The following is a 55,598-nucleotide window of genomic DNA, read 5'->3' on the forward strand; positions in this document are numbered from 1 at the left end:
GGACTGGGCCACCTTCAGCGCCTGGATCCTGCCCGGAGGCAGCGTCTGCGCCTGTGTGTCCAGCAGCCCGTAGCGGAGCCGGATCCCGTCCGGCGAAATGGCTGCCGTGAAGTTATAGCCCTTGTTAAAGAAACCCCAGTAGCTGGCTGCGAGGCCCAGTACCGCCGGGATCAGGTAAAAGAAGAAGCCGCGGTTGTCCGTCACGGCAGACAGGATCACGGCGGCGATGCCGCCCACCACCACAAAGAAGCTCTGTTCGCTCAGCAGCAGCGAACCGACAAGGCGCGACGGCGGCACCGACAGGACCGGATATTCGGGCGCCTCGGGCGCGGCCTCCTGCGGCCGGGCCGGGTCCGGGACCACGCCTGCGGCCCGTGCCAGGATGGTGGCCCGGAGCTGGCGGGCGTCATCCATCCGCAGGTAGGCCAGCTTGACGGCCGATTCACCGGCGTCGGCCACCTCAAACTTGAGTTCGGCCAGGCCGAATATCCTGGCCAGCAGGGGCTGCACGATGTCGATGGCCTGGACCCGGTCCAGCCGGGCCTGCCGCTGCTGGCGGAAAAGGAAACCGGAGTTGACCCGGACGTACCCTTCGGAGACCTGGTACTTGGTGAAGTACCAGGTCAGGATGAAGCCCAGCACGGTCACCACCAGGACGATGCCGCCACCCGCCACCAGCCAGGGTGCCCGGCCGGCGAAGTCCTGCTCGAAGAGCGGGCGGCCCTGCAGCAACCGCTCGAAAAAGTCCCGCCCGAAGAAGAAGCCAATGGCCGCCAGGGCCACCCAGCCACGTACAAAGGGGGACGCCGGGTGCACCCGCAGCCACTCGCCGTCGGGCGCTACCGGAACCGCACTCGGCGCGCCGGCCTCCGGAACGTTTGCCGTCACAGCCCTGCCAGCCTCGCTTCACCGCGGGCGGCGAGCTGCTCGCGCAGGCGGGCCCCCTCCGCAGCGGGCAGGCCGGGGATGCTGGCGTTGGTTCCGGGTGAAGCGGTGTGGAGTTTAAGCGTGCACAGTCCCAGCCCGCGTTCCACCGGGCCAACGCCGATGTCCACGTACTGCATGCGGCCGTAGGGAACCGTCATGGTCCGCTGGAAGAAAATGCCGCCACGGATCAGGAGGTCGTCGTCGCGCTCGGCATAGCCGATTGCACGCACCTGGCGCGGGATCAGCAGCAGCCGCCAGACAGCCAGGACCAGAGTCACCGCCGGGACGGTGATGGCCAGCCACAGAGGCGGCCACCGCCACCAGCCGAGCAGGACAAAAACGAGGGGCAGGGTCAGGACAACAAGCGTGACCAGGTTTCCGATGGCCCATTGCACCAGCCGCACCGTGACGTATTTCGCGGATACCCGCTGCCAGGTGATGCCTGGTGGATCAATCGCCTCTGTACGCATATTCGCCTTCCCCGGCGGCTTCGCCGCGTACCCCGCGGCCGGGTTTCCCGTCACCGGGCGTAGCATCGGTGTCCTCGGGCGGAATCCTGCAGAACCGCTCCACCAGCAAGCCGACGACGATCATCACCAGACCGCCACCGGCGATCGCGATTGCCACCCAGGTGATGCCCTGATCGCTGCGCAGATTCCAGATCCGCAGCTGGTCGACGAAGATCCCAACATGCCAGCCCAGCAGGACGGTACCCGCGTAGGCGCACGCCTGGGCGAGGACCAAGGTCCTGGCGGCAAGGATGGGGTCCAGCGCCTTTTTGCGTTTGGTGCTGTTGCGCCACCGGAGCACGCGGATGCCTAGAACCAGGGTGATGGCAACAATCACGCCCATGGTGGCCAGAGCGGTGGCCGGAAGAACCGGCGTGGCCATGCTGTAGCGCGTGGTCACCACGGTGGCCGACCAGCCGGCCACGGTCAGGACCAGGCCGATCAGCAGCAGGCGGACAGCGTTGATGGGCTTCACTGGTTACTCGACCGCCCCGGCCGTGGGGACGCCGTCGTAATCGCCGAAACCGTCGAACGGGGCGAGATCGCCAAAATCGGGTGCGCGGGCAGCGAGCTCGCTGATGCGTTCGCCGCCCAGGGTGGCCAACGGCTCGATGAGCGACCACGGATACAGCACAAAGGCGCGTGCGGCGGCGCGCGGGTGCGGCAGGGTCAGCACCGGGTCGTCACTGGTGAGGTCGCCGTAAGTAATGATGTCGACATCGAGCGTCCGCGGCCCCCAGCGCACTTCACGAACCCGGAGGTGCTTGTTTTCCACGGCCTGGCAGTGCTTCAGCAGCTCCGTCGGGGTCAGCGTGGTTTCCACGGTGATGATCATGTTCAGGAAGTCAGGCTGGCCGGCCGGGCCGCCCACGGCTTTGGTCTGCACCACCGGGGAAACGGCCTGGAGGCGGACCTCCGGCGGGTCCACCAGGTCAGCGACGGCCTCGGACAGGGTGTCGTTCCGTTCGCCCAGGTTGCTGCCGAGGGCCAGGACGGCTTTGGTGTACCCGCCGCTCATGGCCGGTGCCCGTCCTGCCGGGATTCCTGCCAGGCATTGTGTGTCCTGTTCCGGTGCACGCTGACGGCCACGTCGCCGAAGGGCACCTCGATGGGTGCCTTGGGCTTGTGGACGGTGATGTCAACGGCCTGGATGGTGAATTCGGCGAGCAGGTCATCGGCGATCCGGACGGCCAGTGCCTCGATCAGGTTCAGCGGCTCCCCGGTGATCCAGTCCTTGATCCGTTCAGCCACCTCGCCGTAGTGGGCGGTGTCCCGGACGTCGTCGGATACTGCGGCCTTGGCGAAGTCCAGATACAGCACGGCGTCCACCACAAAAGGCTGGCCCTCCCGGCGCTCGAAATCGAAGACTCCGTGATGGCCGACGGCGGTGACACCGCTCAGCGTGATCCTGTCCATGGGTGCCCGGCCTAGGTGGTGGTAGGGGCGGCGGCCATCCGCGCGGCCACCTTGACGGCGTCAAGGCTGGGACCGACGTCGTGCACACGGACGGCCCAGGCCCCCCGGGATGCGCTGATCGCGGTGATGGCGGCCGTGGCGGCGTCGCGTTCCTCCGGGCTGGCGGCCTTGCCGGCGACAGTGAGGAGTGTGCCCAGGAAACGCTTGCGGGAGGCGGCCACCAGGACCTTGTGCCCCAGACTGTCCAGCTGGTCCAGGTGCTGCAGGAGATCCCAGTTCTGGGCGTCGTTTTTGGCGAAGCCCAGGCCCGGGTCCACGATGATCTGCTCTTTGCTCACGCCGGCTGCGTAGAGCTTGTCGCGGACTCCGGCCAGTTCAGCCACCACTTCGCCGGCCACGTCCTGGTATTGGGCCAGGGAGTCCATGGTGCGGGCGTCGCCGCGGCGGTGCGTGAGAATATACGGCACCTTGGACGCCGCTACGAGCTCGGCCATCTCGGGCTCGATGGTCAGCCCGGATACGTCGTTGATGATGGCGGCGCCGGCCTTCAGTGCAGCAGCGGCCGTGGATGCGTGCGTGGTGTCGATGCTGACCAGGGCACCCGCCTTGACCAGGGCTTCGATGACGGGGATCACCCGGCGCTGTTCTTCCTCCGGGCTGACCTCCTCCGCGTCGGGACGCGTCGATTCACCGCCGACGTCGATGATGTCCGCTCCGGCGTAGAACATCCGCAGGCCCGCCGCGATGGCGGTGTCCGCCGTCGGGTGCTTTCCGCCGTCGCTGAAGGAGTCCGGAGTTACGTTCAGGATGCCCATGACCAGGGTGCGGCCGGCGGGCAGGCCGGCGAAGTTCGCGGCCGGGCGCGGCTTGCGCAGGATGGGCAGCGGAGATGTTGCGGGCCCCGTTCCCGGGGCTGCAGCTAGTGAGTCCATGGTCTGTTACTTACCTTCCGAGGATGAGGCTCATGGCCTCGGCACGGGTGGCCGGGTCATGAAGCTGCCCGCGGACCGCACTGGTGACGGTCTTTGCTCCGGGCTTGCGGATGCCGCGCATGGACATGCACATGTGTTCGCATTCGACAACGACGATCGCTCCGCGAGGCTTGAGGTGTGTTACGAGTGCTTCGACGATCTGGGTGGTGAGCCGCTCCTGCACCTGTGGGCGCTGGGCGTAGATGTCCACGAGGCGTGCCAGCTTGCTGAGTCCGGTTACTTTGCCGTCGTGGGAGGGAATGTAGCCGACGTGGGCCACTCCGTGGAACGGCACGAGGTGGTGCTCGCACGTTGAGTAGAACGGGATGTCCTTGACCAGGACCAGTTCTTCGTGGTCCAGGTCGAACGTGGTGGAGAGAACGTCCGCAGGATCCAGGTGCAGCCCTGAGAACACCTCGGCGTAGGCTTTGGCCACCCGCCTGGGGGTGTCCACAAGGCCGCCGCGGTCCGGGTCCTCGCCGATGGCCAGGAGGATTTCACGGACGGCCGCCTCGATCCGGGGCCGGTCCACCTTCTCGTGCTTCTTGTGGTGGGATCCGTCCTCCGCCGGGTGTCCGGCGGAGGCGGGTGCGTCGTCGTCGTCGAAGTGAGTCACAGGAGAAAGCTTAGCCGCGAGTGGCGTCAGGCCCCGAGTCGGGGATGCCGCCCTGGAACGCGGCGTCATCCGGGACACCCTGCGGGTGCGGCGGCAGTGCGTCCAGCGGTTCCTCGAGGCGGGCCTCCTTGGCTTCCTCCTGGGCTTCGCGCTCCGACTTCTCCAGGCGGGATTCCACAGGGCCGGCCTGCTGGACCGGACGGGTCTCCTTGGAGAGCCACACCTCACGGAAGTCACGCTTGCGGATATCCGTGAAGATGTGCGCGATCTCGGCCTGGTTGAGGGTCTCCCGTTCCAGGAGTTCCAGGGCCAGCTGGTCCAGGACGTCCCGGTTTTCGGTGAGGATGGCGTAGGCCTCGTCATGCGCCTGGTCGATCAGGCGGCGCACTTCCTCATCCACCACGTAAGCGATCTGGTCCGAGTAATTGCGCTCGTGCCCAGCGTCGCGGCCCAGGAAGGGTTCGCCGCCGCCCTGGCCCAGGCGAACCGCGCCGACACGCTCGCTCATGCCGAACTCGGTGACCATCTTGCGGGCCGTGGAGGTGGCCTTTTCGATGTCGTTGGAGGCGCCCGTGGAGGGATCGTGGAAGACGATCTCTTCCGCCACGCGGCCGCCCATCGCGTACGCCATCTGGTCCAGCAGTTCGTTGCGGGTGATGGAGTACTTGTCGTTCTCCGGGACCACCATGGTGTAGCCCAGGGCCCGGCCGCGGGGCAGGATGGTGATCTTGGTGACCGGGGCCGAGTTCCGCAGTGCAGCAGCCACCAGGGCGTGTCCGCCTTCGTGGTAGGCGGTGATTTTGCGTTCGTGTTCCTTCATCACGCGGCTGCGCTTCTGCGGACCGGCCATAACGCGGTCGATGGCCTCGTCCAGGGCGCGGTCATCGATGAGGTTGGCGTTGGAGCGTGCGGTCAGCAGGGCGGCCTCGTTCAGGACGTTGGCGAGGTCTGCGCCGGTGTATCCCGGGGTCTTCTTCGCGACGGCCTTGAGGTCAACGCCGGGGGCCATCGGCTTGCCCTTGGCGTGCACCTGCAGGATCTGGTCACGGCCAATCAGGTCCGGGGCGTCCACTGAGATCTGGCGGTCAAACCGGCCGGGACGCAGCAGGGCCGGGTCCAGGACGTCGGGGCGGTTGGTGGCTGCAATCAGGATGACGTTGGTCTTGACGTCGAAGCCGTCCATTTCAACCAGGAGCTGGTTGAGGGTCTGCTCGCGTTCGTCGTTTCCGCCGCCGATGCCGGCGCCACGGTGCCTGCCGACGGCGTCGATCTCATCCACGAAGATGATGGCCGGCGAATTGGCTTTGGCCTGCTCAAAGAGGTCGCGGACACGGGACGCGCCCACGCCGACAAACATTTCCACAAAGTCCGAGCCGGAGATGGAGAAGAACGGCACTCCGGCCTCGCCAGCCACCGCACGGGCCAGGAGGGTCTTGCCGGTTCCCGGGGCGCCGTAGAGCAGCACGCCCTTGGGGATCTTGGCGCCCACGGCCTGGAACTTGGCCGGTTCCTGCAGGAACTCCTTGATTTCCTGGAGCTCCTCCACAGCCTCGTCGGCACCGGCAACGTCCACAAAAGTCACCTGCGGCATGTCCTTGTTGACCATCTTGGCCTTGGACTTGCCGAACTGCATGATCTTCGAGCCGCCGCCCTGCATCCGGGTCATCAGGAACCAGAACAGCGCACCGAGCAGGATGACAGGGATGAGGAGCGAGAGCAGGCCGGAGAACCAGTTGCTTTCGATCGGCTGGTCCGTGTAGCCGTTGGCGGGCTCGGAAGCGGTGACGGCCTTGACGACGTCTAAGGCGCGGGCGTCGACGTAGAAGAACTGGACGCTCTTGCCCTTGTCCTGCCCGTTGACGTCCAGGTTGTCCTTCAGGGTCAGGTCAACGCGGTTTTCGCCGTCGTAGATCTTTGCCTGCTCAACCTTGCCGCTGTCGGCAAGGAGCTCAAGGCCCTTGTCCGTGTCGATCCGTGCCGCACCACCGGGGGCCAGTGTTGCAAAAGCCACAAGAAGCATGGCGATCACTACAACGATCCAGATGCCCGGGCCCTTGAAGAAACTCTTAGCTTTCATCTGATCGGGGGCTGGCCCCGTCCCTCCTGGTAGTGCTGCACGGCGAGTGGTTCTGCGCGCGTGTGGTGCTGCATCAGCTACTAGCTATACACCGTTCGGAGTAATTCACGCACGATGCTGCGCAAAAGTTCCCTCTGGGCGTAGCGGGACGTGGCGGCCGCTTAAATGCAGCGAGATGGCATTTCACGGCGCTGTCCATTGGTGCGACTGCCGTGAAGTGCCATCTCGGCGTGAGTCTTACTCGTAAACGTGCGGGGCCAAGGTGCCCACGAAGTCCAGGTTGCGGTACTTCTCGGCGTAGTCCAGGCCGTAGCCCACCACGAACTCGTTAGGGATGTCATAGCCGACGTACTTGACGTCGATCTCCACCTTGGCGGCCGTGGGCTTGCGGAAGGCGGTGCAGATCTCCACGGACGCGGTGCCGCGGGATTCCAGGTTGGTCTTGAGCCAGGACAGGGTCAGGCCGGAGTCGATGATGTCTTCGACGATCAGGACGTCCTTACCCATCAGGTCCGTGTCCAGGTCCTTGAGGATCCGGACAACACCCGAAGACTGGGTACCGGAACCGTAGGAGGACACTGCCATCCAGTCCATCGATACGTGGCTGTGGAGTGCGCGGGCGAGGTCGGCCATGACCATCACAGCACCCTTGAGCACACCGACCAGAAGGATTTCGCGGCCTTCGTAGTCCTTGTCGATCTGCGCCGCGAGCTCGCCGATCCGCTGTTGGATTTGTTCCTTGGTGTAGAGAACGTGCTTGAGGTCTGCCTGGACGTCGTTTGAATCCACCAATGGCTCCTGTGTAGATGCGGGGTGCGACTATTCTTGGGGCGGTTTTTGAGGCCGGAATACTAGCTTCCCACAGCGGGCCGCTCCGCGGGGAACGGGGGTGCCGCCACCGGGCCTTTCCGGGGCCCCGGGTCGCGTTTCCGCCGCGTCCTGCTGTGCCAGCTCGGCGAGGGAGAGCCGGTACACGCTCACCCCGCCAGGCAGCTCCACGGGACCGGCGGAACCCTGCCGCCGCAGCAGCGCTTCCGCCGCCAGAAGGCGCTGGTAGCTGGGCTGTTGGCCCCCGACGTCGGCCGCCGCCTTGGCGATGACCCGGAACCTGATGGCCGGGGAAAGTTCCCCCAAGGCCTCCTCCGGGAGGCTGACCTCCAGTCCGGACCGCTCGGCCAGGCCGGCAAATGTGCGATCTGCCACGTCTTCCAGATAGTCGGCGTCCTGCTGCAGGATGGACGCAGTCCGGGCGAGCGACTCAGCCACGCCGGGCCCGAGTTTTTCCTCCAACAGCGGCAGCACTTCCACCCGGGTCCGGGAGCGGGCAAACGACGGGTCCGAATTGCTGGGATCGTGCCAGGGTTCGAGTTCCTCGACGTCGCAGATCTCCCGGGTGTCCGCGCGGCGCAGGCCGAGGAAGGGCCGCAGCAGCAGCCCTCGGGCAGGCCGCATCCCGGCCAGTGAGCGCGTGCCGGAGCCGCGGGCAAGCCCCAGCAGGACCTGTTCTGCCTGGTCGTCCAGGGTGTGGCCGAGCAGGACAGCGGCGGCCCCGTGCTCCTGGGCCGCAGCCTCCAGCGCTGCGTGGCGGGCATCCCGGGCGGCGGCCTCCGGGCCCATCCCGGTGCTGGCGACGGTAACGGTCCGCAGGTCCACCGGGGAGAGGCCAAGTTCCTTCAGTGCCCGGACTGCGTCGGCAGCCACCTGGGCCGAGCCCTCCTGCAACTGGTGGTCAACCACCACGGCGCCTACGGTCAGGGGGTGCCCGTCAACGTGGCCACGGCGGGCGAAATAGGCTGCCACGGCCGCGAGGGCCATCGAATCCGGCCCACCGCTGCAGGCCACCAGCACGTGCGCCGGATAGCCGGCGTCAGCCAGGGCGTTCTGGACCATTTTGCGCGCCTTGCCAACGACGGGCGCGAGCCTGCCGGGCCGTCGTCGTCCGCGTGAAGAAGTGCGGGCATCCGGAACCTCTGGGCCGTCCGGCACCTTGGGGGCGTGCGGCACCTACAGGCCCATCCGGTCGATCCACAGCTTGGCATCGTGGATTTCAGGCTCGGTGGGGAGGTTGTCCGCGGATTCCCACACCCGGTTGAAGCCCTCCATGCCGGCAACAGCCACGACGGCTCGGACAAACTTGGCGCCGTCGGAGTACTGGCGCATCTTCGCGTCCAGGCCCAGGAGGTTGCGGATGAATTTCTCCAGCACGCCGCGGTCCTTGCCGCGGTCAGTGAAGCGCTGCCGGATGGTCCTGACCGAGGGGACAATGCTGGCGTCGACGGCGTCCATCACCACGTTCGCGTGGCCCTCCAGCAGGCTCATCACGGCCGTGAGGTGTGAGAGGGACGCCTTTTCCTCGGGGTTCTGCAGCAGGTCCAGGATGGCGCCGCGGCCGGGGGTGTTGCCTGTGGCGGAGCGGTCCTTGAGGGAGCGGGCGGCGGCGGAGGCGCGCTCCATCAGGGAATCGACGTTGCCCAGCAGGTGAACGCTGAGGTTGTCGATCTCGGAGAGCATGTGGTGGCGGAGCCACGGCGCGGCAGCAAACTGCACGCGGTGCGTCTGTTCGTGCAGGCAGACCCAGAGCCGGAAATCCTCCGGCGTAACGTTGAGCTCGCGCTCCACCGAGACGATGTTCGGAGCCACCAGCAACAGCCGGCCACCGGCCGGAGCCTTGGAACCTTCCGCGAGCGCGGCGAACGGATCGTACTGGCCCAGGACCTTGCTGGACAGGAACGCCAGGACGGCGCCAAGCTGGCTGCCGGTGATGGCGCCGCTGACGCTGGCCGCGGCCGGGCTGACGTTGCCGCGGCGGCTTTCGAGCATTTTTTCCATCGCGGGTTTGAGCATCACGGCGAAGCTCTGGGTGTTGGCCTTGGCCCAGCTGGCCCTGTCCACCACCAGGACGGAGGAGTCGCGGAGGTCCCGCGCGGCTTCGAGGCCGGTGATTTCGTGGACGTGCGGGACGGAGGCGTCCGCGAGGCGGCGCAGGCTGTCCACGGCTTCGCCGATTTCCGCCGAGTTGAGCGTGGGCCCCGCAGAGGCCAGCCGGGCCGCCGTGGATGCGGCCAGGTCCCAGTTGATCAGGGCCTGGGCCGGGCTGGATGATGCCGGGGCTGACGAATCACGCGCAGTGGACTCCATAGTCCCCATCACATCACAGCGGACGCCGGATGGTCCTTAAGTTCGCTGACCGGCGAACGGCTGCGGCCCTCCCCCGGCATGGACGGTGCCGCCAGGACCGCTGCTTCGAGGCACAGCTGTCGCCGGGCTAACGGCAGCCACAGGCGGCAAGCGCCGTGGCGGCCCGGTCCAGGGCTTCCCGGTTCCCCGCCACGCCCGGCGTCAGGCCGTTGCCGATGAAGGAGAACACCAGGAGCCGCCCGTCTGCGTCCACCACGTACCCGCTGAGTGCGATCACCGAGTTCAAGGTCCCGGTCTTGGCCCGCACCAGGCCAGCGCCGCGGGCCGTGGTGCCACCCCCGTACCGGCTGTCCAGTGTTCCGGTCAGCCCCGCGACCGGAAATCCATCCAGCGCAGCCAGCAACCTGGTGTCGGTACCGGAGGTGATGGCACGCACCACTTCCCCGAACTGGCGGGCGGAGACCTGGTTCGCCAACGCCAGACCTGACACATCCGCCAGCCGCATCGCGTCCGTGGGGATCCCCAGGGCCACGAGCTGTGTGCGGACTGCTGACGTGGCGCCGTCATTGCCGGCGGGCTCCCCTGCAGCCGCGGCGGCCATCCGGCCCAGGACCTCCGCCAGGTAGTTGTCCGAGGTCTGCAGCATCAGATCCACCTGCTGGCCCACAGTGGCGGACTGGACTTCGGCCAGGACCGCAGGCTCTTCTGCGGGGGGCGCATCGCCCGAAGGCGCGGTGTACCGTTCGACGCCGGCCGCTACCGTGAGTCCCGCAGCGGCGCCTGCCGCCTTGAGCTGCGCGGCAAACGCCTCCGCGGCGGTGATTGCTGAGTCCTGGGGGCGCGGGCCGGTGGTCACTGCCGGGTCAAAGCGCGCCGAGTTCAGCGCCAGCGGGTACAGCGGGGCAACCTCGCCCGCCGCAACGTCCCCCTCAGCCCAGGCGGGGTTCAGTGCGGCGCCGCTGAACAGGGAATCGTCCACCAGGACCTTCAGTTCGCCGGTTGCTCCTGCGGCCTGGAGCGCGTGCACGGTGGCAGTGGCCAGGGTGGCGAGCCCGGCGTGGCCCATCACCTGGTTGGGCGCGGATTCCCCGGCGCCCAGGAGAACATCGCCGCCGCCGGTCAGCACCACGTGGTTGCTGGCGGTCCCGGCTACAACCTTTGTGCTGAAACGGTGCTCTGGCCCGATCGCCCGGAGGGCGGCCACCGCGGTGAGCAGCTTCATATTGGAGGCGGGGATCCTGCTCTCCGAACCGCCCCGGTCAAACAGGACCTGGCCGGTGAGCGCATCCTGGACCAGCCCTGTGAAGCTGCCGTCGCCGTCGGGCCTTAACACGGCGTCCAACTGCGCGGCCACCGCGGAGGGCAGCGGGACTGGCGCGGACTCCGTCAGCGGAGCCAGGCCCTGCCGGGCGGAAAGAGTGGCCGGGAGCTGCTGCCAGGCGGGCACCATTGGGGTGGCTGCCGGCGGCGGGACGACGAAAGCAGGGGCAACCAGCCATACGGCGGGGAGCGCCAGTATGACGATTACGGCCAAGAGCAGCGCGGTGGGCCAGGCCTGCAGCCCGCGCTGAACCGTGCGCCGGAACGCCGCCCTTAACCCTGCGGGGTCCGATGTTTCCTTCATGTTAGTGCTGGTCCTCAAGTCCTGAAATTTCCCCGCAAGTTCCTGAAACCTGGGCCTCTCGCTATATCCTCAATAGTAGTCGGCGGCACGGACACTCCTTTTTGTTGTTCGTCTCCTGTGCCGCGAACCCCCTGCAATTGCCGAGGAGCATTCCATGAAGCACGACGTGACCATCGAGATCCCCAAGGGATCACGAGTCAAGTACGAAGTTGACCACGAGACCGGCCGCGTCCGCCTGGACCGCGTCCTCTTCACCTCCATGCAGTACCCCACGCACTACGGGTTCTTCGAGAACACCCTGGGCGAAGACGGCGATCCGCTGGATGCACTGGTGCTCCTGCAGGACTTCGACCTGCACCCCGGCGTCATCGTTGAGTCCCGCCCCATCGGCGTTTTCAACATGACCGACGACGGCGGCGGCGACGCCAAGGTCCTCTGCGTCCCGGTTGACGCCCGCTTTGACCACATCCAGGAAATCAGCGATGTCAGCGAATTCCTGATCAAGGAAATCGAGCACTTCTTCACCCGTTACAAGGACCTGGAGCCGGGCAAGTGGGTCAAGGCTGAAGGCTGGGGCGACCGCGCCGCCGCCGAGGCCGAGCTGGAAGCTTCCATCAAGCGTTACGTGCCAGCCGCGCACTAGTCCCCGCACCACAACTGCAACGCGGGGTCACTTAACGCCCATCCGGACTACGGATATGGGCCGTAAGTGACCCCGCGTTGCACGTTAACGGTCAGGAAACTGTGGAATCGTTGCCCTGTGAGTTCCGAGCCTTCGTTTAATCCTCCGTGCGGACCAGTCACCGGTTTTCGGGACGGTGAGGTGGTGCGTGCCACCGGCATCCCCTACGCCACCGCCGGCCGCTTCCAACCTCCCGTGGCAGCGCCGGACCGGACCGCCAACTATGCCGCCACCACCCTCGCACCGGCCTGCCCGCAGGGCCCCGTTCCGTTCCTGGACGACGTCCTGGGCACCCGGTATGGCGAGCTTCCCGGAAGTGAGGACTGCCAGCGCCTGTCGATCACCGTTCCGGACGGGCTTGCCGACGGCGAGCAGGTCCCGGTCATGGTGTGGCTGCACGGCGGCTCCTACACGTCGGGCTCCGGCGACTTGGCGATTTTTGACCCCAAGTCGCTGGTGTCCGAGAACCGCGTCATCGTGGTGTCCGTGACCTACCGGCTGGGCCTGTTCGGCTACCTGGCCACCGGCACCGGCCGGCCAGCGAACCTCGGCCTGCTGGACCAGTTGGAAGCGTTCCGGTGGGTGCAGCGCAACATCGCGGCCTTCGGCGGTGACCCGGGGCGGGTCACCGCGTTCGGGCAGTCGGCGGGCGGCGACTCCGTAATCCACCTCATGGCCACTCCGGAGGCGCCGGCCCTGTTCCAGCGGGCAATCATCCAGAGCGCACCGTTGGGGATCACCCGCGGCCGGCACAAGATGAGCCGTGCCATGGGCATCGCGGCCGAATCCGTCACGGAAGACACCCCGATGCTGGACGTTGTGGACATCGAAGACCATGTCTCGCAGGTGGCCCGGAAATACGGCCTGATGGCGGCCATGCCGTTCGGCACCCAGTACGGGCACGCTCCGCTGCCGCCGGAATCACGCGTTGAGGCCGCCTGGAACGCAACGGCACCGGGCATCGAAGTGCTGATCGGGCACACCTCCGACGAGGCCCGGCTGTTCCTGCCCCGCAGTCCCGTGGTCAGCCGGCTGGGCAAGATTCCCCTGCTGGGCAACGCGGCCGTGCGGGCCATTAACTGGGCGGTGACGGAGGCAGTCTACGGCCGGGCAGCCCGCAAGTTCGCCCGCCGCCACGCCCGCGCCGGAGGCAAGGCCTACAGCTACCTGCTGTCCTGGGGTGCACCGGGAAACTTCTACCACGCCGCGCACACCGTTGACCTGCCGCTGCTCTTCGGAAACCAGCAGACCTGGGCCGCCGCCGGGCTCCTCGAGGGCGCAACCTGGGACGAGATCGACGCCGTGGGCCGTGAGATGCGCCGGCTGTGGACCGCGTTTGCGCGCGGCGACGGATTGGGTGAGACAGGCGGGATTCCCGGCGCGCTCGAGTACCGCGCGCTGTAAGCGCGACCTGGCTGCAACGCGGGGTCACTTCGCGCCCATCCCGGGTATCCGGACCGGCCGTAAGTGACCCCGCGTTGCTTTATTCAGGCGTTCAGCACCCAGTTCCGGATCTCTTCCGGGTCCTCGCCGTGTGTGCGGGTGTGCTCGCGGGCCTGGATTCGGCGGTCCTGGAGCCTCTGCCGCAGAAGGGAGTGCTTTCCGGCCAGGCCGGGCACGCGGTCAATCGCGTCGATGGCCAGCTGGAAGCGGTCGATCCCGTTAAGCATGGCCATATCGAACGGCGTGGTGGTAGTCCCCTCTTCCTTGTAGCCGCGCACGTGCAGGCCTTCCTGGTTGGTGCGGCGGTACGCCAACCGGTGGATCAGCGACGGATAGCCGTGATAGGCGAAGATGATCGGTTTGTCCGGGGTAAAGATGCCGTCAAAGTCCGACGCCGGAAGGCCGTGCGGGTGCTCACTCACGTCCTGGAGCCGCATCAGATCAACGACGTTCACCACGCGCACCTTCAGCCCGGGGACACCCCGCTTCAGCAGTTCGGCCGCGGCCACCGTTTCCACCGTCGGAACATCCCCGGCACACGCCAGGACAACGTCCGGGTCCTCTCCCGGCACCTCTGACCCGGCGAACTCCCAGATGCCCAGGCCGCGGCGGCAGTGGTTCGCGGCGTCGGCCGGGCCCAGCCACGTGGGCGATGGCTGCTTGCCGCTGACCACAATGTTCACATAATCGGTGGATGCCAGGCAGTGCTCCATGACCGCGAGCAGCGTGTTCACGTCCGGCGGCAGGTACACGCGGATGACCTCGGCTTTTTTGTTCACAGCGTGATCGATGAAGCCGGGATCCTGGTGCGAGAAACCGTTGTGGTCCTGCTGCCACACATGGGACGAGAGCAGGTAGTTCAGCGACGCCACGGGTTGGCGCCACGGCAGCTTGCGGTGGACCTTGAGCCACTTGGCATGCTGGTTGAACATGGAATCCACGATGTGGATGAAGGCCTCGTAACAGCTGAACACCCCGTGCCGGCCGGACAGGAGGTAGCCTTCCAGCCAGCCCTGGCACAGGTGTTCGCTGAGCACCTCCAGAACCCTGCCGGAGCGGGCGAGGTTCTGGTCGACGTCGTCAATCCGGTACTGCCAGACCTTGTCGGTCACTTCGTAGACGGCCTGAAGCCGGTTGGATGCTGTCTCATCCGGCCCGAAGAGGCGGAAGTTCTCCATATTCAGCGAGATGACGTCACGCATCCACGAGCCCAGGGTGATCATGGGGCTGATCCGTTCAGTACCCGGCTCCGCAACGTCGACGGCGTGGGCGGCGTATGCGGGCAGCTTCAAAGGTGTGCGAAGGAGTCCGCCGTTGGCGTGCGGAGTGGCGCTCATCCGGAGGTTCCCACTAGGCGCATTCGTGGCTACGTCGGGCCGAAGCCGGCCCTCGCCGTCGAACAGCTCCTCCGGGCGGTACGACTTCAGCCACTCTTCCAGCTGCTCGAGGTGTGCGCCGTTGGTGCGGACTTCGGCCAGCGGGACTTGGTGGCTCCGCCAGGTGCCCTCCACCTGGAGTCCGTCCACGACCCGCGGTCCCGTCCATCCCTTGGGCGAGCGCAGCACAATCATGGGCCAGTGCGGCGCGGCGTGGCTGGCCTCCGCCCCGCCCCGGCGGGAGTCCTGGATGGCGCGGATCCCGGCCAGGCAGTTGTCGACGGCGGTGGCGAAGTCCCGGTGCGCCTGCTCCGTGTTGTCCGGGTCCTGGACGGTCACGAAGTACGGCTCGTGGCCGTACCCGCGCAGCAGCTGCTCCAGCTGTTCCTGCGGCATCCGCGCCAGGATGGTGGGGTTGGCGATCTTGTAGCCGTTCAGGTGCAGGATGGGCAGGACGGCACCATCCGCGGCCGGATCCAGGAAGTTGTGCGAGTGCCAGCTCGCCGCGAGCGGCCCCGTTTCGGCCTCGCCGTCGCCGATTACGACGGCGGTGATCAGCTGGGGATTGTCGAACACGGACCCATAGGCGTGGGCCAGCGCGTACCCGAGTTCGCCGCCCTCGCTGATGGACCCCGGGGTCTCCGGCGCCGCGTGGCTGGGAATGCCGCCGGGGTAGGAAAACTGGCGGAAGAGTTCGGCCATTCCTGCCTCGTCGGGGCCCACCTGCCCGTAGATTTCCGAGTACGTGCCCTCAAGCCAGGCGTTCGCCACCACAGCAGGACCACCGTGGCCCGGGCCGGCAATGAAGAGCATTTCCTGCGAGTCCCGGCGGATCACGCGATTCAGGTGTGCGTAGACAAAGTTCAGCCCGGGAGTTGTCCCCCAGTGGCCCAGAAGCCTGGACTTGGTGTGGTCCGCGGCGAGTGGCTCCCGCAGCAGCGGATTTGAGCGCAGGTAGATCTGTCCCACGGAAACGTAGTTCGCGGCCCGCCACCACCGGTCTACAAGGTCCAGGGTTTCCTGCCCCAAGTTGTCCTGTCCCATACTTCCGGTCATGACCATCCTTACGTAGCTGCGCGCCGCCGTCGGCAGCTGAGCTTCCATCGCAACACCTATCGGTACGCGGCACAACCTCTAGGCAGGTCAGGCTTTCCCCATGGTCAGGTGTCCCCATCGCGACGTCCGGCACGGCACGGTAAGTTGAACCTGTTTGATTTTGGCTGGAATTTCTTGGGGGAACATCGTGGCAGGACATCAGGACACGGACAACTTCGCTTCTGTTGCGGATCCCAAAATGCTGGCAAGCGTCCGCAAGAGAACCAAGGTCCTCGGCAACGGGAGGTCCGTCGTCGAAGCCACCGGCTGGCAGTCGTTCGGAGCGTGGGCCGTGGATTTCGGCCTCGTGGCGGCCATGGCGGCCGTCGCCTGTATTTCCATTCTGGGTTCGGGCATGGGGACGGCCGGTAAAGCACTGGCTGCGGCCGCCGCGGTCTGGGTTGTGGCGCCCTGGCTCTATGGGTTCTGTTGCCCTGGTGGAGTCTTCCTCGGTTCACTGGCCAGCGGCACGCGGCTGGTGCGCTTCGGCACCGGGGAACGCCCGGGATTCTGGCGGGCAGGATGGTTCATGTTTGCCAGAATGGCGCTTTTTCCCGTTGTGGTCCTCGTATTCTTCCTCGCGGCCGCCGGCGGCTCCGGCCCCTCGGGGGACGGCCCAAGAACCCGCCACATCACCCTTGACCGAAGGTTTCCCGTACCGCCCCCGCCTGTCCACCCAAGCGTCGTGGGGGCCGCAGCGGAGGACGCCTTAGCCGTAGAGGCCCGGCATCGCCAGCTTCCCGGCCTTTACGACCAAGGAGGCCAGCGTGGCTGACGCCGGGCGAACCTGGCTGGTCCGCCGTGCTGAACGGCTCTACGGAGACAAGCTGGGGCGGCTGCGGCACAGCGAGCTGTCCTGGCACGTCGCTTGGAAGTGGCTGCCTCCACTCGTGGTGGTCGGATTCATTTACGGTACGGTTTCCCAATTCACGGGGCGCCCCTCGTCCCAGCGTGACCCGGCACTTTTCTCCGACATCCCACTCTTCCTGGCGACGAGCCTCCTGACTGGACTGGTCCTGTGGTCCCTGACCCTTTTCTGGAGCTTCCGCCGGGTACTGGTGTTCGACCGCGGCCTGTTCTACGGATACGCGCAGAAGCACACCGCCCGCGCCATCTTCTGGCAGGACCTCGATCCCGGGTCGTTGCGGACTGTCGAGGCCCCGGCCGGAGTGGCGGTGGACAGCCTGCTCAAGACCCTGAACGAAGGCGGCAAGACCTCGTTGGGCGTGCGCGGGCGCTACGCAGTTGTGTTCCACGGACTGCCCACGGCGCTGGCCACCGGTGCCGGATCTGGGTCCGGGTCTGGATCCGGGGAACCTGGGCCGGGGTTCTTTACGTTCAGCATGGCCAAGGCCCCGGACAGGCTGGTGACCGAGATCCTTCGGGCGTTGGCGGAGTCCGGCGTCCACCGGGAAGGATCTCCCGGGCTGCAGGCGCTTCATCCGGTTCAGATCAGCTCGGCCACGAGGCTTGACCTTGCCTGAATCGGTACCCGTCGCCGACTTGCCTTGGGCCAACTACTAAACGGTAGTCTGTGATCCACATGTTCACGTTGACCATCAACCAGACCGACAGCCGCCGCGACGGCGACCGCGTCCCTCAGCTGCTGAAGGACCTGCGGCACATACCGGCGCGCCTGGATTTCGACCGGTCTGTGGAGGATGAAGTCCAGGGCATTGTGGACTGCCCGCACCAGGCCGTCGAGGCTGCTTTGATCGCTTTGCGCTCCGGCTCCTGGTACGTGGGTCTCGGCGTCGGGCCGGTCAACGAGCCGCTGCCCAACCAGATCAAGGATGCCTCCGGCCACGGCCTGATCTACGCCCGCCGCGCGGTGGACCGGCTCCGCAACAGCAAAGAACGCATCCCGGTTGCCGTGGAAGGACCGCTCGCCGAAATCGCCCACGAAGCCGAGGCCGTGCTGCGGCTCTTGGGCCACATTGTGCGGGACAGATCCGGGGCTGAATGGCGCGTCCTGGACCTCATGACGCCCGGTGTCCGCGGACAGCAGAAAGCCGTGGCCCAGGAACTCGGCATCACCACGCAGGCCGTCAGCAAGGCAGTGGCCAGGTCCCAGTGGAACGAGGAATACGCTGCCCGCCCTGCCGCCGCACGGTTGCTGGCGCTCATCCTTGAGGTGCGCTGAACACAGCTGGCTCGCGCCGCCGCTACTGCAAGGCACCGATGATCGCCCCCATGGCCGTGAACGTCACGATGTTGTAGCTGGCGTTGATGGCGAAAAGGGTCAGGCTGCGGCGTTCGAAGAGGTAGTTGACGCCCAAGGCAGCCGCCACCCAGGCTGCGCCCGTGGCCAGCCCGGCTAGGGCACCGAATCCGGCGCCGCCGTTGCCGATGAAGGCCGCAAGCACCACGGCCATCACCACTGCGAGCAGGAACGATCCCACAAACACCCGCACCGTTCCGTGCTTCAGCTGCTCATCCGTCACGCCGGCCTCGCGCTGCCACACCTTCGCGAAGAGCACTGAGTACCAGAGCCCTCCCACGATGAAGCCCGCCAGCGCGGCCAGCAGCACGGCCAGCCAGTTGATGTCCAGTTCCACGGCAGTCCCCCTTCTGCAGACGCCGTTCGGCGGCGCCTACGGGTGGAGCCTACGCCTGGCCACCCGCACTGTCTTGTAGAAAAGCCGCAGCGCGCGGCCGCAGGATGGGCACCCGCTCAGCGGACCGCCGTCGGGGTTTCCAAAGGAACGAATGTGGCGTACTCGGGGCCGTGCTGGCGGATGAGGCGGAGGTACTCCGACGGCGTGAATCCGCTGAAGCGCCGGAAGGTGCGGATCAGGTGGGGCTGGTCGTAGTAGTCGGCCAGGGCCAGGAGCTCCGCGCCGCTTGAACTGCCGGCGGGCAGCTGGGCCGCGGCGTTGACGAAGCGGTAGAAACGGCACACGTCGGCGTAGCTTTTGGGTGTGATTCCGCAGTCGCGGAACATGATCCGCTGCAGGGTGGACGGGCTGGTGCCCAGGCGTTGGGCGAGGCCGGCCCCAGGGATGTCTTCCTCGGCCAACAGCGCCACCGCCTCCCGCGTGCGATCGTCCACGTGCGGACGTTGCCCTACGCCACCATGGAGCCGGGACGTGAGGAAACTGTCCAGCGCTTCAAAAGCGGTAGCCGGATCGGCGTCTGCCAGTCCGTCACGCAGGGCCGAAAATCCGGGCAGGAACCTTTCCGCGTCCTGCACCGTGCCCTGCAGTTGCGACGGCGGCACGTCAGTCAATGCCGCGATGCCGTAAGGCTCCAGCACGGCCCCGATATTGAACAGCTGCGGCGGGTTTTCGCTGATGAGATAGCTGCGCTGGACACCGGAATAGAAACCGACCGCGACCTCCGTGGCGCGCCATTCGGTGGTGCCCTGTACGGTGCCGGCGCCCCGTTCCGGCACCCGGGCCCCGGCCTCGGCAAACGGGTCGATCAGGCGGTACGGCGAGGACAAATTGAGAACCAAGTGCGCCGACGGGCCAGGCAGGATTTTTTCATACTTCGCCGTCGGAACTCCACGCACAAACCAGAAACGGCTGACGTACGGCTGCAGCCGGGCCGGGGCAGGACACTCCTCGTAGAGCACACGAGCAGTTTACGGCCGTCGGGTGCCCAGGTGCGGCCCATTGATCCGTTCAACGAACCAAACTCCGGCTACTGGGGCACGGACATCAGTGCCGCCACCGGAAAACCGCCCACCACCTATACCCAAAAACAGCAGGGCGCGCTGATCTACCCGGCCGCCCAGGACCGCGTCAGCCACGCACCCAGCGGTACGGCGTCGTCGTCGAGACTTTGAGCAGCCCGGAGCGCTCCAGGATTGGCCGCGAGAATTCGGTGGAGTCGCTGTGGATGAGGGTCTTTCCCAACTCGAGCGCCGATTGTGCGCGACGGGCCGTCAATGCCCGGTAAATCCCCCGGCCGCGCCATTCTTCGCGCGTGGCACCGCCCCAGATACCGGCGAACGTTGTGCCGGGCACTGGCTCCAAGCGTCCTGCACTGACAATCTGCCCCTCTGCCTCAGCCACCCACAACTGCATCCCGTCATCGAGCGAGAGCCGACGAAGCAGGGCGTCAGCCATCTCACCTGAGACCGGCTCGCCGAACACTTCGTCCTGCATGGCACTCATCGCCCGCACGTCCGACTCCTCCGACACTTGCCGCAGCGTCACGCCGTCGGGAATTGGCACAGTTGTGCTCAAAGCTTGAGCCTCGCCGATCATGATCGATTCAGGGTCGTCCTGGGTGAAGCCGCTTTCAATGAGGGCCTCATGCAAACCCGGAGCCTGGTCATGCCCGCGGGCTTTCCATTCGACCCTGTCGATGGCAGGTTCTGCGCGGAAGTAGGCGATGGCCTCGGCGACGAGCCGCCTGACGGTGTGCGCATCCGCATCGCCCAGATCCCTGTACGTGACGAAGCCCCGCCCCTTCATGAACGTCACCAAGCGCAAGGGTCCGTGCTGGGTCACCTTGAGGGCGCTCGGGGTCTCGGCGTCGGTGCGGAGGTTGTCGTCGTAGGCCGCCAGGAAACGTGCGCGCTCTTCGGTTTGGCTCATCCCGCGAGCCTACTTCAGCCCAGTGCGCGCCCGATTCGATGGCTCGCTGCACACAAGACGGTGGGAAACGTCGAATGCGCAGCTACGCGTCGAATTGGGCACGCCAGATCCGGGAGAGGGGTATCGAGGTACCGTCCGCGAACTCGATCTGTCCGCCGCCGTCGCCGGGGCCGCCGTCGTTGTTGGCCCCTTGGGTGGGGACAAACCGGACGCCGTCAGCGGCTTCCGGACTTCCCTCACCGGCGAGGACGACGACGGCGGCATAGTCGCCGTCGTCTGCCGCGCCCCCCGTGCCGATCCAGGGAATGGTGAGCCGCTCCCCCACCGGGTGCGGGGCTTCGCGGTGCCAGGTTCCGGCGTCGTCCAGGGGTATGCCCCAGCCGGCAAGGGGGCGGATTTCGCTAGCTACTGGGGACTCCGCATCCACGGGCCAGCCGCCGATCCGCAGCCTCGCAGGCCTGCCGGGGGATGTGCCCCGGACGCGGACCAGCCGCACCTCCACCGCGCCCCGCGTCAGGGAAACCACTGTGATTTCCGGCCCGGGCGTCGCAGTTCCGCTGGCCCCGCTGCCATGGTCCGGTCCCCTATCGGGATCCACCGCAATCCAATTGGTGCTGGCCCGGGAGACGCCGGCGAGGACGCCGCCCAGATCCTTCTGGCCGAGGAACTCGAAGCCTGTGCGGTGCGTGAGGCGGCCCTCGGCGTCCACCAGCACCACGGCGTTGTCCAGGGACTCCGGCTCAAGGTCCGGGAAGGTGTGGGTGGAGTATCCCAGCCGGGCGTAGAGCGGGGAATCGGCCACCGCCACTCCGGCGTTGGCGTGGTCGGTGCCGTGGTTCCGGATCCGGACAACGCCGTCGGCCGCCGTTCCGTCCACCTGCCAGCCGGGCGCCGCGATGAGCCGCCGGGTGTCCCCGGCCTCCACGGGCAGGGGCTCTTCGACGGCGGTCCACACCCGGTGGTCCGCCGGGAGCGCGAGTCCCAGGAATCCCTTGGCGGCCCAGTACGGTGACCCTGCACCCGAATAGGACTGCCTCATGCCGGCGAATTCACCGTGCCAGCCGATCGAAAGCAGTCCTTCATCAGTGATGGAGCCGCGGCGGGCGAAGTAGTCCAGCATGCCGGAGGCCGCGCGCCGGCTCAGCCCGGGAGCCAGCCGGGTGTGGCCGGCAAGTTCGCCGGCCCAGAACGGGGCGGCCGCGGCGAATCGGTAGATGAGGCTGCGGCCCTGGATGAGCGGAGCCCCGTTGGCTCCGACGAGGTGGGAGGCGTCATCGAGGTAGTCGGCGAGCCGGTCGCCGTCGAGCTTTTTGCGGGCCTGCACGCGCGGATCATCAGGCGCCATCAGCGCCCACAGCTGGGGGTACACCTGGAAGGCCCAGCCCACGTAGTGGTCGTAGGCCCGCTCGGGACCGTCGGCAAACCAGCCATGGCCGCGGTAGAGCGAATCGTGGATGGCCAGGCCGGCGTCGATGTCCGTGTCCGACGAACGCCCGCCGACGCTGGCCAGGAAGGTTTCCACCACAATCTGGAACCAGACCCAGTTGATGGGCGGATAGTCCTCGCCGATCACCGTTTCGAACCATGCAACCAGCTGTTCCTGGACCCGCTGTGGGAGCTTGTCCCACAGCACGTCGCGGGTCAGGGCAAGCCCAACGGCCAACGAAGCGGCCTCCACCTTGGCCTGGCCCAGCTCCCCGGGAGCCGGCCACCGGTCAGGATTCGCCGGGTCCGTGCCGGCGTCGAGACCCTGCGCATACCACTCGGCGATCCAGCCGGTGCCTTCCGGGTCGCCGGCGATCCGGAAGGAGGCCAGCAGGAACGTCCGGGCGAACGCCTCCAGCGCATCGCTTCGCTGGCCGTAGGCGCTGTTGGCTCCTGGCAGATGGATGTTGGCGTGGTCTGCGGTGCCGAAACGGTGGGCGGAGCGCAGCAGATGGTCGGCGTAAGCACACCAGTGCCCGCGGGTCAGGCCGGTGTGGGGCGACAGGCTGCGGTCCAGCTCCGGCAGGGTCAGGACAGGGGGCGTCATGGTGAATGGCATGGGGTCCTCAGGGTTGGAGGGCTGGCGGTCCGGGATGCTGGCCGGCGGTGAGCCAGGCGATGGCACGCAGCAGGATTTCGCGGTGCTCGGGTGACCGGTAGGAGGCGGCGTCATGGCCCAGCGCGTCGTAGAACGTCCGCCCGGGCCGCCGGTCCAGGGACCATATGACGGGGTGCTCGAGGTCTTCGTGGGTGTGCGTGGCATGGATGGTGATTCCCGGCGCCGTGGCCAGGTAGCTGTAACGCTCGTCCGGCAGTTCGAAGTCCGCGAGGCCCTCAACCAAAGGGCCGGATTCCCGGCGAACGTGGATCCCGGCCGGACCGTACTCGGGATGCATGGACGTTCCGCGGATCCAGCGGCCGCCTAGCGCGGCTTCCCATTCCGGGGAGTCGAGGAAGCTCGTGGAGCTGACATGGCTCACCAGCAGCGGCCTGCCGGCAGCCAGCCAGCGACGCAGCCTGGCCGCGGCTTCCGGCGTCCCGGGCGAGGGCCGGTCATCCCGGGGCAGGCCCACGTTGACTACCAGCAGGTCGGGGAGGTCAGCACCGGCTCCCGGGGCGTTTAAATCGGCCAAGGCGGCATCGACGTCGTCCGCTATCTCGACGCCGAACCCCGCCTCCCGAAGGAGGCCCGCCAAAGCGGCGGACGTCTCGGTGAACGGGTGCCACGGGTCTGCGTATCTCCCCACACCGCTCAGGAGCAGCGCCCGCGGCTCAGTCAGCCTGCCCGCGGTCACAGGGATTCCTGCAGCACACCGGCGGCGGGCAGGCGCGGCCCACCGATCGATGACTCGCGAAGGATCAGCTCCGGGTTGAGTTCGATCCGGTGCACCGGCCGCATCCGCCCCTCGGCGAGGCGGGCAGCCATCAGCTGCACGGCAACCTTCCCCACATACTGCTTGGGTGGCCGGACGGCCGAGATGGCGGGCTCGGCAAGGTAGGCCACTTCGTCGTCGTAGCCCACGATCGCCATGTCCCCCGGCACCTGGATCCCCCGGTCCACGCAATGCTGCACAAATGCCACCGCCTGCGTGTCTGAATGGACCAGCATGGCCGTGGTCCCGCTTTTTCGGCACAGCTCCAGGACATGGTCGAAGTGTGCGGCGCGGTCGCCGTTGGGCAGTTTGGCCGAATCCTCGTGGACGGAGCCTGCCACCGGGATCTTCAGGGCCGCCAGCGCCTGCCCCCAGCCCCGCACCACGTGGGGGCTGGTGGGGCTGGAGGAATCGGTCAGGCAGCCGATCTGCCGGTGGCCCTCCTGCCACAGGTGCCGGACGGCCATACCGGCGCCGAACGCGTGGTCCGTGGCCACCCATTCGAGGCGGTGTGCCGGGTTTTCCCCCGGCGAGCGCCGTTCCGCCAGCACCACCGGAATGGGCAGCGCATTCAGCCAGCGGAGCAGTTCCTGCCCCACCTCACCGGTCAGGTCCGGCGCCACGATCAGCCCGTCGATGTTTTGCGTATCGAGCAGCGCCTGGACCTGCCGGCGGTTGTCGGCGGCGTCGTAGGCGGAGCCGCGGACCAGGATCCGCAGGTTCTGCTCCTCGGCCTCCGCCCGGGCGCCGCTGATGACCTGGGGCCAGTAGTAGTCCAGCGAGGGAACCACCATCCCGATGGAGTAGCTGTGCTGCGGCGGACGGCCCGCCGTGGCCGACCTATCCAGTTTGCTGGGCAGCGTCGCGCCGCCGTGGACACGCGAGACCAGGCCCTCGTCAGCGAGGGTATTCACGTCACGCCGGATGGTGAGCTCACTGACACCCAGTTTCACGGCGATGCCACGGACCGTGATGGCGCCGTGGGCACGCAGTTCCTCCATCAGCCGCTCGCGGCGCTGGAGCGAGAACAAGGATTTCCCTGCCACCTCGGACGGTTGTTCGGGGCTCATGATGTTGCCTCCACTGTCAGCGTAAATGCGCCGACGGCGCGGAATCCTTCGGGTTTGAGTCCCTCGGGCAAGCGGAAGCGCAGCCGGGTCAGCCGCGCGCCCCACACATCGGACAGCAGGGGGTCATCCAACGGCCACTCATCCACGAGTACGACGGCGGCGGCCGGCTCCCAGCGCAGCACCGCTCCCCGGCCGTCCCCCGCCGACGAATTGTCGGCTGTTGGGATTCCAGTGGGCAGGATGGTGGCGGTGCCGTCCCGGCCCAGGCGTACGGTGCCTGCCGCGAGGTAGGTGATGCCGACGTCGGGCGTTAATCCTTCCGGCGACGCTGCATTCTCCGTTGACGCTCCGTGGTCCGGCGAGCCTGCACGGTCCGGCAAATCCCGCAGGTCCCAGCGGTCGGCGATGACCACCTGCAGGGCTCCCCGGTCCAGCGAGGACGTCCGGATCCACTGCTCCGGGCGCAGGCCGTAGGCCGCACCGAGTGCCAGCCGGAGCGAGGCGTCCGCAGAGGTGGGTGCATGCAGCACGTCCGCAGCGAAGGCTTTCCCCGTGCCCTGTTCCAGTCCGAACGGCGCCGGAACGCTGTGCCAGGCACTCTGCATGGCACGGATGTCGTAGCGGTCCGGACCGAAGGTTTTGGCCGTGTAGGTGGGCTGGCCTGCATCCACCAGCAGGGGAACGCCGTCAACAGCGACCACCACGGAGCCGACGTCACGGTGGTTGTGGTGCTCGCCGTTGTGCCCGCCCTTGGCCGCGAGCGCCAGGCCCTGCGGGGTACCCGCAGTTTCGCGGGCCAGCATGATCTGCACCGACGGGAGATAGGTGAACGGAACCAGCGGCGGGGACTGGCCTGCGGCGGCAGCGCCATCCAAACGGGGCGCGTTCGGTCGTGTCCCGGCCGGGAAAGCCCCGTCCAGGAGCGCGTGCAGGACCCGGCCCAGTCCCGCCGTCGCGTTCGGCTGACCGGAAACGAACGAGGCAGCGTGCCGTGCGGCGTCCCGGTCGCCCAAGCGGATGGCCCAGCGGTGCAGCATGTCCCAGGGCAACCCGGTGGCCGCGCGGGCCGGACCGTCCGCAACGTTGAGGAACCAGGTTCCGCCCAGGTGCATGCGGTGCGGAAAAGCTACGAGCTCGCGGACTACCGGAAGATCGACGTCGAGCGCCCCGCCGGTGGCTTCCTCCAGCAGTGCGAGGCCCTCCAACGCGCGCCCGGCGCCGTTCCACCAGTAGGCGAAGCCCTCGTCGATGGCCCCGTCCGCGGGAATGGAGGCCAGGAACCGGTCCAGGCCCTCGATGCACCGGGCAACCGTGGCTGCCTGCCGTTGAGGGTCGTCCACCAGGAAGAGGGCCGCGGCTATCAGGTTGGTGTGGATCCAGGGGTTCCAGTTGTGGACATCACCGTGGAGCCCGAGCCAGTGCCAGTCCAGGCGTTCAAGGAAGGGGGTGATGGCGCGTTTGTTCGTTTCCTGCCGGATCCTGCGGCGCAGCCCGGGTGCCCGGATGTCCAGGGCATCCCCCAGGACGTAGTCGGTCCACGCGAGCTGCGCGGCAACCTCGCCGGCCCCAAGATCCAGGTACGGCTGGGACTTGTCCGGCACCACCTCGCCGCTGCGCGTGAATACGTCATCATGCGCGGCCCAGCTCCAGGAACTCTGTTCGCAGAGCAGGTGGACGCCGTCGGTCACCTCGTCGAGCCAGTCTCCTCCGGATCCGGTCCCGGCCTCGGGTCCTCTCCTGGCGTTGGATCCGGCACCCAGTGCCATCACCACCGCCCGGGTCAGGCGCTGTTGGCGTGCGGCCACCAGCCCTTCGTAGGCCGTGCGGTTGCCGTCCCGGAAGTACCGCGCGTAGTGCGAGACCAGGGGCTGCGGCCAAGGGGTGCCTTTTGCCGTCATTGCCTGTGCTGCCAGACCGGAAAGCGCGCTGTCACCGACCCTGAGCCACGCCGCGTCACCCTTCGGTCGGACCCGAAGTCCGGCCCCGCCTGGGGCGAGCAGAGCCTCGAGGCCGGCGCCCGAAGCGTTGATTCCCCAGGCGTCCATGAGGGGCCCACCACCCCGGACATGGGCGGTGGTGCTGACGGGCAGCGGATTCATAAGTCTCTTCTCATTGTTCGAGCGTAATCGTTTCGGATCGATACTGAACGTAGTGATTGAACTGTGGTGTTTATGAGTATGTACTGATTTCTGGATGTGACGCAAGACATGAAATCGCACCCCGGGGTAACGCCCCCGGGCACTGACAACAAACCTGAAAGGAGGACCCCTGAATGTCGCCCAAGCCCAAAGCGCTGTTGGTGATGAATAGCGGAACCTTTGCAGATCAGTTTGATTCCACGCGTTTGCAGCGGCTGGCAGGACTCGTTGACCTGGGCGAACAGCCTTGGACCGCTTCACTCGATTCCCCGGAGCTCGCCGAGCGTTTGGAGAACGTGGAAATCCTGCTCACCAGCTGGGGAGTTCCGCTGCTTGGGGCCGAGCTGCTGGACCGGATGCCCAACCTGCAGGCGGTTTTCCACTGCGCCGGGACAGTGCGCAGCTTCGCCACTGACGAGCTGTGGGAACGGGGCATCCTGGTCACCAACGGCGCGGACGCGAACGCCGTTCCCGTCGCCGAGTTCACCTTCGCCTCCATCGTCCTGGCCGGGAAGAAGGCCCACGTCCTGGCCAACGACGCCCGGACCCACCGGGACGACTGGAGCTACACCACCCAACGTGGCGAACTCGGCAACATCGGGCGGGTCATCGGTGTGATCGGGTTTTCCCGGATTGGACGGCGGGTGGTCCAGCTGGTCCAGCAGCTGCAGGATGTCACCGTCCTGGTGAGCGATCCGCACGCGGACCCGCTTGCCGTCAAAGCGGCGGGTGGCCGGCTCGTTCCGCTTGAGGAACTCCTGCCGGCGTCGGACATTGTGAGCGTCCACGCGCCGGCACTGCCCGAAACCCGGCACCTGATCGGCGCTCCGGAGCTGCGGGCCATGAAGGACCACGCAACCCTGATCAACACGGCCCGCGGATCGCTGGTGGACACCAAAGCACTTGAGGCCGAATGCGCCACCGGACGGATCCACGCCCTCCTGGACGTCACCGAACCCGAGCCGCTGCCCGCGGACTCGGTGCTCTATGACCTCCCCAACGTGATCATTACCCCGCACATCGCCGGTTCCCTCGGAACGGAAACCCGGAGGATGTCGGACGCGGCCCTGGACGACCTGGAACGGTACCTGACCGGGCAGGAACTCCTCGCCCAGGTTGTCCATGACGACCTCTCCCTCAGCGCCTGACCCACACCACGCGCCGCAGCTGCGGCCGTCTCACCCCTCACCTAAGGAGAACGCAATGAAGCGCACAACCCTCGCCGCGATCGCACTGGCCGTAACGGCCGGGCTCGGCCTGACCGGATGCGGCGGCGCCGCCGGACCGGCCGAACCGCAGGCCCAGGAAGGCAAGACGCGCCTGACTGTCTCCGTCTGGAACTACGAAGGGACGCCCGAATTCAAGGCACTCTTCGACGCCTATGAAGCCGCCAACCCCAAGGTGGACATCGAGCCCGTGGACATCCTGGCCGATGACTATCCCCAGAAGGTCACCACCATGCTGGCCGGCGGCGACACCACAGACGTCCTGACCATGAAAAACGTCATCGATTACTCCCGGTACGCCAGCAACGGCCAGCTCCAGGAAATCAGCAGCGTGGTGGACACGCTGGACAAGGACAACCTCGCAGGCCTGGACGCGTTCGACGTCGACGGCAAATACTTCGCCGCCCCGTACCGCCAGGACTTCTGGCTGCTCTACTACAACAAGGACATCTTCAAGGCCGCCGGCGTGGAAGACCCCGCAGACCTCACCTGGGACGAGTACGCTGCCCTGGCCCAGAAGCTGACCACCAAGGGCGCCGACGGCAAGACCGCCTACGGCACCTACCACCACATCTGGCGTTCAGTGATCCAGGCAATCTCTGCTGCCCAGAACGACGGCGACCAGATCGGCGGCGACTACAACTTCTTCGAAGACCAGTACAACACCGCGCTGGAACTGCAAAAGAGCGGCGCCACCCTGGACTTCGGCACGGCAAAGAGCCAGAAGACCAGCTACCGCACCATGTTCGAAACCGGCCAGGCTGCCATGATGCCGATGGGTACCTGGTACATCGCCGGCGTCCTGCAGGCCAAGAAGGACGGCAAAACCAACGTCAACTGGGGCCTGGCTCCCATGCCGCAGAAAACCTCCGGCGGCAAGGTCACCACGTTCGGCTCACCCACGGCCTTCGCCGTCAACAAGAACGCCTCACACTCCGATGAAGCCAAAAAGTTCATCGAGTGGGCCGCCGGCGAAGAGGGCGCCAAGGCTATTTCCAAGAACGGCGTCGTCCCTGCGCTAAAGAACGATGCCGTCACGGACGCCTACTTCAAACTGGACGGCCTGCCCACCGACGAACTCTCCAAAAAGGCCTTCACCCCTGACAAGACGGTCCTCGAGATGCCCGTGAGCGACAAGTCTGCAGCCACCGATAAGATCCTCAACCAGGAACACGACCTGATCATGGTGGGCGAACGCTCCGTGGCTGACGGCATCGCAGAAATGGGCAAGCGCGTCAAGAGCGAAGTCCTGGGCCAGTGACTACGGAAACACTCAAGCCGGAAACAGCGAAGGAGGCCCCGGCTGTCCACAGCCGGGGCAACCGGAAGCAGGCGCGGCGCAACACGCTGATCGGCTGGACGTTCATCCTGCCGAACTTCCTGGGCTTCCTGGCCTTCACCCTCATCCCTGTGCTGGCCGCCTTCGCCCTGTCGTTTATGGAGTGGACCTCGTTCAGCGCACCCAAGTGGGTGGGCCTGGCAAACTTCCAGCGCATGGTGCAGAGCGATACGTTCTGGGTGGCCCTGCGCAACACGGTGGTCTACGCCCTGGGACACGTCCCGCTGACCATGGCCCTGGCCCTGGTCCTGGCTCTGCTCCTGAACCGGAAACTCAAGGGCATCGGCTTCTTCCGGGTGGCCATCTTCTTCCCCTACATCACCTCGCTGGTGGCTGTCGCCGTCGTCTGGAACATGCTCTTCAGCCCGGACAACGGGCCGATCAACCAGGTCCTGCACGCCATCGGCATTGCTGAGGCGCCAGGCTGGACCTCCAGTTCCGACTGGGCCATGCCCGCCGTGATCATCACCAGTGTGTGGCGGGACATGGGCTACTACATGATTCTGTACTTAGCCGGGCTTCAGGCCATCCCCACCGAACTCTACGAAGCGGCGGAGGTGGACGGCGCCAGCCCGTGGCAGCGGTTCTGGAACGTCACCCTGCCGTCGCTGCGGCCTACCACGTTCTTTGTGGTGGTCATGCTGACAGTGTCCAGCTTCAAGGTCTTTGACCTGATTGTGGTGATGACCAACGGCGGGCCCGGGCGCGCCACCACGGTGCTGTCCCAGCTCATCTACCAGGAGGGCATCGGCGAAGGGAAGTTCGGTTACTCCTCTGCCATCTCCCTGGTGCTGTTCCTGATCGTGCTCACGGTCACCGTCCTGCAATTCAAGCTCCAACAGCGGAGGGAACGCTGATGACCAACCTCGCCGAAGATCTCAAGGCCGAGGCACAGTTCCTCGGCGTTGGCCTGGCACCCGCCCCCGAAGACCGCCGTCGTACCCAGCGACAATCCCCGCGCGAGCGCAGGAAGCGCACCACGGACGTGGTGATCTACGCGGTCCTGGCGGTCCTGGTGATGGCGCTCCTGATCCCTTTCATCTGGATGCTCTCCTCCTCCCTGAAGGAGAACAACCAAGTCCTCACCGTCCCCATCCAGTGGATCCCCGCGGAGTTCGTGTGGAGCAACTACACGGACATCTGGACGCGCATCCCTATGATGGGCTACCTGCAGAACTCGCTCTACCTCGCGGTGATCATCACGTGTCTGCAGGTCCTGACCGGCTCCCTCGCGGCCTACGGCTTCGCGAAGGTCCGCTTCCCGGGCAGGGACGTCCTGTTCCTGGCGTACATCGGCACCATCGCGGTGCCGTGGCAGGCCTACATGGTGCCGCAGTACATCATGATGCAGCAGCTGGGGCTCACCAACAGTTTCAACGCCCTCATCCTGCTGCAGGCTTTCGGCGCGTTCGGCGTGTTCCTGATGCGCCAGTTCTACATGACCATCCCCGATGAACTCTGCGAGGCCGCCCGGATCGACGGCCTCAGCGAGTACGGCATCTGGGCCCGGGTGATCCTGCCCCTGTCCAAGCCCGCCCTCGCCAGCCTGGCCCTGCTGACGTTCGTGAACACCTGGAACGACTACATGGGCCCGTTCATCTACCTGACCAGCAACCGGCTGTGGACGGTCCAGCTCGGCCTGCGCTCCTTCGTGGGGCAGTTTGACGCCGAATACGCCATGATCATGACCGGTTCCGTCATCTCGGTGATCCCGATCCTGATCATCTTCCTGATCGGCCAGCGCTACTTCATCCAGGGCATCGCGACGAGCGGCATGAAAGGATGACCACCATGCGCCAGCAGACAACCCTGCCGCACCGGCGGCGGTGGGCAGGCCCGGGGTTCGAGGCGTTCAGCAGCATCTTCGGGTTCGTCTACACGTTCCTGGCCGGCAATGTGATGCTGGCGCTGTCCAACGCCCCGCTGGTGCTTTGCCTGGCGCTGGTGGCTGATCCCATGGCCGCCTGGCCGTTCTTCCTGGCGCTTTCCGTGACGGTTCCGCCGTCGCTCGCCGGCCTGTTCGCCGCCTTTCAGGCACTGAACGACGACGGCGGCGCGGTTAAGCCGTTTGCCTCCTTCCTCCGCGGCTATGGGCGCAGCTTCCGGCGCACCGCGCCGCTGGGGCTGGCAGCCGTCGCGCTGCTGCTGTTCCTTGGCGTGGACCTCGTCGCGGTCCAGTCGATGCCGGCAGCTGCCCTGCTCGTCCCCGGCATTGTGGTGGCCGCGGCAGCAACGGTGAGCGTGGCTGTGCTGGTGATTGCCGGCGTCGTACTTCTTCCGGATGCCCGGCTCAAGAGCCTGGTCAAGGCGTCGCTGTACCTGTGCGTCCAGCGCTGGTACCTGAGCCTGGCCATGCTGGTTCTGCTGGGCATCATCGCCTCGGCCGCACTGCTCCAGCCGGTGCTTGGCGTGGCCCTGGCGCCGGCGCCCCTGCTGTTTGTGGTCTGGAGCAACGCCGCCTTCGCCTTCCACGCCGCCCTCTGACCAGCTGCGACGACCCCATAGGAGCTTCCTTGGATACCTTTGCCATCGGCGATCGCCACTTCCTGCTGAACGACGAGCCCTTCCGCATTCTTTCCGGCGCCATCCACTACTTCAGGGTCCACCCGGACCTGTGGGAGGACCGGATCCACAAGGCGCGGCTCATGGGATTGAACACCATTGAGACCTACGTGCCGTGGAACGAGCACTCCCCCGTTCCGGGGAGGTTCCTGGTGGAGGGACAGTTGGACTTGGGCCGTTTCCTGGATTTGGTGGCGGCGGAAGGCATGCGGGCAAGCGTCCGGCCCGGACCGTACATCTGCGCCGAATGGGACAACGGCGGACTGCCGGCGTGGCTTTTCAGCGACCCCACCGTGGGCGTGCGAAGCAGCGAACCGGGCTACCTTGCGGCGGTCGGCTCGTACTTCGACGCCCTGCTGCCCCTGGTGGTGGAACGGCAGGTGACGCGCGGCGGGCCGGTCATCCTGCTGCAGATCGAAAACGAATATGGCGCCTACGGCAGCGACAAGGCGTACCTGCAAAACCTCGTGGGCCTGGTGAAACGCCACGGCGTGGACATCCCACTGTTCACCTGCGACCAGCCGTTCGGCACCATGATCGAGGACGGGTCGCTGCCCGATCTGCACAAAACCGGGACATTTGGTTCACGTTCCCTGGAGCGCCTTCAATTCCTGCGCGAGCGGCAGCCCACCGGCCCGCTGATGTGTGCCGAGTTCTGGAACGGCTGGTTCGACAACTGGGGCGCCCACCACCACACCACCGACGCCGCTGCCTCCGCGGCCGAACTCGATGCGCTGCTGTCCGCGGGGGCGTCGGTGAACATCTACATGTTCCATGGGGGCACGAACTTCGGCTTTACGAACGGCGCCAACGACAAGGGCATCTACGAACCGACCATCACGTCGTACGACTACGACGCTCCGCTCAGTGAGGACGGCTATCCGACGGCCAAATACTTAGCCTTCCGGGACGTGATCGCGAAGCACTTCCCTGTGCCTGCGGAGGTCCCGGCTGCACGGCCTCTGCAGCCGGAGTCAGTGGTCACCGTGCACTCGAGTGTCCAGCTGCTCAGCGCGGCGGATGAACTCGGTTCTGCCCTGGAGGTGGCAGGGCCGGTGCCCACCTCCGAAGTCACGGGGCAGTACCGCGGCTTCTGCCTCTACGAGCGCACCCTGGACCGCGGCGGCGTCCTGGCTTTCGCGGAGGTCCGCGACCGGGCGCAGTTCTTCCTCGACGGGCTCCCGCTCGGCACGCTCAGCCGCGAACTCGGCGAGCGCGCCATCGTGATCCCCGGCGGCGGTCTCCTGCAGGTCCTGGTGGAAGACCAGGGCCGGGTGAATTACGGACCGCGGATCGGCGAGTCCAAGGGACTCATCGGACCGGCCGAGCTGGACGGCGGTGAGCTTCGTGACTGGCAGATCCGGCCTCTGGACCTGGAGAACCTGGACTTGGACGGTTCCAGCCCCTTCGGGGCGTTGGCCGCTGGACTGGACGGAGCCGGCGGGGTGGCCGGGCCGTCCCTGTCGTTCGCGGCGTTCGAGGCGGACGGCCCGGGCGACCGGTACCTGCGCCTGGACGGCTGGACGAAGGGCAACGCCTACGTCAACGGCTTTAACCTCGGCCGGTACTGGAGCCGCGGACCGCAGCGCACGCTCTACGTTCCGGGGCCGCTCCTCAGGAAAGGCCGCAACGTCCTAGCTATCCTTGAACTTCAAGGCAGCGCCACCCGCGACGTCCGCTTTGTATCCGGGCCTGACCTCGGACCGGACGAGAAGTAGCGCCGCCCGGGCCAAGCCCGCCATCGAGGAGTTAGCCCTACGGCAGGAGGCTGCGCAGCACGTGCGCGGCGCCGTCGTCGAACACTGAATGAGTAACCTCATCCGCGGCGGCGATGACTTCCTCCGGGGCCTGGCCCATGGCGACTCCTCGCCCGGCCCAGCCCAGCATTTCGATGTCGTTCCGGCCGTCGCCAATAGCCACGGTCCGGTGGGGCTCAGTCCCCAACTGGCCGCGGAGCCGTTCCAGCGCGCTGGCTTTGGTGACGCCGGCCGCGGCGATGTCCAGCCACGCGGTCCAGCCGACCGAGTAGGTGACGCCGGCCAGGCCGATCTCCTTGATGGTTGAGGAGAATTCCTCCGGCGTGTTTTCGGTGCTGAACACCACCAGGCGGACGGCGGTGGCCTCGAGCAGAGTCTGGAAGTCGACGCCGATCGCCTCGACGCCGAAGCTGGCGTCCTGGAAGCGTTCAGTGGACAGGAAGTTGCCGTCCTCGTCCTCCAGCGCATACTTGGCCGTGGGCAGCTTCTCCCGCAACGCACGGAGCGCCGGGGCCGGATCGAACGTGGCCTTGTGGATGATCTCGTAACCGTCGGACAGGTCCGGATCCAGCCGCAGGGTCACGCCGCCGTTGCAGCAGACGGCGTAGCCGCTGTCGATGCCGATCTGCTCGATGATGGGAAGCGTGGCGTTCAGGGAGCGGCCGGTGGCGATCAGGACGTCGTGCCCTGCGGCCACCACGGCCTGGGCGGCCTCGCGGACGGGCACTGACATGTGGCCATCGTGGTCCACCAGGGTTCCGTCCACGTCCAGGGCAACCATGAACTTGGTGATGCAGTTTTCGCTTGCGATCCGCTGGTCATCGATGCCAGCGACTGTGGTTTCAGTCAATGTAGTCATACATCCAGTAGACCAGAGACCCCCGACACCGGCTAGGACGCAGGCCACAGCGCTTATGAACACCCGGTTAATACTCACAGGTTATCCCCGGTGTGAGTGTTTACCTTCGGCACACTGTCCGCCCGCCTGCCAGCCGCAGATTCCCCGCCCCGCGGTCAATTCCCCACCGCGCGACAAGGGGAAAAGCCCACCCGGAGGGGAATTGCTGGGACTTATCCACATTCGAGCAGCCGGGTCTACTGCAGCAAGCCCGCATGGCTCGCACTCAAAGCTTGGGAACGTTACGCGTGCGATCATTCTGGCGGAGAAAAAGCGCGAGGACCGGCTTCGGGCTCTCGGCTACACGATTGTCCGCCGGGACTGGAAAGCGGTAACGGACCCGGATTTATTGCGGCGGAAACTCGAAGGTGCCGGAATCACCACGCAAGAATCCCCGCCCCGCGGCCTCATCCCCCTCGCGTTACCGGGGGAATGGACCACGTGACGGGGATTTCTCCTCTGATCAGCGCAGGCTAGAGGACGGGGAAGACTTCCATGCCGCCCAGGTACTTCTGCAGTCCGGCCGGGACATTGACCGAGCCGTCGGCGTTCTGGTGGTGCTCCAGGATGGCCACGATCCAGCGGGTGGTGGCCAGCGTGCCGTTCAGGGTAGCCACGGCACGGGTGCCCTTGGCTGCGCCTTCGTCGTTGACCACACGCTCACGGATGTTCAGGCGGCGGGCCTGGAACGTAGTGCAGTTCGAGGTGGACGTAAGTTCACGGTAAGCGCCCTGGGTGGGAACCCAAGCTTCGCAGTCGAACTTGCGTGCTGCGGACATGCCCAGGTCACCGGCGGCAGTGTCGATCACCCGGTAAGGAAGCTCGCACTTGGCCAGCATCTCCTCTTCCCACGCCAGGAGCCGTTCGTGTTCGGCTGCGGCCTTTTCCACCGTGGTGTAGACAAACATCTCCACCTTGTTGAATTGGTGCACGCGGATGATGCCGCGGGTGTCCTTGCCGTGTGAACCGGCCTCACGGCGGTAGCAGGAGCTCTGCCCGGCGAACCGGATGGGGCCGGCCGTCAGGTCCAGGATCTCGTCCGCGTGGTAGCCGGCCAGGGCAACCTCGGAGGTACCCACCAGGTAAAGGTCGTCCTCGGCGAGGCGGTAGATCTCGGCGTCGTGCTTTACGTCAAAGCCGGTGCCCTGCATGGTTTCGGGGCGCACCAGGGTAGGCGTGATCATGGGAACGAAGCCGGCTTCGATGGCCTGGTCCATGGCCATCTGCAGCAACGCCATCTCGAGGCGTGCACCCACGCCGCGCAGGAAGTAGAAGCGTGAACCGGACACCTTCGCGCCGCGCTCCATGTCGATCGCGCCGATCAGCTCACCGATTTCCAGGTGGTCCTTGGGCTCGAAATCGGGGAACTCGCGGGGCGTGCCAACGGTTTTGACCACTACGTAGTCGTCCTCGCCGCCCTCGGGGACGCCGTCTTCAACAAGGTTCGGGATGGTGCGCAGCAGTTCGTCCTGCTTGGCTTGGACAGCGTCGGCCTCGGCGGAGGCGGCCTTCACCGTGTTGGCCAGTTCCTTGACCTCGGCCAGCAGGGCCTTCTTCTCGTCGCCCTTGGCCTGCGCCACCTTCTTGCCGAAAACGTTCTGCTCGGCGCGGAGGTTTTCAAACCGGATCAGGGCCGCACGCCTGGCGGAGTCTGCGGCGATGATCGCGTCCACCACTGATTCGTCTGCGCCGCGGGCGCGCTGGCTGGCACGGAACTTGTCCGGGTTTTCGCTGAGGTCTTTTACGTCGATCACCAGACAAGAGTATCGAATCCGGCGGAACCAACACTGCCCGGCAGCACAGCGGGAATCGCGGCGCCGCGGCCGGGCTACTGTTGAAGCACCATGAACGACTGGCTTCTTTACGTCCTGAGCGCGGCGGCGCTGGCTTTCGCCGTCTCCAGCTGGTGGGGCGTCCGCAGGCTCAAAGCCCTGCACGTCCGCAGCGCTGTCCACGAAGAAGCACACGAAACCGGCCTTACCCAGCAACGCGTGGCGGTCATTCTTAATCCCGTGAAGGCACGTGCCCCGGAAGCAAAGGAAGCCATCCAGCGCGCCTGCGTCACGGCTGGCTGGGACGAGCCGCTTTTCCTCGAAACGACCGTCGAGGACCCCGGATACTCCCAGGCGCGGGCGGCGCTGGACTACAAGGCCGACGTCGTTCTGGTGGGCGGTGGCGACGGTACTGTGCGGGTGGTGGCTGAATCCCTCGCGCATACGGACGTGGCCATGGGCCTGATTCCCCTGGGGACGGGAAACCTCCTGGCCCGAAACGTGGATCTGGATGTCTACGACCTTCACGCCAACGTGCAGACGGCGCTTTTTGGCCATCAACGCTACATCGATACCGCGCGGATGGGCATCGAAAACTCCCGCACGGGACACTCGTCCGAGCACGCGTTCCTGGTGATCGCCGGGATCGGCATGGACGCCGAGATTCTCGCGGACACCAATGCCGGCCTGAAGAAAGCCGTGGGTTGGCTCGCATATACCGAGGCGGGAATGCGTCACCTGCCTGGGCGTCGAAGGAAAGTATCAGTCGCGCTGGATGACAAGCCTGAGCAGGTCCGGAACATCCGCAGCGTCCTCTTTGCGAACTGTGGGCTGGTGCCGGGCGGGATCGACTTCATCCCGGAAGCGATGATCGACGACGGCATGCTGGACGTGGTGGTCATGAGCCCCCGCAGCGCCATCGGCTGGCTGGCCATGTACGCGAAGATCCTCTTCAAGCACAAGGGCAACCTGCCCATTATGACGATGTACCGGGCCGGGCGAATTGTCATCAAGTCCCCGGAGCCCATGCCCACACAAATCGACGGCGACACGTCCGGTTTGGCCACCAAGCTCACCGTCCGGGTGGAGCCGCGGTCCCTCCTGATAAGGGTGAAAGGCCAGCCGGCCTAAAGCAGGCCTGGCCTCAGGCAGTTGCCTTCTTGACCGCTTCAGCCTCTGCGGCGGCCTTCGCGGCGCGCGCCTCGGACTGCTCACGGATCATGGCCTGCTCCTCTTCGAAGCGCAGGCGGTCAGCGCGGTCCGCATCGTCGCCGTCCCAGTCCTGGTTGTCGACCGCGGGCCTGGGATTAACGATCATGCCCTGGCCGTCATTGTCTGTGCTGCTGGTGCTCATGACCTGCTCCCTTCGTTAGGGGCCATCCCCCAAGTGGATCAAGCAAGCATACGCACAGTAACTATCCCGCGGAAGTACCTTGACCTACGCTGTGGGCGAAGCGTTGGTCATCGTCAAGCCGCGTTCATTCCCCCTGCAGAATCTGTCCGACCCATTCATGCGCAGCCCGGAATGCCTCGTCAGAGGTGTGTTGCGAGACGTTGGAGCTTTGGGCGTCTGCCCGCCCATAGGAGCCCAGGAAGCGGGTGGCCGGGCTGATGCGGTGAAGCCCGGCCAAGGCGTCAGCCACACGGGCATCCGCAATGTGCCCGTCGGCGTCGATGCTGAAAAAGTAGTGGCCAAGGTACTGACCTGTCGGCCGGGATTCGATCCGGCTGAGGTTCACGCCCCTCGTGGCGAATTGGTCCAGGATTTCCATCAGCGCACCCGGACGGTCTTCCGGCAGCGGGACTACCACTGTGGTCTTATCCGCACCGGTCCGTTCGGGCAGTGCGCCCGGCCTGCCCACCAGGATGAACCGTGTTACGGCTCCTGGGTTGTCGCCGATGTTCTCTGCCAGGACGCTCAGCCTCGGCTGCTCCTGTGCCACTATGGGCGCACAGATCGCGGCGTCGTAGTGGGCTTCGCCGCCCAGGAGCCCCATGGCGGCCGCCGCGGTGGAGGAACCTGCAATATATTCTGCGCCCGGAATGTTCGTGTCCACCCAAAGACGGCACTGCGCCCACGCGTGGCCGTGGGTGGAGATCCGGCGGATATCCGCCACCGCCACGCCCGGCCGGGCCACCAGGACGAAGCTGATGGGGACCAGGACTTCGCGGATAATCCGGAGTTCCTGCCCGCTGGCGATGGCGTCAAGCGTAGCGGTGACGCCGCCTTCCACCGAATTCTCAATGGGGACCATCGCCGCGTCAGCAGAGCCGGCTCGGACCATGTCCAGCGCGGCATTGACGTTGGAGGCTGGAATGCGGGTTGCGTTGGCGGCATCCGGAACCTGCATCAGCGCCGCTTCGGTGAACGTGCCCTCAGGCCCAAGGAAGGTGTACGTAACGGGCGTCGCGGGCATGAATTCCTCTTGGGTGATGGACACAGATTCGGTTGAACTACAGAACGAGGGGCTTGAGGCCGTTATCGGACACAAGCGGCTTGCCGGACTCGAGCCACTGGTCCATTCCGCCGGCCACATTGATGGCCGCATACCCCTGTCCGGTGAGCCATTGCGCGGCGCGGAAGGACCGCCCGCCCGTGCGGCAGATGACATAGACGTCCTGGTCCGGGTCCAGTTCGTCGAGCCGCGCCGGAAGCTGGTCCAGGGGAATGTGCACAGCGTCCTCAGCGTGTCCGGCTACCCATTCGTAGTCTTCGCGGACGTCCAGGATCACGGCGTCGCCTGGGACGTCATTGACGGGCACGGTATCGAAATCGCTCATGGGAGTCCTTTTTGGGAGAGTCACGGGTCTCCCTCCAGCCTAGCGCCAGCCGATCGCCCCGCTTCCGAAACCAGGGACAAGTTACGCTTCTAAATGACCCGTAGGAGGATCCTTGCCCGCTGTGCAGACAACCGGTTCCGCCGCTGACATCCACGAACTCACCGCCGTCCAACTGCGGGATGCGCTCCGCTCCGGGGCGCTCTCAGCACGGGAGGCCACCGCTCACTACCTGGCCCGTATTGCGGAGCAGAATCCGCTGCTGGGCGCCTTTGTCACGGTCACCGCAGAACAGTCGATGGCCGACGCAGCCGACGCCGATGCCCGGCTGGTCCGGTTCCGAAAAGACGTCGGAACCGACTCTGCGGAGGTCGCCGGGACCAGCCCGGACGGCCTGCCGCTCCTGCACGGAATGCCGGTGGCGTTCAAGGACCTGACCGACGTCGCCGGTGTGGTGACCACCCACGGAAGCGCTGCGCTTGACCACAAGCCGGCGCCCGCCGACGGCGCCTTGGCCACAGTCCTGAAGACCGCTGGCGTTGTCTCATTGGGCAAGACGCAGGTTCCGGAGTTTGGACTGACGGCATACAGCGAGAACCGCATCGCACCGCCGTCGCGCAATCCGCATGCCCCGAGCCGGAGTTCCGGCGGTTCCTCGGGAGGCAGCGCTGCCGCGGTGGCCGCGGGCCTGCTTCCGTTCGCGCCAGGGACCGACGGCGGCGGTTCCGTCCGCATCCCGGCCGCCGCCTGCGGCCTGGTGGGCCTCAAACCCGGCCGCGGCGTGGTGCCCTCCGGCGAGAGTTCAGGCGATCCAGCCCGGCTGGTGGTGGCGGGGCCACTGGCCCGCAGCGCGGCCGACGCGGCCCTCCTGATGGATGCTCTGGTGCCGTCTCCTGACAACATTTATCTCGGCGCCGTGGGACACGAGCCGCGATCGCTGCGCATCGGCCTGACCCTGGACAGCCCATGGTCCACAACTTTCCCGTTCACACCGGAAACCGAGGCCTTGGCTGCGTTGCAGTCGGGCCTCGAAATGCTGGAGCATGCCGGGCACGCCGTCAGCGAAGCCGCCATCCGCTATGACAACCGCTACCCGGACGCCTTCACCACAGCGTGGACCGCCGCCGTCGGAACTGCCCGGATCAGTCCGCACCGCGAAGCGCTTCTGGCCCCTCTGACGCGCACGTTCAGGCGCAGGGCCCAGCAGCGCAGCGCCGCCAAGCTCAATGAATCACTGGCTTTCCTGCGGCAATTCGAGCGCGACACCGTCACGCAGTACGGCGGCTGGGACCTGATGCTGATGCCGGCCCTGGCGCAGACGCCCCGTCCCGTGGGCTGGTTTACGGGCGCCACGCACGGTGACGAACCGTGGCCGGCTGCGGAATGGCCCGGGGATGCTGACGGCGATTACCGCCGGCAGTGCGAATTCGCGCCGTGGTCCTCCATGGTGAACGTCTGCGGCCTGCCGGCGATCACGATTCCTGTGTACTGGACCGGAGGGCAACAGGCCCTTGGCCTGCCGATGGGGATCCAGCTTGTGGGGCCGGCAGGATCGGAACTGCTCCTGCTGCAGGTGGCGGCCCAGCTCGGCTTCTGACGCCCGTTTGAACCGCTCAGGGTGTCGACTCCGGAGCCGATTCGGAGGACGATTAAGGGGCAGTCACTAAGAGGAGGTCTGTGATGTGCTATTCATCGATGGAGGAGTTCGGTTGGCGTACCAAGAAGGAAGCCGACCGGAAACCCGAAGCGCGCCAGGAGACACCGCCGGACCGTCCGGAGCCGCATTACACGGCCCAGGACTTCAGCTTCTGGGCCTTCCCGCGTCGCCGGAAGGCCGACGAAGCCCAGGAACCGGCCGCTGAGCGCCGGCGCGCGAGAGTCTGAATTTGTTGTTCAGGCCCGACTGAAGAAAGGCCCCCTCACGGGGGCCTTTCCGCTGCCTGGAAGTCCGCGGCGGGCCAGCCTGCCCTGCAATCCGGATCCAGTTTCGATCGGTGTCAGTACCCGTAGGTGGTGCCGTACGACATCAGCCCGATGATGAGGAGCAGCCAGAACGCTCCGTAGCCGAGCAGGCAAAGGTAGCCCAGGACCAGCCCGGTGATGGACATGCCCTTGCCCGACGGTTCGCGGCGGAGGGCCAGATGGCCGGTGATGATTGCGGCGATCTGCGGAATCATGAACCAGCCAAGAAGGACCGACGAAATGCCGAGAACCATGCTGGCGATGCTCAGGCCCTTGGGCTGCTGCGCCGGCATACTGTAGTAGGCGGGCTGGCCGTAAGCAGGTTGCCCGTAAGCAGGTTGCCCGTACGCCGCCTGACCATAGGGGCTGGCACCCTGGCCGTAAGGGCTTGGGGGCTGGGTATATGCCGCGCCGTACTGATCGCCAGGCTGGCTGTACGCACCCGGCTGGGTGTACTCGCCGGGTTGGCTGTACTGGTCTGTGCCGTACTGATTCTGGCCGTACTGATTCTGGTCATACAAAGGCGGCGCCGGAATGCTGGGGCCCTGCGGCGGCACAAACTGCGGCGGCTCGTAGCCTGCCGGCGAATCGCCTGGTCCCTGGGCGGCGGACCCTTGCGAATCAGGGCGCGGAGTTGGCTGGTCAGTCATGTTTTTCCCCATTCGAAGTCTTCGATTCCCAGCCTACCGCCGCCTGCAATACAGGCCTACCGTATCCCTCATTCCAGTCCTACCGCCCCCAATACGGCAGCACATAAACAGCAAAAACCACCAAAGCAGCCAGGAACATCAACCGGGTCAAGCCAACTGCGGCGTGGTGCTGTGCCTTCGACTTCCCTGCACGAACGGATCGGACGCCGCCCGCCCCACGACGCACCCCGGGGCCGGTGCCGTGGGAGCGTCGCCGGGGCCCTCCTTGCCCGGACCGCGGCGGCCCCGCCACCGCTAGCCGTCCGGCCGCCGGCTCGTCGGTCAGCGGCTTCACGGTGGGCGACTTCACCGTCAGCGAGTTCACCGCAGGACTTTCCGCAGATTCCTGCGTGAGCTGCTCGCCGAGTTGCGCATACAGGCCTACCACCGTCTGCTGGTCGAGCACCGGGGGCAGCGCCAGGACGGCGGCAACAACGCGACCGGCGCCTGCCACGGCGACGTCGGAATTGGTGATGCCGAAGAGGTCCGGCTGCCCGGCGAGGCAGATCAACGGGCGGACGAACCGCCGGAGGGGCGGCGCCAGCACGGACGCAACGGCGGCGCACTGCGCCAATGCGCCGTCCACGGACTGAGTCCTGGCAAAACGGCCCTGCCACAGGACACCGGCGGAGACCCGGACCTCCCCGGTCCAGTTCTTGGCATCCACCACCACCACTCCGCCGGGACCCACCAGCACATGGTCAAGGTTGGCTTTGGGCCGCCCGGGCCAGTGGACATCGTTCAGAAGGTACCAGCCGTGCGGAATGAGCCCGCTCAGGCTGTCCGCCACGAGCCGCTCGCCCAGGGCACCGGCGTGCCACGACTTCGTGGCACGTTCAGCCTGATCGAGTTGGCGTTTCAGCCGCTGCACGCGTTCTGCAGCCAGCCTCGCCTGCTCCGCTGCGCCGTCCCCTGCCCCCATGACCTGCCCCCTTGATCGCTGCCTACCGGCGTACTGCAGTGCCCGACGCTTACTGCAGTTCCCGACGGCGGCGCTCCCCGCCGTCGGGCATTCTTTCCTCAGTTTTCCGAACGTAGCAGCGGCGCAGGGAGCCGGTATATAGGTACTTTGGGGGCCAGTACTCGCTTTAACTACCTGCTGCCGAAGGCCGGGGAGGGGACTTTCCGCGTCATAGGGGCCGAATTATGGACCCGGCGTTTTGACTCCCCGCCACGTCTGGCATGCTGGTGCCATGGCTAGCCGCGCGGGCACAGTTGCCCAACCCCAGGACCTTGTTGACATCACTGCGCTCCTCGACGCGTATTACGACATCGCGCCGGATCTGAGTGATCCCGGCCAGCGCGTGGCGTTCGGTACTTCCGGGCACCGCGGCTCGAGCCTGAAAGCGTCGTTCAACGAAAAACACATCGTCGCGATCACGCAGGCAATCGTGGAATACCGCGCCGGGCAGGGCATCACCGGCCCGCTTTTCCTGGCGAAGGACACCCACGCCCTCAGCGAACCGGCGCAGAACTCCGCTCTCGAGGTCCTTGCCGCCAACGGCGTGCACGTGCTGATCGACGCGCGGCACGGCTACACCCCCACACCGGCACTGAGCCACGCGATCCTCACCTACAACAACAACCGCCAGCACGGCACCCCGGAGGCGGACGGCATTGTGGTCACGCCCAGCCACAACCCGCCCGGAGACGGTGGCTTCAAGTACAACCCTCCGCACGGCGGCCCGGCCGATTCCGACGCCACAGGCTGGATCGCCAACCGCGCCAACGAACTCCTCGAAAATGACCTGCGCGGCGTGAAGCGCATTGCTGTGGCGGATGCCCTGGCAGCCGACAGCACCGGCAAGTTCGACTTCCTCAGCAGCTACGTTGACGACCTCCCGTCCGTATTGAACCTGGACGCCATCCGCGAAGCCGGCGTCCGCATCGGCGCCGACCCCATGGGCGGTGCCGCAGTGGATTACTGGGGCGAGATCGGCGAGCGCCACCACCTGGACCTGACCGTGGTGAACCCCACCGTTGATCCGCAGTGGGCCTTCATGACCCTGGACTGGGACGAGAAGATCCGGATGGACTGCTCCTCGCCGTTCGCCATGGCCTCCCTGATCAACAGGATGTCCGACGGCGGCAGTTCAGCCGCGTTCGACATCGCCACCGGCAACGACGCCGACGCCGACCGGCACGGCATCGTGACACCCGTTGTGGATGGGGTGGGTGGCCTGATGAACCCGAACCACTACCTCGCCGTCGCCATCGATTACCTTTACCGCAACCGCAGCGGCTGGAACCCCAACTCGGTGGTGGGCAAGACCCTGGTCTCGTCCTCGATCATCGACCGTGTGGCCGAAAGCCTGGGCCGGAAACTGGTTGAGGTCCCTGTGGGCTTCAAGTGGTTTGTGCCGGGCCTGCTGTCCGGCGAGGGCGCATTCGGCGGCGAGGAATCGGCCGGCGCCTCCTTTAACAAGCTGGACGGCAGCGTCTGGACCACCGACAAGGACGGCATCCTGCTTGCGCTGCTGGCCTCGGAGATCACCGCGGTCACCGGCAAGTCCCCGTCCCAGCTCTACAAGGGCCTGACCGACCAGTTCGGCGCCCCCGTCTACGCTCGCATTGATGCAGCAGCCACGCGGGAGCAGAAGGCGGCACTCGGCAAGCTCTCGCCGTCGGACGTCACCGCAACGGAACTCGCAGGCGAAACTATCACCGCCAAGCTGACCGAGGCGCCCGGCAACGGTGCGGCCATCGGCGGGCTCAAGGTGGTCACGGAGAACGCCTGGTTCGCCGCGCGCCCGTCCGGGACCGAGGACGTCTACAAGATCTACGCGGAGTCCTTCAAGGGCGAGGAGCACCTCAAGCAGGTCCAGGCGGAAGCCAAGGCGCTGGTGGACGGCGTCATCGCCTAGCCTGCGCAGGCAAAGTGGAACGCTCTCTCACTAAAAGCGCTTAAATGACCGATGCTCTCTCACTTTCTTCAGGAAAGTGAGAGAGCATCGGTGTTAAAGCCGCTATAAGTGAGAGAGCGTTAGACGGTGCGGACGACGTCCTCGTAGCTGAACTTGGGCTTCGCTGCGCCCCACGCGTCTGCGCCGGCCTGGCCGATGTTGACCACCAGGAAGCTCTTCTGGTCGCCGGCCGGGAAGAACGCGGCGTCAATGGCGCCGAAGTCGGCTCCGGTCATCGGGCCCGCAGCGAGGCCGAGGGACCGGACAGCCAGGATGAAGTAGCCGGCCTGCAGGTGAGCGTTGTTGTTGCCGGTGGACGCGGCGAGGTCCGGCGCGGCGTCGTACATAGCCTTGGGAGCGTTGTATTCGGGGAGGAAGTTGTCCCACTGCTCAGCCCAGGCGGTGTCGTAGCTGAGGACGGCAACCAGCGGCGCGGAGGCGGTCTTGGCCTTGTTGCCGTTGGCCAGGGTGTCAACCAGCGTGGCGCGGGCCTCATCCGAGCGGACGTAGGTCACGCGAAGGGGCTGGGAGTTGAACGCCGTGGGGCCGAACTTGGTGAGTTCGTAGATGGCGCGGGCCTGGTCCTCGGTCACCTCGCCGGTGAAGGAGTTGGCCGTGCGGGCCTCGGCAAAAATGGCATCGACGGCGGCCGAATCGATAACCGCTTCTTCGTGGGCAATAGTCATGGCGTACCTTTCGCTGGGCCCGCTCATCGCAAATGATGGGCCGTGGGTCTGCTTTCCATAGTTGTAACTTCAAGCTCGCCTATCCTCTTCCCAATCCGCACGTGACGTTCGCCACAGCGGAGCCGCGGTATTGTTGCACCGGAAGATCCCAGCCCCAGCGGCACCCCCTTGAAAGGCCCCGACCATGAGCATGCTCGGAATGAAATGGAAGCTTCACGGCACCGGCAAATCGATTAAGCCCGGCCACGTGGTTGCTCCGGATGAGCGGCTGGCCTGGCCCTTGACCATCGGTGTGGGCATGCAGCATGTGGTGGCCATGTTCGGAGCCACCTTCCTGGTTCCCATCATCACGGGCATGCCGCCGGCCACCACCCTGTTCTTCTCCGGCATTGGCACGCTGCTGTTCCTGGTCATCACCAAGGGACGCGTTCCCAGCTATCTCGGCTCCAGCTTCGCGTTCATCGCGCCCATCATGGCGTCCCAACAGCAGTTCGGTGTGCCCGGCGCGCTGGGCGGAGTGGTGCTCGCCGGCGTCGCACTGGCCCTGATCGGTGCGATTGTGCAGAAGTTCGGCGCGGGCTGGATCAACCGGCTGATGCCGCCCATCGTCACCGGCGCCATCGTGGCTCTGATCGGCCTGAACCTTGCGCCCGCGGCGAAGATGAACTTCGACGCCGCCCCCGTCACCGCCGTCATCACGCTGGCCACCATCATCCTTGTCAGCGTTCTTTTCCGCGGAATCGTCGGCCGGCTCAGCATCCTGGTGGGCGTGGTGGTGGGCTACCTCGTGGCCATGCTGCGCGGCGAAGTGAGCTACGAAAAAATGGAGGCCGCCGCCTGGATCGGCCTGCCGCACTTCCAGACCCCCGAGTTCCATGTGGGCGTGCTGGGCCTCTTTGTCCCTGTGGTGCTGGTCCTGGTGGCCGAGAACATCGGGCACGTGAAGTCCGTGGCGGCCATGACCGGCCAGAACCTCGACGGCGTCTCCGGCCGCGCGCTGATGGCCGACGGTGCCGCCACGGTCCTGGCCGGCTTCGGCGGCGGCTCCGGCACCACCACGTACGCGGAGAACATCGGCGTTATGGCGGCCACCAAGGTATATTCGACGGCCGCGTACTGGGTTGCCGGCGTGTTCGCCATTGTGCTGAGCTTCTCGCCGAAATTCGGCGAACTGATTGCCACGGTCCCGCCGGGCGTGCTGGGCGGCGCCGCCACCATGCTGTACGGCATGATCGGCGTCCTGGGCGTCAAAATCTGGGTTCAGAACAAGGTGAACTTCTCCAACCCGGTGAACCTGACCACCGCCGCCGTCGCCTTGATCATCGGCATCGCGGATTACACCTGGACCATCGGGGAACTGACGTTCACCGGCATCGCCCTCGGCTCAGCCGCAGCCCTGGTGATCTACCACGGCATGAAGGCCATCGCGAAGGCCCGCGGCTCGGTGGCTGAACCGGAAACGGAGCAGGCGGGCCTGCCTCCCGCCGTCAAGGCAGCCGTCAACGCAGCGGCGAAACGCTCGCCGAAAAAGCGCTGACCGGTCCGCAACTGCCGCCTCGGACTGGTGGGCAAGGCTGCGCGTCAGGCCGCGTGACCGCCGCCGATATATGGTCCGGGCGGGCTTCCGATACCGAAAACCGGCCGTGGCTGGGGACGCTTGGCGGTCAGCTCCGCTTCCGGCGGGTGCCTCATCTGCCGGATCACCCATGGAACGAGATATTCCCGTGCCCAGATAAGGTCCTCGGTCCTGGCCTCCTTCCAGCTGTGGGGCAGCGGTGGCTTGGGCTCCAACGGCTCCAGTGTGTGGGCGACACCCAGTGCTTTCAGCACGGCCGCGGCGATGGTGTGGTGCCCCAGCGGTGAGAAGTGCAGCCGGTCCGGATCCCACATGCCCGCGTTCGACAGTTCGCGCAGGAACCACAGGTCGACCATAACGGCGTCGTGGCGGGCGGCCACCGCATGGAGGTTCTCGTTGAAGATGGCAACCTTTCCGCGGATCTGGCTGAAGACCGGCGTTGCACCCCAGTCCGGTCCGGCAAAGAGGACCACGGTGGCGCCGGACCGGGCCAGTTGCTCCACACCGTCGTCGATCTTTTCGGCAAGCCGGTCAGGATCGCTGCGGCGGAAAACGATATCGTTGCCGCCTGCGGAGAGCGTGACCAGGTCGGGCTTCAGGGCCAGCGCCGGCGCGAGCTGCTGGTCGAGGATCTGCTGCACCATCAGGCCCCGGACGGCCAGGTTGGCATAGGCGAAATCGGGCTGGTTCGCACCGAGCTCCTCGGCTACACGGTCTGCCCAGCCGCGCAAACCACCTTCGCTGCGTGGCTCGGGGTCACCGATGCCCTCGGTGAAGGAGTCGCCCAACGCAACCAGCCGGCGCCACGGGTGGGGCTCGGGTTCTCCAGGGGCGTTCGTGGCTGCAATGTCCTGCTTCCAGACGTTCATGCCGTGCTCCCTGTTTTGTAGGGTCCCCGGTGGAGTGCGCGTGTTTCAACGTCAGCTACTCCTTTGAAGGCGGCATTTTCCTGACCGCGCCCGGCGGGGGCCGGGCGCGAGCCAGCAACAATGTTCAGGGCTGTTTCGCGGAGCCCCTGGCGCGTGTGCCGTGCGACCGTCCGGAGATACTGCAGGGCCGCCTCATGGCCGAGCCCGTAGTCGGATTTTAGGGTGCTCACGGCCAGGTCCATCAGCATCATTGAGCTTTGGGCTACTGCCATTTGCGCGCCGGCTTCGGCCCGCTCGGCCACACGCACCACCATCCGCAGTGACCGTTCCACCTGCCGGGCGTACCGGCGCGTCCTGATGATGTCCTCGCTGGTGAAGGCATGGGGAGTGGACGCGTAGAGGCTCAATGCTGCACTCCATCCGGGAGCGGCCACAATCGGCATTGCCAGCAGCGACCTGACGCCGTGGTCCGCGGCAGCACTGGCATAGCCTGGCCACCGCCGGTCGCGGGCGACGTCGGCCAGATGCACAAAGTCACCCGCGCGCAGGGCTTCCAGCACGGGTCCGTCCGCAAACGAGCACTGTTCTTCGTCCGCGGCACGGGCTATGGCGGTCCCGGCGGCGGCCGTCCGGACCGCGCCGGGCCGGAAGAAGGTGACAGCCCAGCTGATACCGCGGGAATCGCCACCGATGTCGCGCATGAACTCGAAGGTGACAGCAGCAAGGAAGCCTTCAACATCGGTGCTGTCGAACACCAAATCCTGGGGGTCGGGAAGCGATTCCCAGCCTCGCTCCCCCGCTGTCTCCGCGGCCATGTTCCACGCCTAGGTTCGAAACGCGTGGCCCACTGCAAAACCTAGTTCTAGGATACGTCCGGTGACCGGTCCAAGCGCGGTGCCTGGCCACACAAAAACCGCAGTCCTGGCACAGAAAGTGCTTACCCGGCGTCGAAACTTTCCTCGTCGTCGTCGTTCGGTGTTTTGTCCTTGGGGAGGTCGGTTCCGCTGCCGTCCGGCAGGCCGGCCGCATCCTGTCCCGATTCCGACGAGAAGGGTTCGGAGCCCTGCGAATCGGCATTGGCATCGTTGATCTCCGCCTCGGCGGAGGGCACGACGGCGTCACGCGGGATAGGCTCTTCGCCCGGCTCAACACCGGGAGCGTTGGTCTCTGCACCGCCGATCTCCTGTTCCGCCGTCGGCGTTCCGTAGCCGCCCGCTTCTTCGGCCGGTTCCGTGTGCTGGTTGTCCTGACTCATGGTTCCTCCTGTTGTGGATGTGGATTTGATTTGTGGATGTGAATTTGACGTGCAGACTTCGTTACAGGCCCTTACCTCCGGTCACTGGCAGCACTGCTCCGGAGATGTAGGATCCTTGATCCGACGCCAGCAGCACGTACGCCGCGGCGAGTTCCGCCGGCTGACCGGCGCGCTGCAACGGCGTGTCCTGCCCGAAACTGGGCAGCTTATCCGGCCATTCAGTGGCGGGGATCAGCGGGGTCCAGATGGGGCCGGGGGCCACCGCGTTGACGCGGATTCCTTTGGGTCCCAGTTCCTGGGCAAGTGCCTTGGTGAAGGCAACCTGTGCCGCCTTGGTCATGGCGTAGTCAATCAGCCCCGGAGACGGATTAAAGGCCTGGATGGAGGCCGTCGTAATGATCGAGGAGCCAGCCTTGAGGTGCGGAACCGCGGCCTTGGCCGTCCAGATCAAGGAATAGAGATTGGTCTTGAACACCCGGTCGAATTCCTCGGTAGGCAGGGACTCGAAACTCTCGCGGTTCTTCTGGTAAGCGGCGTTGAGGACCACCACATCCAGACCGCCGAATTCGGCTACGGCGTCTGCCACGATCCGGGTGCTGAAGTCCTCCTCCCGGCCGTCCCCGGCGAGAAGCAGCGCGCGCTGGCCCGCTTTGCGGATCCAGTCGGCGGTGTCCTGGGCATCATCCTCTTCTTCCGGAAGATAGGAGATTGCGACGTCGGCCCCCTCGCGGGCAAACGCGATGGCCGCCGCCTTGCCGATTCCGGAGTCGCCGCCGGTGATGAGCGCGGCCTTACCCTGGAGCGCGCCGTGCCCTTCGTAGCTGAGTTCGCCATGGTCCGGCTTCGGATCCATGGGCGCTGTCAGCCCGGGCTGCTTCTGTTCCTGCTTCGGAAAGGGCCCGGAGTAATAGCCGTCCCGGGGGTCTGTGGGCGGGCCTGTCCGTTTCTGCGTATCGCTCATAGTCCACCTCTTCATTGGATCGGTTTTCGAAGGGCGCCCGCGTGCAGCGGCTCTTCGAAACTATCCCGCGCGGCGGAGCAAGTCCATCGCCCGGAGGGAATAATAAGTAAACTTATCAAACGTTGCCCTCGGCGCAAGTTCAGCCTAGTTTTGGAGCACAGGCCCAGCCCCGGAGCGAGGAGAAACATGTCGGATGTGGAGGACTTCACCGGCAGCACCGGACGGAACGAAACCCGGGAGGAGCAGCTTGACCGGAACTGGGCCGAGTTGCTGCAGGAACTCAGGGTGCTGCAGACGGGGGTGCAGATCCTGGCCGGTTTTCTCCTGACCCTGCCGTTCCAGCAGCGGTTCGGGGACCTGGACGGTTTCCAGGTGGGCCTCTACCTTGTCAACGTGGTGATCGCGACGCTGACCACCGCCTTTATCTTGCTTCCCGTCAGCGTCCACCGCCGCCTCTTCCGCAAACGGCTCAAGGAAACCTTGGTCTCCAGCGCAGACACCATCACCAAGATCGCCCTGGCCGGCGTGGGGATGCTTAGTGTCGGGACAGCTGCCTTGGTCTTTGACGTAACGGCCGGCCGCTCGGCCGGCCTGACAGCCGGCGGAATCCTGCTGGCGGTCCTCCTGGTCTTGCTGATCTACGTCCCGCTGCGGCTCAACAGGCGCGCAACGGATCGATAGCTACCCACCCGGCCCGGCCGCCGGCCCGCCGAAAAAACAGGAATCCAACCTAAGGAGTGCACATGCGCAAGTGGGCCAAGGAACACGGACTCCTGCTCGCCAACGCCGGACTGTTCCTGGCGTTTTATGGTGGAATGATCCTCTCCGGCGCGGCGGCCTACAGCGAAGACCAGTTGGCCCACGGGCAGCCCGGCGTCACCGTGCTGGAGTACCTGTCCACGGGCGATTTCGTCGAGGCCACGTTTGAAAACTGGGAATCCGAGTTCCTGCAGATGGCCATGTATGTGATCCCGACCGTCTTCCTTTTCCAGAAGGGATCCTCCGAATCCAAGCCCTTGGGCAAAACTGCCCCACAGGACCAGGACCCGCGCGACGCCATCATCAAGGACGCCACGCCGTGGCCCGTAAAGCGCGGCGGCCTGGTGCTGAAGCTGTATGAACACTCCCTGTCCATCCTCCTGCTGCTGCTGTTTGTGGCCTCCCTCAGCCTGCACGCGGCCGGCGGAGCCTCGGCATACAACGACGAACAACAGAGCCACGGCCAGCCCACCGTCACGGCGCTGGGGTATCTCGCCACCAGCCGGTTCTGGTTCGAGTCGTTCCAGAACTGGCAAAGCGAATTCCTCGCCGTGGCGGTCTTGGTGGGCGCCTCCGTCTACCTGCGCGAAAAGGGCTCACCGGAGTCCAAACCGGTGGCCGACCCACACTACGAGACCGGGGCATAGGCCGCCGGCGTCAGGCGCCTTCCAAAACCTGGCTGGTAGCCCAGGCCAGGTATTTTGCGGCGTTGGCGATGGCGTCTTCCGGGCTGGCCGCAACATCCAGCAGTTGCGCGGCGGCTACTACGCCATGTTCGGCCAGGTCCTCCGGCGTTACCAGGATCCGCCCCGCCACCACGATCACCGGGATCCCGCGCTCCCGGGCTGCGTCGGCGAGCGCGATGGGGGCTTTGCCGGTCAGCGACTGCGAGTCCATGGAACCTTCACCGGTGATCACCAGGTCCGCGTTCTCCAGCTGGCCTGCCAGACCGGTGAGCCCTGCGACGAGCGCGAACCCGCCTTCCAGCCGGGCGTTGGTGAAGGCAAGGAACGACGCCGGGAAGCCGCCTGCCGCCCCGGCGCCCGGGACGTTGACGTCCCGGCCAGTGGCCTCGCGCAGGACGGACGCCCAGTTGCGGAGTCCGGCGTCGAGCTGTTCGGTTGCCTCGTCGTCGGCACCCTTCTGGGCGCCGAAGACGTGGGCTGCGCCGGTTGCGCCATAGAGCGGGTTCTGGACGTCCACGGCGATTCTGAACGTGGCAGCCGACAGGCGCGGGTCCAGTCCGGTGGTGTCGAGGGCTGCAACGTGGGCGAGTGATGCGCCGCCCAGCGGAACTACGTTGCCGGCGGAGTCCAGCGGTTTCAGGCCGAGCGCACGCAGGGCGCCGCTGCCGCCGTCGGTCATGGCCGAGCCGCCCAGGCCCAGCACAATCTCGGTAGCGCCGGCGTCGAGGGCCGCCGCGATCAGCTGTCCGCAGCCGTAGCTGTGGGCCCGCAGGGCGTTGGCGGGGGTGGGTTCCATCTCAGCCAGGCCGGAGGCCTGCGCTGTCTCGATGACTGCGGTAGCACCGCCGTCGGAGTTCTTCCGGATGGCCCAGGCGGCGCCCACAGGGGCAAGGATGGGACCCACAACGGCGTTGAGCCGCTCCTCATAGCCGGCCGAAACGGCAGCCTCCAGAGTTCCTTCACCGCCGTCGGCGATCGGAAACTGATTGGCGACAGCGTCCGGGTAGACGCGCAGCGCACCTTCGGCGATGGCGGCGGCGGCCTCCGCGGCGGTGAGCGAGCCCTTGAACTTATCCGGAGCAATGAGAATGCGCATGCCGTCCATCATGCCAGCCGGGCATGGGAAAGCGCTTGCCCAATCCGTAATGCGGACAGCTTGGGACGTCCTCTACCGGCCGGCGTCGGGATCCTTGGGCTTGAGTACCGCAAAGTAGCCCGGCACACGGCTGTTCCCCGCAGCGTCCACCAGTGGATTGGTCTCGATCGTGACGGCCCCGTCCTCCACCATGGTCCACCGGTCCTTCGGCATCACGCGGGCCAGGTCCTCTGCTCCGAAGTGGCCCGGCATGGGCAGTTTCCGGATAGCCAGCTCCAGCGGGGCCGGGATGGTTCGCAGCGACGCACCCAGGTGCGCGACGTACTCCACCGGGTTGCCCTGAAAATTCGTCTCCGCAAGGAATACTGTGCCGCGGGCGCCCACGAGCTGCCTCAGGTTTTCCATCAGCGCGGCCTGATCGGCCGGGGCCAGGACGTGCAGCACGCCACGGACAAAGACGTTTGCATCCGTGGGCCCCACCAAATCGGCGCCTGCTCCCGGCTCGGTCATGTCACGCGCCAGGTAGCTGACACCCGCAACGCCAGCCGATTCATCGCGTGCGCGGGCCACCGCGTGCGCGGACACGTCGACGCCCAGGACCTGCGGTGAAATCGCGGTCAGAGCGCGACTGAATGCACCATGTCCGCAGCCCACATCCACAACGGGCAGGCTGGGATCGAAGTGCCGCCGCAGGGTCTCCCGGTAGCCCAGCAGCTCGTGGTCCGTGCCGGAATCCCACAGCACGTCACTCCTGGCTCCCGTGCTGGCGATTCCGGCCCAATACCTGTCCCAGGCCACGATCCTGTTCTTGGGCGCAGACCAGGACAGCCTGATCAGTTTGGGCAAGATCAGGTACTTCCGCACGGCGGAGAGCACCTTTTTCGCTGGGGATGACATCGTACAAATATAAGGCCCAAAGTCATTGCGGCAGGTTCGCCGGGCGGGTCCCTTCAGGCTGTGGCCGTGGACCCTTTCAGTAGCCAGGCCATAGCTTCGTCGCGGGACGTAAAGAACCGGGTGGGGCAGGGCAGCTTATTGATGCCCAGAATGAAGTTGGCCAGTACTTTATCAACCGGCGACGCACCCAGCAGTGCAATGCGGGAGGCCTGGCAGGGGCGGCCAAAAACTGCCCGGGCTCCCCGGCTGACCTGGGCCGTGGTGGCCATATCCACCAACATGGGATAGCGGCTGGCCCCGCACAGGTGGTTCACGTTCTGCATGGCGGCCTCGGCGTCGGACTCCGCGATGGACACACCCCGCGGCCACTTCAGCTGGATAAGACCCTGCTCATCCAGCGTCAGGTCCGCCTTGGCTGCTTCTGCAGGCTGACTCGTCACGATGACCCTCCGTGGTTTGTTATAGGAACAGGTGTGCTCCGTCACCCTACAATGTACTCAGTCAGGAGCAAACGGGTGCTCACACAGGAGCGAAGGGGACAGGTTGCCAGCGGACACACCACATGTCGCAACCGTGCCGTACCTGGCTGTGGTTGCGGACCCCGACGCCGGTCGCCGGGAATTCACCGCCGCGGCACTGGAGACGGCGGGCTTCACGGTCAGCGCTGTGGACAACGCCACCAGCCTGTCGGCCCTTCTGGACCAGCGCAAGCCCTCCGTCCTGGTCCTTGACAGTTCACTCTCAGACGTCGATGCGACGGCCCCCGTGTTGGTCCTCGTCGATCTCGACAGCCCGGCAGAAGTCAAGGCCGTGGAACACGCCGGCGTACGGGACAGCATCGCCAAACCGCCTGCGGCCAAGGAACTCGTCCACCGCGCCACGGCCCTGATCAACCTGGTCTCCCGCCGGAATGAAGCGCGGCAGGAAGCCGAGACGCTACGAGAGAGGCTGCGGCAGGTTTCTGCCGCGGTCCGCGGAACCAACCATCCGCAACAAATCGCCGACTTTGTGGTCAGGGGGTTCGGGGAGACGTTCGGCGCGGACAGGGTCTGGCTGACCACGTTCGACGACGACAGGGTCCCACCCATTACCGCCCAGTGGCAACGGCCCGGACTGGCTCCGCTGCCCGAAGGATTGTTTACGGACGAAGGCCCGGTGCGCAGGACAGCCGACGTCTTGTGGTCGCGGGCTGACGCCCTGACGGCGGACGGAGCGTCTGCGCCGCTGGGCACCGGCGACGTCCGGCTGCCGGCCGAACTCGCGAAACTGCGCGCCGCCGCATCCGTGGCCGTCCCGATGGGGGACGGCAGCTCGTCGCTGGGAATTATTTGGATCGCCCTGCTTGAGTCGCCCCGGGAATGGTCGCGGGCCGAGCTTGCACTGATCCAGCATGTGGCCGGCAATACCGCCCACGGCTTGATCCAAAGCCACCTGATCACCAGCCAGCAGCAGGTGGTCAAGCAGCTCCAGCAGCTGGACAAAGCCAAGACCGATTTCCTGGCCACGGTCAACCATGAGCTCCGGACGCCGCTGACCTCGATCATGGCGTACCTGGACATGATCCAGGAGAATACGTCCGATCCGGTGTCCAGCGAGGTTCATCAGATGCTGGACGTCGTGGTCAGGAACACCGAACGGCTGCGGCTGCTGATCGAAGACATGCTGAGCGTCTCCCGCAACGGGCATGAGCAAAGTCCGCTGCACCTGACCCCCGTCCGGCTGGCGCGGACACTCGAGATCGTCACCGCTGCGCTCAGGCCGCTCGCGACGGTGCAGAACGTCGCTATTGTGGTGGCCCTCGCCTCGGAGGACGCGGAAATCCTGGCAGATGAAGTGCAGCTGCAGCAGGTTTTCACGAATCTGGTCTCCAATGCCATCAAGTTCACCCCCGGCGGCGGACAGATCGACGTGATCAGCGTGACACGGGCAGATGCAGACGGCACCCGCTGGGCCACTGTCAGCGTCTCGGACACCGGGATGGGAATCTCCGGTGACGAGATAGCCCACATTTTCACCCGCTTTTACCGCGCCTCGAACGCGATGTCCGGGGCGGTTCCGGGCACCGGTCTTGGGCTCGCCATCACGCAGGACATCGTCCAGCGCCACGGCGGCCGGATTGACGTAACCTCGGAGCTGGGTGTTGGCACCACTGTCACCGTGAACCTCCCCCTTGGAGCCCGCGGGTCCCAGGAAACCTGACCCCGGAAAGGAGGCACCAGATGTTCGCTGACGATGACCCCAGGCTCTCCCAGTTACTCGATGGCATCGTCCGGCTCGCCTCCGGAGACCTCCAGTCGCGGATGGAAGTATCGCCGGCCCGCGACGAGCTCGACGCCATCATCATGGGCACCAACCTCCTCGCCGAGGACCTGCAGATCATCTATGAAGAGCTGGAGCAGCGCGTCGAGGTCCGCACGCAGCTGCTGCACGAAGCCCACCG

General features: G+C 66.2%; 56 protein-coding genes (2 of these 56 cut by a window edge). 21 read left to right on the top strand and 35 right to left on the bottom strand.

All coding sequences use genetic code 11. The features are described from left to right. The 12 genes from ACZY1F_RS15220 to dacB form a co-directional block, all read right to left on the bottom strand. Window positions 1-888: the 5' portion of a PH domain-containing protein gene (locus ACZY1F_RS15220; protein ID WP_463942702.1), read on the bottom strand. Its footprint begins 699 nt before the window's first position; only the first 888 of its 1,587 coding nucleotides appear in the window; it begins with the start codon at window positions 886-888; its stop codon lies beyond the left edge, outside the window. Continuing rightward, entirely contained in the window at window positions 885-1,397 is a 513-nt protein-coding gene (locus tag ACZY1F_RS15225) for a PH domain-containing protein (RefSeq protein WP_463942704.1), read from the bottom strand. The genes ACZY1F_RS15220 and ACZY1F_RS15225 overlap by 4 nt, the downstream gene beginning before the upstream one ends. Continuing rightward, window positions 1,378-1,911, bottom strand: a complete 534-nt coding sequence (locus ACZY1F_RS15230) for a DUF3180 domain-containing protein (protein ID WP_463942706.1) — start codon at window positions 1,909-1,911, stop codon at window positions 1,378-1,380. The genes ACZY1F_RS15225 and ACZY1F_RS15230 overlap by 20 nt, the downstream gene beginning before the upstream one ends. Window positions 1,912-1,914: 3 nt before the next feature. Beyond that, on the bottom strand, window positions 1,915-2,454 hold the full coding sequence (folK, locus tag ACZY1F_RS15235) for a 2-amino-4-hydroxy-6-hydroxymethyldihydropteridine diphosphokinase (RefSeq protein WP_463942707.1): 540 nt from the start codon (window positions 2,452-2,454) through the stop codon (window positions 1,915-1,917). Continuing rightward, window positions 2,451-2,852 carry a dihydroneopterin aldolase gene (folB, locus tag ACZY1F_RS15240; RefSeq protein ID WP_463942709.1) on the bottom strand — a complete coding sequence of 134 codons (402 nt, stop codon included), beginning with the start codon at window positions 2,850-2,852 and terminating at the stop codon, window positions 2,451-2,453. Before folB ends, folK begins: the two co-directional genes overlap by 4 nt. Before the next feature lie 11 nt (window positions 2,853-2,863). Then, window positions 2,864-3,784 (bottom strand): dihydropteroate synthase, encoded by a 921-nt coding sequence (gene folP, locus ACZY1F_RS15245; protein WP_463942711.1) that lies wholly within the window; start codon window positions 3,782-3,784, stop codon window positions 2,864-2,866. Window positions 3,785-3,794: 10 nt separating this feature from the next. After that, on the bottom strand, window positions 3,795-4,439 hold the full coding sequence (folE, locus tag ACZY1F_RS15250) for a GTP cyclohydrolase I FolE (RefSeq protein WP_463942713.1): 645 nt from the start codon (window positions 4,437-4,439) through the stop codon (window positions 3,795-3,797). Between the two features lie 10 nt (window positions 4,440-4,449). Next, a complete protein-coding gene (ftsH, locus tag ACZY1F_RS15255; RefSeq protein ID WP_463942715.1) occupies window positions 4,450-6,516 on the bottom strand; it encodes an ATP-dependent zinc metalloprotease FtsH in 2,067 nt (688 codons plus the stop codon). A gap of 237 nt (window positions 6,517-6,753) precedes the next feature. Continuing rightward, a complete protein-coding gene (hpt, locus tag ACZY1F_RS15260; RefSeq protein ID WP_463918294.1) occupies window positions 6,754-7,305 on the bottom strand; it encodes a hypoxanthine phosphoribosyltransferase in 552 nt (183 codons plus the stop codon). A gap of 30 nt (window positions 7,306-7,335) precedes the next feature. Beyond that, window positions 7,336-8,406, bottom strand: a complete 1,071-nt coding sequence (gene tilS, locus ACZY1F_RS15265) for a tRNA lysidine(34) synthetase TilS (protein ID WP_463942717.1) — start codon at window positions 8,404-8,406, stop codon at window positions 7,336-7,338. Between the two features lie 114 nt (window positions 8,407-8,520). After that, window positions 8,521-9,654: a zinc-dependent metalloprotease gene (locus ACZY1F_RS15270; protein ID WP_463942719.1), complete on the bottom strand. Its 1,134-nt coding sequence runs from the start codon at window positions 9,652-9,654 to the stop codon at window positions 8,521-8,523. 127 nt (window positions 9,655-9,781) lie between these two features. Then, complete coding sequence (gene dacB / locus ACZY1F_RS15275; RefSeq protein WP_463942720.1) at window positions 9,782-11,278, bottom strand: D-alanyl-D-alanine carboxypeptidase/D-alanyl-D-alanine endopeptidase; 1,497 nt, start codon at window positions 11,276-11,278, stop codon at window positions 9,782-9,784. A 154-nt stretch (window positions 11,279-11,432) separates the two neighbouring features. Here dacB and ACZY1F_RS15280 point away from each other — a divergent pair, with 154 nt between their 5' ends. Beyond that, on the top strand, window positions 11,433-11,921 hold the full coding sequence (locus ACZY1F_RS15280; RefSeq protein WP_056347687.1) for an inorganic diphosphatase: 489 nt from the start codon (window positions 11,433-11,435) through the stop codon (window positions 11,919-11,921). 117 nt (window positions 11,922-12,038) lie between these two features. Beyond that, entirely contained in the window at window positions 12,039-13,364 is a 1,326-nt protein-coding gene (locus ACZY1F_RS15285; RefSeq protein WP_463942721.1) for a carboxylesterase family protein, read from the top strand. A gap of 83 nt (window positions 13,365-13,447) precedes the next feature. Here ACZY1F_RS15285 and ACZY1F_RS15290 read toward each other — a convergent pair whose 3' ends face one another. Further along, a complete protein-coding gene (locus tag ACZY1F_RS15290; RefSeq protein ID WP_463942723.1) occupies window positions 13,448-15,835 on the bottom strand; it encodes a phosphoketolase family protein in 2,388 nt (795 codons plus the stop codon). A gap of 187 nt (window positions 15,836-16,022) precedes the next feature. Here ACZY1F_RS15290 and ACZY1F_RS15295 point away from each other — a divergent pair, with 187 nt between their 5' ends. From ACZY1F_RS15295 to ACZY1F_RS15305, 3 genes are read left to right on the top strand one after another with little or no spacing between them, the layout of a single operon-like run. After that, entirely contained in the window at window positions 16,023-16,649 is a 627-nt protein-coding gene (locus tag ACZY1F_RS15295) for a hypothetical protein (protein ID WP_463942724.1), read from the top strand. After that, window positions 16,642-17,358, top strand: a complete 717-nt coding sequence (locus ACZY1F_RS15300; protein ID WP_463942726.1) for a hypothetical protein — start codon at window positions 16,642-16,644, stop codon at window positions 17,356-17,358. The genes ACZY1F_RS15295 and ACZY1F_RS15300 overlap by 8 nt, the downstream gene beginning before the upstream one ends. A gap of 59 nt (window positions 17,359-17,417) precedes the next feature. Continuing rightward, on the top strand, window positions 17,418-18,017 hold the full coding sequence (locus tag ACZY1F_RS15305; protein WP_463942728.1) for a hypothetical protein: 600 nt from the start codon (window positions 17,418-17,420) through the stop codon (window positions 18,015-18,017). A 22-nt stretch (window positions 18,018-18,039) separates the two neighbouring features. Here ACZY1F_RS15305 and ACZY1F_RS15310 read toward each other — a convergent pair whose 3' ends face one another. Both ACZY1F_RS15310 and ACZY1F_RS15315 read right to left on the bottom strand, forming a co-directional pair. After that, window positions 18,040-18,432 (bottom strand): DUF1761 domain-containing protein, encoded by a 393-nt coding sequence (locus ACZY1F_RS15310; protein WP_463942730.1) that lies wholly within the window; start codon window positions 18,430-18,432, stop codon window positions 18,040-18,042. Between the two features lie 116 nt (window positions 18,433-18,548). Beyond that, the gene (locus tag ACZY1F_RS15315) at window positions 18,549-19,451 is read right to left on the bottom strand and encodes a helix-turn-helix domain-containing protein (RefSeq protein WP_463942731.1); all 903 of its coding nucleotides are present in this window, start codon (window positions 19,449-19,451) and stop codon (window positions 18,549-18,551) included. Between the two features lie 30 nt (window positions 19,452-19,481). On the opposite strand from ACZY1F_RS15315, the gene ACZY1F_RS15320 reads away from it, so the two are divergent. Beyond that, window positions 19,482-19,664 (top strand): hypothetical protein, encoded by a 183-nt coding sequence (locus ACZY1F_RS15320; RefSeq protein ID WP_463942733.1) that lies wholly within the window; start codon window positions 19,482-19,484, stop codon window positions 19,662-19,664. On the opposite strand, the gene ACZY1F_RS15325 is transcribed toward ACZY1F_RS15320, so the two are convergent. From ACZY1F_RS15325 to ACZY1F_RS15345, 5 genes are all read right to left on the bottom strand, one after another. Next, a complete protein-coding gene (locus tag ACZY1F_RS15325) occupies window positions 19,621-20,421 on the bottom strand; it encodes a GNAT family N-acetyltransferase (protein WP_463942735.1) in 801 nt (266 codons plus the stop codon). The genes ACZY1F_RS15320 and ACZY1F_RS15325 overlap by 44 nt on opposite strands. An 82-nt stretch (window positions 20,422-20,503) precedes the next feature. Then, the gene (locus ACZY1F_RS15330; protein WP_463942737.1) at window positions 20,504-22,465 is read right to left on the bottom strand and encodes a DUF2264 domain-containing protein; all 1,962 of its coding nucleotides are present in this window, start codon (window positions 22,463-22,465) and stop codon (window positions 20,504-20,506) included. 7 nt (window positions 22,466-22,472) lie between these two features. Further along, a complete protein-coding gene (locus ACZY1F_RS15335) occupies window positions 22,473-23,201 on the bottom strand; it encodes a ThuA domain-containing protein (RefSeq protein WP_463942739.1) in 729 nt (242 codons plus the stop codon). Beyond that, the gene (locus tag ACZY1F_RS15340) at window positions 23,198-24,349 is read right to left on the bottom strand and encodes a LacI family DNA-binding transcriptional regulator (RefSeq protein WP_463942740.1); all 1,152 of its coding nucleotides are present in this window, start codon (window positions 24,347-24,349) and stop codon (window positions 23,198-23,200) included. The genes ACZY1F_RS15335 and ACZY1F_RS15340 overlap by 4 nt, the downstream gene beginning before the upstream one ends. Next, window positions 24,346-26,448 carry a heparinase gene (locus ACZY1F_RS15345; RefSeq protein ID WP_463942742.1) on the bottom strand — a complete coding sequence of 701 codons (2,103 nt, stop codon included), beginning with the start codon at window positions 26,446-26,448 and terminating at the stop codon, window positions 24,346-24,348. The genes ACZY1F_RS15340 and ACZY1F_RS15345 overlap by 4 nt, the downstream gene beginning before the upstream one ends. 173 nt (window positions 26,449-26,621) lie before the next feature. On the opposite strand from ACZY1F_RS15345, the gene ACZY1F_RS15350 reads away from it, so the two are divergent. From ACZY1F_RS15350 to ACZY1F_RS15375, 6 genes are read left to right on the top strand one after another with little or no spacing between them, the layout of a single operon-like run. Continuing rightward, window positions 26,622-27,635: a hydroxyacid dehydrogenase gene (locus tag ACZY1F_RS15350; protein WP_463942744.1), complete on the top strand. Its 1,014-nt coding sequence runs from the start codon at window positions 26,622-26,624 to the stop codon at window positions 27,633-27,635. Between the two features lie 55 nt (window positions 27,636-27,690). Then, a complete protein-coding gene (locus tag ACZY1F_RS15355; protein WP_463942745.1) occupies window positions 27,691-28,974 on the top strand; it encodes an ABC transporter substrate-binding protein in 1,284 nt (427 codons plus the stop codon). After that, the gene (locus ACZY1F_RS15360; protein WP_463942747.1) at window positions 28,971-29,909 is read left to right on the top strand and encodes a carbohydrate ABC transporter permease; all 939 of its coding nucleotides are present in this window, start codon (window positions 28,971-28,973) and stop codon (window positions 29,907-29,909) included. The genes ACZY1F_RS15355 and ACZY1F_RS15360 overlap by 4 nt, the downstream gene beginning before the upstream one ends. Next, entirely contained in the window at window positions 29,909-30,838 is a 930-nt protein-coding gene (locus ACZY1F_RS15365) for a carbohydrate ABC transporter permease (protein WP_463942748.1), read from the top strand. The genes ACZY1F_RS15360 and ACZY1F_RS15365 overlap by 1 nt, the downstream gene beginning before the upstream one ends. 5 nt (window positions 30,839-30,843) lie before the next feature. Beyond that, window positions 30,844-31,536 (top strand): hypothetical protein, encoded by a 693-nt coding sequence (locus ACZY1F_RS15370; RefSeq protein WP_463942749.1) that lies wholly within the window; start codon window positions 30,844-30,846, stop codon window positions 31,534-31,536. A gap of 29 nt (window positions 31,537-31,565) precedes the next feature. After that, window positions 31,566-33,332 carry a glycoside hydrolase family 35 protein gene (locus ACZY1F_RS15375; RefSeq protein ID WP_463942751.1) on the top strand — a complete coding sequence of 589 codons (1,767 nt, stop codon included), beginning with the start codon at window positions 31,566-31,568 and terminating at the stop codon, window positions 33,330-33,332. Window positions 33,333-33,369: 37 nt separating this feature from the next. Here ACZY1F_RS15375 and ACZY1F_RS15380 read toward each other — a convergent pair whose 3' ends face one another. Next, entirely contained in the window at window positions 33,370-34,230 is an 861-nt protein-coding gene (locus ACZY1F_RS15380) for an HAD family hydrolase (RefSeq protein ID WP_463942753.1), read from the bottom strand. A 512-nt stretch (window positions 34,231-34,742) separates the two neighbouring features. Then, window positions 34,743-36,023, bottom strand: a complete 1,281-nt coding sequence (serS, locus tag ACZY1F_RS15385; protein ID WP_463942755.1) for a serine--tRNA ligase — start codon at window positions 36,021-36,023, stop codon at window positions 34,743-34,745. Window positions 36,024-36,113: 90 nt separating this feature from the next. Between serS and ACZY1F_RS15390 the strand changes: the two genes are divergently transcribed. Continuing rightward, on the top strand, window positions 36,114-37,172 hold the full coding sequence (locus ACZY1F_RS15390; RefSeq protein WP_463942757.1) for a diacylglycerol/lipid kinase family protein: 1,059 nt from the start codon (window positions 36,114-36,116) through the stop codon (window positions 37,170-37,172). Window positions 37,173-37,185: 13 nt separating this feature from the next. Here ACZY1F_RS15390 and ACZY1F_RS15395 read toward each other — a convergent pair whose 3' ends face one another. From ACZY1F_RS15395 to ACZY1F_RS15405, 3 genes are all read right to left on the bottom strand, one after another. Continuing rightward, window positions 37,186-37,395, bottom strand: a complete 210-nt coding sequence (locus ACZY1F_RS15395) for a hypothetical protein (RefSeq protein ID WP_463942759.1) — start codon at window positions 37,393-37,395, stop codon at window positions 37,186-37,188. A 124-nt stretch (window positions 37,396-37,519) separates the two neighbouring features. Continuing rightward, window positions 37,520-38,458 carry a prephenate dehydratase gene (gene pheA / locus ACZY1F_RS15400; protein WP_463942761.1) on the bottom strand — a complete coding sequence of 313 codons (939 nt, stop codon included), beginning with the start codon at window positions 38,456-38,458 and terminating at the stop codon, window positions 37,520-37,522. A gap of 37 nt (window positions 38,459-38,495) precedes the next feature. Continuing rightward, window positions 38,496-38,822 carry a rhodanese-like domain-containing protein gene (locus tag ACZY1F_RS15405; protein ID WP_463942762.1) on the bottom strand — a complete coding sequence of 109 codons (327 nt, stop codon included), beginning with the start codon at window positions 38,820-38,822 and terminating at the stop codon, window positions 38,496-38,498. Window positions 38,823-38,934: 112 nt separating this feature from the next. On the opposite strand from ACZY1F_RS15405, the gene ACZY1F_RS15410 reads away from it, so the two are divergent. Further along, complete coding sequence (locus tag ACZY1F_RS15410) at window positions 38,935-40,416, top strand: amidase (protein ID WP_463942764.1); 1,482 nt, start codon at window positions 38,935-38,937, stop codon at window positions 40,414-40,416. A gap of 83 nt (window positions 40,417-40,499) precedes the next feature. Then, window positions 40,500-40,703: a hypothetical protein gene (locus ACZY1F_RS15415; RefSeq protein WP_463942766.1), complete on the top strand. Its 204-nt coding sequence runs from the start codon at window positions 40,500-40,502 to the stop codon at window positions 40,701-40,703. A 113-nt stretch (window positions 40,704-40,816) separates the two neighbouring features. Here ACZY1F_RS15415 and ACZY1F_RS15420 read toward each other — a convergent pair whose 3' ends face one another. Together ACZY1F_RS15420 and ACZY1F_RS15425 are read right to left on the bottom strand one after the other, a co-directional pair. Beyond that, entirely contained in the window at window positions 40,817-41,431 is a 615-nt protein-coding gene (locus ACZY1F_RS15420) for a DUF4190 domain-containing protein (protein WP_463942767.1), read from the bottom strand. A gap of 79 nt (window positions 41,432-41,510) precedes the next feature. After that, entirely contained in the window at window positions 41,511-42,392 is an 882-nt protein-coding gene (locus ACZY1F_RS15425) for a nuclease-related domain-containing protein (protein ID WP_463942769.1), read from the bottom strand. A 271-nt stretch (window positions 42,393-42,663) separates the two neighbouring features. On the opposite strand from ACZY1F_RS15425, the gene pgm reads away from it, so the two are divergent. Then, window positions 42,664-44,334 (top strand): phosphoglucomutase (alpha-D-glucose-1,6-bisphosphate-dependent), encoded by a 1,671-nt coding sequence (gene pgm / locus ACZY1F_RS15430; protein WP_463942771.1) that lies wholly within the window; start codon window positions 42,664-42,666, stop codon window positions 44,332-44,334. A gap of 119 nt (window positions 44,335-44,453) precedes the next feature. Here the strand turns inward: pgm and ACZY1F_RS15435 are convergent, their stop codons facing one another. Beyond that, window positions 44,454-45,059 (bottom strand): malonic semialdehyde reductase, encoded by a 606-nt coding sequence (locus tag ACZY1F_RS15435; RefSeq protein WP_463918324.1) that lies wholly within the window; start codon window positions 45,057-45,059, stop codon window positions 44,454-44,456. A gap of 184 nt (window positions 45,060-45,243) precedes the next feature. On the opposite strand from ACZY1F_RS15435, the gene ACZY1F_RS15440 reads away from it, so the two are divergent. Further along, window positions 45,244-46,596, top strand: a complete 1,353-nt coding sequence (locus ACZY1F_RS15440) for a uracil-xanthine permease family protein (RefSeq protein ID WP_463942772.1) — start codon at window positions 45,244-45,246, stop codon at window positions 46,594-46,596. A gap of 44 nt (window positions 46,597-46,640) precedes the next feature. Here the strand turns inward: ACZY1F_RS15440 and ACZY1F_RS15445 are convergent, their stop codons facing one another. The 4 genes from ACZY1F_RS15445 to ACZY1F_RS15460 all read right to left on the bottom strand — a co-directional run bounded on the left by ACZY1F_RS15445 (window position 46,641) and on the right by ACZY1F_RS15460 (window position 49,720). Then, on the bottom strand, window positions 46,641-47,504 hold the full coding sequence (locus ACZY1F_RS15445; protein ID WP_463942774.1) for an SGNH/GDSL hydrolase family protein: 864 nt from the start codon (window positions 47,502-47,504) through the stop codon (window positions 46,641-46,643). Continuing rightward, entirely contained in the window at window positions 47,501-48,319 is an 819-nt protein-coding gene (locus ACZY1F_RS15450) for a GAF domain-containing protein (RefSeq protein ID WP_463942775.1), read from the bottom strand. Before ACZY1F_RS15450 ends, ACZY1F_RS15445 begins: the two co-directional genes overlap by 4 nt. A 122-nt stretch (window positions 48,320-48,441) precedes the next feature. Next, window positions 48,442-48,759, bottom strand: coding sequence for a hypothetical protein (locus tag ACZY1F_RS15455; protein ID WP_463942777.1), 318 nt, complete (start codon window positions 48,757-48,759; stop codon window positions 48,442-48,444). 61 nt (window positions 48,760-48,820) lie between these two features. After that, entirely contained in the window at window positions 48,821-49,720 is a 900-nt protein-coding gene (locus ACZY1F_RS15460) for an SDR family oxidoreductase (RefSeq protein WP_463942779.1), read from the bottom strand. Between the two features lie 186 nt (window positions 49,721-49,906). Here ACZY1F_RS15460 and ACZY1F_RS15465 point away from each other — a divergent pair, with 186 nt between their 5' ends. Together ACZY1F_RS15465 and ACZY1F_RS15470 are read left to right on the top strand one after the other, a co-directional pair. Further along, window positions 49,907-50,401, top strand: a complete 495-nt coding sequence (locus ACZY1F_RS15465; RefSeq protein WP_463942780.1) for a DUF6328 family protein — start codon at window positions 49,907-49,909, stop codon at window positions 50,399-50,401. Window positions 50,402-50,463: 62 nt separating this feature from the next. Further along, entirely contained in the window at window positions 50,464-51,126 is a 663-nt protein-coding gene (locus ACZY1F_RS15470) for a DUF6766 family protein (protein WP_463942781.1), read from the top strand. A gap of 10 nt (window positions 51,127-51,136) precedes the next feature. Here ACZY1F_RS15470 and ACZY1F_RS15475 read toward each other — a convergent pair whose 3' ends face one another. From ACZY1F_RS15475 to ACZY1F_RS15485, 3 genes are all read right to left on the bottom strand, one after another. Further along, window positions 51,137-52,261 carry a glycerate kinase gene (locus tag ACZY1F_RS15475; protein ID WP_463942783.1) on the bottom strand — a complete coding sequence of 375 codons (1,125 nt, stop codon included), beginning with the start codon at window positions 52,259-52,261 and terminating at the stop codon, window positions 51,137-51,139. A 72-nt stretch (window positions 52,262-52,333) separates the two neighbouring features. Continuing rightward, window positions 52,334-53,158, bottom strand: a complete 825-nt coding sequence (locus tag ACZY1F_RS15480; protein ID WP_463942784.1) for a class I SAM-dependent methyltransferase — start codon at window positions 53,156-53,158, stop codon at window positions 52,334-52,336. Window positions 53,159-53,211: 53 nt separating this feature from the next. Further along, window positions 53,212-53,598 (bottom strand): DUF7793 family protein, encoded by a 387-nt coding sequence (locus tag ACZY1F_RS15485; protein WP_463942786.1) that lies wholly within the window; start codon window positions 53,596-53,598, stop codon window positions 53,212-53,214. A gap of 103 nt (window positions 53,599-53,701) precedes the next feature. Here ACZY1F_RS15485 and ACZY1F_RS15490 point away from each other — a divergent pair, with 103 nt between their 5' ends. Both ACZY1F_RS15490 and ACZY1F_RS15495 read left to right on the top strand, forming a co-directional pair. Continuing rightward, window positions 53,702-55,357, top strand: coding sequence for an ATP-binding protein (locus ACZY1F_RS15490; protein WP_463942788.1), 1,656 nt, complete (start codon window positions 53,702-53,704; stop codon window positions 55,355-55,357). A gap of 20 nt (window positions 55,358-55,377) precedes the next feature. Further along, window positions 55,378-55,598, top strand: partial view of a putative bifunctional diguanylate cyclase/phosphodiesterase gene (locus ACZY1F_RS15495; protein WP_463942790.1) — the start only. It continues 1,318 nt past the right edge of the window; the window shows 221 of its 1,539 coding nt (coding positions 1-221); it begins with the start codon at window positions 55,378-55,380; the stop codon falls past the right edge of the window.

It is taken from the genome of Pseudarthrobacter xylosi (assembly GCF_055412765.1).

Excerpts from the sequence above, each read along its gene's own strand:
- folP (WP_463942711.1), bottom strand. The coding sequence starts at position 3,784 with ATGGACTCACTAGCTGCAGCCCCGGGAACGGGGCCCGCAACATCTCCG.
- ACZY1F_RS15365 (WP_463942748.1), top strand. The coding sequence starts at position 29,909 with ATGACCAACCTCGCCGAAGATCTCAAGGCCGAGGCACAGTTCCTCGGC.
- ACZY1F_RS15415 (WP_463942766.1), top strand. The coding sequence starts at position 40,500 with ATGTGCTATTCATCGATGGAGGAGTTCGGTTGGCGTACCAAGAAGGAA.
- ACZY1F_RS15330 (WP_463942737.1), bottom strand. The coding sequence starts at position 22,465 with ATGCCATTCACCATGACGCCCCCTGTCCTGACCCTGCCGGAGCTGGAC.
- ACZY1F_RS15345 (WP_463942742.1), bottom strand. The coding sequence starts at position 26,448 with ATGAATCCGCTGCCCGTCAGCACCACCGCCCATGTCCGGGGTGGTGGG.
- ACZY1F_RS15290 (WP_463942723.1), bottom strand. The coding sequence starts at position 15,835 with ATGACCGGAAGTATGGGACAGGACAACTTGGGGCAGGAAACCCTGGAC.
- ACZY1F_RS15225 (WP_463942704.1), bottom strand. The coding sequence starts at position 1,397 with ATGCGTACAGAGGCGATTGATCCACCAGGCATCACCTGGCAGCGGGTA.
- ACZY1F_RS15450 (WP_463942775.1), bottom strand. The coding sequence starts at position 48,319 with ATGGCCGCGGAGACAGCGGGGGAGCGAGGCTGGGAATCGCTTCCCGAC.
- ACZY1F_RS15480 (WP_463942784.1), bottom strand. The coding sequence starts at position 53,158 with ATGTCATCCCCAGCGAAAAAGGTGCTCTCCGCCGTGCGGAAGTACCTG.
- ACZY1F_RS15445 (WP_463942774.1), bottom strand. The coding sequence starts at position 47,504 with ATGAACGTCTGGAAGCAGGACATTGCAGCCACGAACGCCCCTGGAGAA.
- dacB (WP_463942720.1), bottom strand. The coding sequence starts at position 11,278 with ATGAAGGAAACATCGGACCCCGCAGGGTTAAGGGCGGCGTTCCGGCGC.
- ACZY1F_RS15405 (WP_463942762.1), bottom strand. The coding sequence starts at position 38,822 with ATGAGCGATTTCGATACCGTGCCCGTCAATGACGTCCCAGGCGACGCC.
- ACZY1F_RS15350 (WP_463942744.1), top strand. The coding sequence starts at position 26,622 with ATGTCGCCCAAGCCCAAAGCGCTGTTGGTGATGAATAGCGGAACCTTT.
- ACZY1F_RS15470 (WP_463942781.1), top strand. The coding sequence starts at position 50,464 with ATGCGCAAGTGGGCCAAGGAACACGGACTCCTGCTCGCCAACGCCGGA.
- ACZY1F_RS15340 (WP_463942740.1), bottom strand. The coding sequence starts at position 24,349 with ATGAGCCCCGAACAACCGTCCGAGGTGGCAGGGAAATCCTTGTTCTCG.
- ACZY1F_RS15455 (WP_463942777.1), bottom strand. The coding sequence starts at position 48,759 with ATGAGTCAGGACAACCAGCACACGGAACCGGCCGAAGAAGCGGGCGGC.
- tilS (WP_463942717.1), bottom strand. The coding sequence starts at position 8,406 with ATGGTCCAGAACGCCCTGGCTGACGCCGGCTATCCGGCGCACGTGCTG.
- ACZY1F_RS15380 (WP_463942753.1), bottom strand. The coding sequence starts at position 34,230 with ATGACTACATTGACTGAAACCACAGTCGCTGGCATCGATGACCAGCGG.
- ACZY1F_RS15305 (WP_463942728.1), top strand. The coding sequence starts at position 17,418 with ATGTTCACGTTGACCATCAACCAGACCGACAGCCGCCGCGACGGCGAC.
- ACZY1F_RS15395 (WP_463942759.1), bottom strand. The coding sequence starts at position 37,395 with ATGAGCACCAGCAGCACAGACAATGACGGCCAGGGCATGATCGTTAAT.
- pheA (WP_463942761.1), bottom strand. The coding sequence starts at position 38,458 with ATGCCCGCGACGCCCGTTACGTACACCTTCCTTGGGCCTGAGGGCACG.
- folK (WP_463942707.1), bottom strand. The coding sequence starts at position 2,454 with ATGAGCGGCGGGTACACCAAAGCCGTCCTGGCCCTCGGCAGCAACCTG.
- pgm (WP_463942771.1), top strand. The coding sequence starts at position 42,664 with ATGGCTAGCCGCGCGGGCACAGTTGCCCAACCCCAGGACCTTGTTGAC.
- ACZY1F_RS15270 (WP_463942719.1), bottom strand. The coding sequence starts at position 9,654 with ATGGAGTCCACTGCGCGTGATTCGTCAGCCCCGGCATCATCCAGCCCG.
- ACZY1F_RS15465 (WP_463942780.1), top strand. The coding sequence starts at position 49,907 with ATGTCGGATGTGGAGGACTTCACCGGCAGCACCGGACGGAACGAAACC.
- folB (WP_463942709.1), bottom strand. The coding sequence starts at position 2,852 with ATGGACAGGATCACGCTGAGCGGTGTCACCGCCGTCGGCCATCACGGA.
- ACZY1F_RS15280 (WP_056347687.1), top strand. The coding sequence starts at position 11,433 with ATGAAGCACGACGTGACCATCGAGATCCCCAAGGGATCACGAGTCAAG.
- ACZY1F_RS15475 (WP_463942783.1), bottom strand. The coding sequence starts at position 52,261 with ATGCGCATTCTCATTGCTCCGGATAAGTTCAAGGGCTCGCTCACCGCC.
- ACZY1F_RS15370 (WP_463942749.1), top strand. The coding sequence starts at position 30,844 with ATGCGCCAGCAGACAACCCTGCCGCACCGGCGGCGGTGGGCAGGCCCG.
- ACZY1F_RS15425 (WP_463942769.1), bottom strand. The coding sequence starts at position 42,392 with ATGGGGGCAGGGGACGGCGCAGCGGAGCAGGCGAGGCTGGCTGCAGAA.
- ACZY1F_RS15325 (WP_463942735.1), bottom strand. The coding sequence starts at position 20,421 with ATGAGCCAAACCGAAGAGCGCGCACGTTTCCTGGCGGCCTACGACGAC.
- ftsH (WP_463942715.1), bottom strand. The coding sequence starts at position 6,516 with ATGAAAGCTAAGAGTTTCTTCAAGGGCCCGGGCATCTGGATCGTTGTA.
- ACZY1F_RS15420 (WP_463942767.1), bottom strand. The coding sequence starts at position 41,431 with ATGACTGACCAGCCAACTCCGCGCCCTGATTCGCAAGGGTCCGCCGCC.
- ACZY1F_RS15390 (WP_463942757.1), top strand. The coding sequence starts at position 36,114 with ATGAACGACTGGCTTCTTTACGTCCTGAGCGCGGCGGCGCTGGCTTTC.
- ACZY1F_RS15440 (WP_463942772.1), top strand. The coding sequence starts at position 45,244 with ATGAGCATGCTCGGAATGAAATGGAAGCTTCACGGCACCGGCAAATCG.
- ACZY1F_RS15460 (WP_463942779.1), bottom strand. The coding sequence starts at position 49,720 with ATGAGCGATACGCAGAAACGGACAGGCCCGCCCACAGACCCCCGGGAC.
- ACZY1F_RS15435 (WP_463918324.1), bottom strand. The coding sequence starts at position 45,059 with ATGACTATTGCCCACGAAGAAGCGGTTATCGATTCGGCCGCCGTCGAT.
- ACZY1F_RS15355 (WP_463942745.1), top strand. The coding sequence starts at position 27,691 with ATGAAGCGCACAACCCTCGCCGCGATCGCACTGGCCGTAACGGCCGGG.